At 71.9% G+C, this 56,797-nt stretch carries 48 protein-coding genes and 5 pseudogenes (1 of these 53 cut by a window edge); 25 read left to right on the forward strand and 28 right to left on the reverse strand.

The window, feature by feature from the left end; all coding sequences use genetic code 11:
- Positions 1-12: 12 nt before the first annotated feature.
- Positions 13-460, reverse strand: a pseudogene (locus tag ABZ818_RS28435) (5-methyltetrahydropteroyltriglutamate--homocysteine S-methyltransferase); the annotation flags it as partial.
- A 24-nt stretch (positions 461-484) separates the two neighbouring features.
- A complete protein-coding gene (locus tag ABZ818_RS28440; protein WP_361420480.1) occupies positions 485-1,912 on the reverse strand; it encodes an FAD-dependent oxidoreductase in 1,428 nt (475 codons plus the stop codon).
- A 73-nt stretch (positions 1,913-1,985) separates the two neighbouring features.
- On the opposite strand from ABZ818_RS28440, the gene ABZ818_RS28445 reads away from it, so the two are divergent.
- Both ABZ818_RS28445 and ABZ818_RS28450 read left to right on the forward strand, forming a co-directional pair.
- Complete coding sequence (locus tag ABZ818_RS28445) at positions 1,986-2,636, forward strand: TetR/AcrR family transcriptional regulator C-terminal domain-containing protein (RefSeq protein WP_361420483.1); 651 nt, start codon at positions 1,986-1,988, stop codon at positions 2,634-2,636.
- Between the two features lie 220 nt (positions 2,637-2,856).
- A complete protein-coding gene (locus ABZ818_RS28450; RefSeq protein ID WP_361420486.1) occupies positions 2,857-4,932 on the forward strand; it encodes a SpoIIE family protein phosphatase in 2,076 nt (691 codons plus the stop codon).
- Here ABZ818_RS28450 and ABZ818_RS28455 read toward each other — a convergent pair.
- Both ABZ818_RS28455 and ABZ818_RS28460 read right to left on the reverse strand, forming a co-directional pair.
- Positions 4,929-5,909: an alpha/beta hydrolase gene (locus ABZ818_RS28455; RefSeq protein ID WP_361420489.1), complete on the reverse strand. Its 981-nt coding sequence runs from the start codon at positions 5,907-5,909 to the stop codon at positions 4,929-4,931. The genes ABZ818_RS28450 and ABZ818_RS28455 overlap by 4 nt on opposite strands.
- Before the next feature lie 917 nt (positions 5,910-6,826).
- Positions 6,827-7,009 (reverse strand): annotated as a pseudogene (locus ABZ818_RS28460) (hypothetical protein); the annotation flags it as partial.
- 289 nt (positions 7,010-7,298) lie between these two features.
- On the opposite strand from ABZ818_RS28460, the gene ABZ818_RS28465 reads away from it, so the two are divergent.
- The 4 genes and pseudogenes from ABZ818_RS28465 to ABZ818_RS28480 all read left to right on the forward strand — a co-directional run bounded on the left by ABZ818_RS28465 (position 7,299) and on the right by ABZ818_RS28480 (position 12,099).
- Positions 7,299-7,868, forward strand: coding sequence for a GNAT family N-acetyltransferase (locus ABZ818_RS28465; protein WP_361420492.1), 570 nt, complete (start codon positions 7,299-7,301; stop codon positions 7,866-7,868).
- 76 nt (positions 7,869-7,944) lie between these two features.
- Positions 7,945-9,418 (forward strand): annotated as a pseudogene (locus ABZ818_RS28470) (IS1182 family transposase).
- A gap of 297 nt (positions 9,419-9,715) precedes the next feature.
- Positions 9,716-11,242, forward strand: coding sequence for a multicopper oxidase domain-containing protein (locus ABZ818_RS28475; RefSeq protein WP_361420495.1), 1,527 nt, complete (start codon positions 9,716-9,718; stop codon positions 11,240-11,242).
- A 539-nt stretch (positions 11,243-11,781) separates the two neighbouring features.
- Positions 11,782-12,099, forward strand: coding sequence for a hypothetical protein (locus ABZ818_RS28480; RefSeq protein ID WP_361420498.1), 318 nt, complete (start codon positions 11,782-11,784; stop codon positions 12,097-12,099).
- Here the strand turns inward: ABZ818_RS28480 and ABZ818_RS28485 are convergent.
- The gene (locus tag ABZ818_RS28485) at positions 12,069-12,584 is read right to left on the reverse strand and encodes an aminotransferase class IV (protein WP_361420630.1); all 516 of its coding nucleotides are present in this window, start codon (positions 12,582-12,584) and stop codon (positions 12,069-12,071) included. The genes ABZ818_RS28480 and ABZ818_RS28485 overlap by 31 nt on opposite strands.
- 248 nt (positions 12,585-12,832) lie before the next feature.
- A pseudogene (locus ABZ818_RS28490) lies at positions 12,833-13,024 on the reverse strand (transposase); the annotation flags it as partial.
- Between ABZ818_RS28490 and ABZ818_RS28495 the strand changes: the two are divergent.
- Positions 13,023-13,346: a hypothetical protein gene (locus ABZ818_RS28495; RefSeq protein ID WP_361420501.1), complete on the forward strand. Its 324-nt coding sequence runs from the start codon at positions 13,023-13,025 to the stop codon at positions 13,344-13,346. The pseudogene ABZ818_RS28490 and the gene ABZ818_RS28495 overlap by 2 nt on opposite strands.
- A 49-nt stretch (positions 13,347-13,395) precedes the next feature.
- Here ABZ818_RS28495 and ABZ818_RS28500 read toward each other — a convergent pair whose 3' ends face one another.
- Positions 13,396-13,806: a DUF6069 family protein gene (locus ABZ818_RS28500; protein WP_361420505.1), complete on the reverse strand. Its 411-nt coding sequence runs from the start codon at positions 13,804-13,806 to the stop codon at positions 13,396-13,398.
- The gene (locus ABZ818_RS28505) at positions 13,803-14,414 is read right to left on the reverse strand and encodes a TetR/AcrR family transcriptional regulator (RefSeq protein WP_361420508.1); all 612 of its coding nucleotides are present in this window, start codon (positions 14,412-14,414) and stop codon (positions 13,803-13,805) included. Before ABZ818_RS28505 ends, ABZ818_RS28500 begins: the two co-directional genes overlap by 4 nt.
- 290 nt (positions 14,415-14,704) lie before the next feature.
- Here ABZ818_RS28505 and ABZ818_RS28510 point away from each other — a divergent pair.
- The 5 genes and pseudogenes from ABZ818_RS28510 to ABZ818_RS28530 all read left to right on the forward strand — a co-directional run.
- Positions 14,705-14,803: pseudogene (locus ABZ818_RS28510) on the forward strand (SDR family oxidoreductase); the annotation flags it as partial.
- An 87-nt stretch (positions 14,804-14,890) separates the two neighbouring features.
- Entirely contained in the window at positions 14,891-15,046 is a 156-nt protein-coding gene (locus tag ABZ818_RS28515) for a hypothetical protein (protein ID WP_361420511.1), read from the forward strand.
- Between the two features lie 214 nt (positions 15,047-15,260).
- On the forward strand, positions 15,261-15,980 hold the full coding sequence (locus tag ABZ818_RS28520; protein ID WP_361420514.1) for an FAD binding domain-containing protein: 720 nt from the start codon (positions 15,261-15,263) through the stop codon (positions 15,978-15,980).
- Positions 15,981-16,321: 341 nt separating this feature from the next.
- Complete coding sequence (locus tag ABZ818_RS28525; RefSeq protein ID WP_361420517.1) at positions 16,322-16,594, forward strand: heavy-metal-associated domain-containing protein; 273 nt, start codon at positions 16,322-16,324, stop codon at positions 16,592-16,594.
- A gap of 91 nt (positions 16,595-16,685) precedes the next feature.
- Positions 16,686-18,959, forward strand: coding sequence for a heavy metal translocating P-type ATPase (locus ABZ818_RS28530; protein ID WP_361420520.1), 2,274 nt, complete (start codon positions 16,686-16,688; stop codon positions 18,957-18,959).
- 687 nt (positions 18,960-19,646) lie between these two features.
- On the opposite strand, the gene solA is transcribed toward ABZ818_RS28530, so the two are convergent.
- Positions 19,647-20,768: an N-methyl-L-tryptophan oxidase gene (solA, locus tag ABZ818_RS28535; RefSeq protein ID WP_361420523.1), complete on the reverse strand. Its 1,122-nt coding sequence runs from the start codon at positions 20,766-20,768 to the stop codon at positions 19,647-19,649.
- Positions 20,769-20,963: 195 nt separating this feature from the next.
- On the opposite strand from solA, the gene ABZ818_RS28540 reads away from it, so the two are divergent.
- Entirely contained in the window at positions 20,964-21,629 is a 666-nt protein-coding gene (locus ABZ818_RS28540) for a helix-turn-helix domain-containing protein (RefSeq protein ID WP_361420526.1), read from the forward strand.
- Positions 21,626-22,966 (forward strand): MFS transporter, encoded by a 1,341-nt coding sequence (locus ABZ818_RS28545; RefSeq protein ID WP_361420529.1) that lies wholly within the window; start codon positions 21,626-21,628, stop codon positions 22,964-22,966. Before ABZ818_RS28540 ends, ABZ818_RS28545 begins: the two co-directional genes overlap by 4 nt.
- A 67-nt stretch (positions 22,967-23,033) precedes the next feature.
- On the opposite strand, the gene ABZ818_RS28550 is transcribed toward ABZ818_RS28545, so the two are convergent.
- From ABZ818_RS28550 to ABZ818_RS28560, 3 genes are all read right to left on the reverse strand, one after another.
- The gene (locus ABZ818_RS28550; protein WP_361420532.1) at positions 23,034-24,296 is read right to left on the reverse strand and encodes a MalY/PatB family protein; all 1,263 of its coding nucleotides are present in this window, start codon (positions 24,294-24,296) and stop codon (positions 23,034-23,036) included.
- 236 nt (positions 24,297-24,532) lie between these two features.
- A complete protein-coding gene (locus ABZ818_RS28555) occupies positions 24,533-25,723 on the reverse strand; it encodes an acyl-CoA dehydrogenase family protein (RefSeq protein WP_361420534.1) in 1,191 nt (396 codons plus the stop codon).
- 21 nt (positions 25,724-25,744) lie between these two features.
- Entirely contained in the window at positions 25,745-26,902 is a 1,158-nt protein-coding gene (locus ABZ818_RS28560) for a CoA transferase (RefSeq protein WP_361420537.1), read from the reverse strand.
- A 157-nt stretch (positions 26,903-27,059) separates the two neighbouring features.
- On the opposite strand from ABZ818_RS28560, the gene ABZ818_RS28565 reads away from it, so the two are divergent.
- Positions 27,060-28,523, forward strand: a complete 1,464-nt coding sequence (locus tag ABZ818_RS28565; protein ID WP_361420540.1) for a PucR family transcriptional regulator — start codon at positions 27,060-27,062, stop codon at positions 28,521-28,523.
- 166 nt (positions 28,524-28,689) lie between these two features.
- Positions 28,690-29,505: an SAM-dependent methyltransferase gene (locus ABZ818_RS28570; RefSeq protein ID WP_361420543.1), complete on the forward strand. Its 816-nt coding sequence runs from the start codon at positions 28,690-28,692 to the stop codon at positions 29,503-29,505.
- A gap of 120 nt (positions 29,506-29,625) precedes the next feature.
- Here the strand turns inward: ABZ818_RS28570 and polX are convergent, their stop codons facing one another.
- Positions 29,626-31,353 (reverse strand): DNA polymerase/3'-5' exonuclease PolX, encoded by a 1,728-nt coding sequence (polX, locus tag ABZ818_RS28575; RefSeq protein WP_361420545.1) that lies wholly within the window; start codon positions 31,351-31,353, stop codon positions 29,626-29,628.
- A 109-nt stretch (positions 31,354-31,462) separates the two neighbouring features.
- Here polX and ABZ818_RS28580 point away from each other — a divergent pair, with 109 nt between their 5' ends.
- Entirely contained in the window at positions 31,463-32,107 is a 645-nt protein-coding gene (locus tag ABZ818_RS28580; RefSeq protein WP_361420548.1) for a protein-L-isoaspartate(D-aspartate) O-methyltransferase, read from the forward strand.
- 28 nt (positions 32,108-32,135) lie between these two features.
- Here the strand turns inward: ABZ818_RS28580 and ABZ818_RS28585 are convergent, their stop codons facing one another.
- A complete protein-coding gene (locus ABZ818_RS28585; protein WP_361420551.1) occupies positions 32,136-32,876 on the reverse strand; it encodes a PP2C family serine/threonine-protein phosphatase in 741 nt (246 codons plus the stop codon).
- 294 nt (positions 32,877-33,170) lie between these two features.
- Between ABZ818_RS28585 and ABZ818_RS28590 the strand changes: the two genes are divergently transcribed.
- Entirely contained in the window at positions 33,171-33,383 is a 213-nt protein-coding gene (locus ABZ818_RS28590) for a hypothetical protein (RefSeq protein ID WP_361420554.1), read from the forward strand.
- Positions 33,384-33,437: 54 nt separating this feature from the next.
- Entirely contained in the window at positions 33,438-34,565 is a 1,128-nt protein-coding gene (locus tag ABZ818_RS28595) for a hypothetical protein (protein ID WP_361420557.1), read from the forward strand.
- Between the two features lie 3 nt (positions 34,566-34,568).
- Here the strand turns inward: ABZ818_RS28595 and ABZ818_RS28600 are convergent, their stop codons facing one another.
- Positions 34,569-35,150: a hypothetical protein gene (locus ABZ818_RS28600; RefSeq protein ID WP_361420560.1), complete on the reverse strand. Its 582-nt coding sequence runs from the start codon at positions 35,148-35,150 to the stop codon at positions 34,569-34,571.
- A gap of 97 nt (positions 35,151-35,247) precedes the next feature.
- On the opposite strand from ABZ818_RS28600, the gene ABZ818_RS28605 reads away from it, so the two are divergent.
- On the forward strand, positions 35,248-35,580 hold the full coding sequence (locus ABZ818_RS28605; RefSeq protein ID WP_361420563.1) for an Hsp20 family protein: 333 nt from the start codon (positions 35,248-35,250) through the stop codon (positions 35,578-35,580).
- A 115-nt stretch (positions 35,581-35,695) separates the two neighbouring features.
- Positions 35,696-36,589, forward strand: coding sequence for a universal stress protein (locus tag ABZ818_RS28610; RefSeq protein WP_361420566.1), 894 nt, complete (start codon positions 35,696-35,698; stop codon positions 36,587-36,589).
- Between the two features lie 357 nt (positions 36,590-36,946).
- On the opposite strand, the gene ABZ818_RS28615 is transcribed toward ABZ818_RS28610, so the two are convergent.
- The 6 genes from ABZ818_RS28615 to ABZ818_RS28640 all read right to left on the reverse strand — a co-directional run bounded on the left by ABZ818_RS28615 (position 36,947) and on the right by ABZ818_RS28640 (position 43,464).
- The gene (locus ABZ818_RS28615; protein WP_361420569.1) at positions 36,947-37,612 is read right to left on the reverse strand and encodes a CBS domain-containing protein; all 666 of its coding nucleotides are present in this window, start codon (positions 37,610-37,612) and stop codon (positions 36,947-36,949) included.
- Between the two features lie 40 nt (positions 37,613-37,652).
- On the reverse strand, positions 37,653-38,108 hold the full coding sequence (locus ABZ818_RS28620; protein ID WP_361420572.1) for a cyclic nucleotide-binding domain-containing protein: 456 nt from the start codon (positions 38,106-38,108) through the stop codon (positions 37,653-37,655).
- Complete coding sequence (locus ABZ818_RS28625; RefSeq protein WP_361420575.1) at positions 38,105-38,389, reverse strand: hypothetical protein; 285 nt, start codon at positions 38,387-38,389, stop codon at positions 38,105-38,107. The genes ABZ818_RS28620 and ABZ818_RS28625 overlap by 4 nt, the downstream gene beginning before the upstream one ends.
- Positions 38,390-38,559: 170 nt before the next feature.
- Positions 38,560-38,817 (reverse strand): DUF1876 domain-containing protein, encoded by a 258-nt coding sequence (locus ABZ818_RS28630; protein WP_361420578.1) that lies wholly within the window; start codon positions 38,815-38,817, stop codon positions 38,560-38,562.
- Positions 38,818-38,947: 130 nt separating this feature from the next.
- On the reverse strand, positions 38,948-41,248 hold the full coding sequence (locus ABZ818_RS28635; RefSeq protein WP_361420633.1) for a heavy metal translocating P-type ATPase: 2,301 nt from the start codon (positions 41,246-41,248) through the stop codon (positions 38,948-38,950).
- 422 nt (positions 41,249-41,670) lie between these two features.
- Positions 41,671-43,464: a bifunctional metallophosphatase/5'-nucleotidase gene (locus tag ABZ818_RS28640; protein WP_361420581.1), complete on the reverse strand. Its 1,794-nt coding sequence runs from the start codon at positions 43,462-43,464 to the stop codon at positions 41,671-41,673.
- A gap of 444 nt (positions 43,465-43,908) precedes the next feature.
- On the opposite strand from ABZ818_RS28640, the gene ABZ818_RS28645 reads away from it, so the two are divergent.
- Complete coding sequence (locus ABZ818_RS28645; RefSeq protein WP_361420584.1) at positions 43,909-44,934, forward strand: cytochrome c oxidase assembly protein; 1,026 nt, start codon at positions 43,909-43,911, stop codon at positions 44,932-44,934.
- A 738-nt stretch (positions 44,935-45,672) separates the two neighbouring features.
- Here ABZ818_RS28645 and ABZ818_RS28650 read toward each other — a convergent pair.
- On the reverse strand, positions 45,673-46,590 hold the full coding sequence (locus ABZ818_RS28650) for an aminoglycoside phosphotransferase family protein (protein ID WP_361420587.1): 918 nt from the start codon (positions 46,588-46,590) through the stop codon (positions 45,673-45,675).
- Positions 46,591-46,819: 229 nt separating this feature from the next.
- Between ABZ818_RS28650 and ABZ818_RS28655 the strand changes: the two genes are divergently transcribed.
- Positions 46,820-47,185 (forward strand): cupin domain-containing protein, encoded by a 366-nt coding sequence (locus ABZ818_RS28655; RefSeq protein WP_361420590.1) that lies wholly within the window; start codon positions 46,820-46,822, stop codon positions 47,183-47,185.
- Between the two features lie 33 nt (positions 47,186-47,218).
- Here ABZ818_RS28655 and ABZ818_RS28660 read toward each other — a convergent pair whose 3' ends face one another.
- The 6 genes from ABZ818_RS28660 to rhaI form a co-directional block, all read right to left on the reverse strand.
- Complete coding sequence (locus tag ABZ818_RS28660; protein WP_361420593.1) at positions 47,219-47,902, reverse strand: LUD domain-containing protein; 684 nt, start codon at positions 47,900-47,902, stop codon at positions 47,219-47,221.
- A complete protein-coding gene (locus tag ABZ818_RS28665) occupies positions 47,899-49,401 on the reverse strand; it encodes a lactate utilization protein B (protein ID WP_361420596.1) in 1,503 nt (500 codons plus the stop codon). Before ABZ818_RS28665 ends, ABZ818_RS28660 begins: the two co-directional genes overlap by 4 nt.
- The gene (locus tag ABZ818_RS28670) at positions 49,398-50,153 is read right to left on the reverse strand and encodes a (Fe-S)-binding protein (protein ID WP_361420599.1); all 756 of its coding nucleotides are present in this window, start codon (positions 50,151-50,153) and stop codon (positions 49,398-49,400) included. The genes ABZ818_RS28665 and ABZ818_RS28670 overlap by 4 nt, the downstream gene beginning before the upstream one ends.
- Before the next feature lie 120 nt (positions 50,154-50,273).
- Entirely contained in the window at positions 50,274-51,728 is a 1,455-nt protein-coding gene (locus ABZ818_RS28675) for a rhamnulokinase family protein (RefSeq protein WP_361420602.1), read from the reverse strand.
- Positions 51,725-53,764, reverse strand: coding sequence for a bifunctional aldolase/short-chain dehydrogenase (locus ABZ818_RS28680; RefSeq protein WP_361420605.1), 2,040 nt, complete (start codon positions 53,762-53,764; stop codon positions 51,725-51,727). The genes ABZ818_RS28675 and ABZ818_RS28680 overlap by 4 nt, the downstream gene beginning before the upstream one ends.
- A 60-nt stretch (positions 53,765-53,824) precedes the next feature.
- Entirely contained in the window at positions 53,825-54,985 is a 1,161-nt protein-coding gene (gene rhaI / locus ABZ818_RS28685; RefSeq protein WP_361420608.1) for an L-rhamnose isomerase, read from the reverse strand.
- Positions 54,986-55,274: 289 nt separating this feature from the next.
- Here rhaI and ABZ818_RS28690 point away from each other — a divergent pair, with 289 nt between their 5' ends.
- Both ABZ818_RS28690 and ABZ818_RS28695 read left to right on the forward strand, forming a co-directional pair.
- Positions 55,275-56,789 (forward strand): sugar ABC transporter ATP-binding protein, encoded by a 1,515-nt coding sequence (locus tag ABZ818_RS28690; RefSeq protein ID WP_361420611.1) that lies wholly within the window; start codon positions 55,275-55,277, stop codon positions 56,787-56,789.
- Positions 56,786-56,797: the beginning of an ABC transporter permease gene (locus ABZ818_RS28695; protein WP_361420614.1), read on the forward strand. It continues 1,029 nt past the right edge of the window; 12 of the gene's 1,041 nt are visible here — the first part of the coding sequence; the start codon lies at positions 56,786-56,788; its stop codon lies beyond the right edge, outside the window. Before ABZ818_RS28690 ends, ABZ818_RS28695 begins: the two co-directional genes overlap by 4 nt.

A 56,797-nucleotide genomic window follows, 5' to 3' on the forward strand; every position in this document is an offset into this window, starting at 1 on the left:
CTGCACTGGTCACACTTCCGTAGACACAGCCAGGCCCGAGCCCGCCGCTCCCACTACAAACGTCGAGGCCACAACCCCCAGATGCGGTTGCAGTACTAGCACATGTGGGTGTGGATCTGGGTGTCCGGGCGTACGCCGCTGGTGGAGAGCCGGAACGCCTCCGTGGCCCATGCCAGGTACTTCGGGCGGTCGGCGGCGCGCAGCGGCAGGGTCTCGCGCCGGGCGGGCTCGTCCACCTGGATCACCGAAGTCCCGCCGCCTCCAGGCCGTTCACCTCCTCGCGCAGGGCGAGGGCGACCTGGCGGGCGGTGTCGGCGAGGGGCTGGTCGTCACGGACGAACGACCGGACGAGCATGGTGACCGGGCCGGTGAGCATGCCCTTGACACGCCGGTCGGACAAGGACTGCGCGTACGTCGTCCAGCGCACCGTCATCGGCTCCGGACGGGAGATGTCGCCGGCCGGGATCGCGGCCGATCATGTCCATCATTCGGATGGCGAGCCGGGACAGGCGGCCGGCCTTGATCGGTATGGGATCCGGTGCGCGCCCTCGGCCCCCACGCGCCCCGCGTACTCCGCGAGCCCCTGCGCGGTCTCTCCCGCCCAGCCCACGTAACCGTCCGGGCGGATCAGGAACACCCCCGCGCCGTACCCCTTGTGCGCCGAGTCCCCGTCCGTCGTCAGCAGGGTCCAGTGCGGTCCCCGGAAGGCGTCGAACAGCCGGATCCCGCCCACCGTCCCGTCCGGCGCGCGGTCGCCCGCCCGCACCGGGCCCGGGGACCGGCGGGTCTCCTCGGTGAGGGAGGAGGTCCGGTACCCGAGGCCGAGTTGGCGGGTCGCCCCGCCGCGGCGGGTCTCGCCGCGGTGAACGCTCGTCGACAGCGCGAGCATGTCGGCCGCGATCGGGCGCCGTTCCTCCTCGTAGGTGTCGAGGAGGGAGTCGGGTACACCGTCGCGCAGCACGGCGCCCAGCTTCCAGCCCAGGTTGCAGGCGTCCTGCACGCCGGTGTTGAGGCCCTGGCCGCCGGCCGGCGAGTGGATGTGTGCGGCGTCCCCGGCGAGGAAGACCCGGCCCGTGCGGAAGCGGTCCGCGAGGGCCGCCCGCGGGCGGAAGTCCGAGGCCCACCGCACCTCGGTCACGTCCTCCGGGGCGAGATGCGAACGGGCGGCGACGACCTTGCGTACCCCGTCGAGGGACAGGTCCACCGCGGTGCCTTCCGGGAACCCGGCCACGACCTGGAAGTCCTCCGTACCCGCGAGCGGGCAGATCGCCATGAAGCCGTCACCCTCCGCACTGGTCGGGAAGATGTGCCAATTGTCGCGGTCCAGACCGGTGATGCGGACGTCCGCCACCAGCATCGGGCTCGGATCGACCGTCTCGCCGGTCATGCCGATGCCGAGCGCCCGGCGCACCGTCGAGCGGCCTCCGTCGGCGGCCACCACGTACCTTGCCGTCGGAGCGGCGCCGGAGGCGAAGCGCACGGTCACGCCTTCCTCGTTCTGAGCGAGGCCGACGACCTCCCGGCCGAAGTCGACCCGCCCGCCCAACTCCTCCAGCCGTGCCAGCAGGATCCGCTGGGTGCGCCACTGCGGCACCATCCACCCTTCCGCGTACGGCGAGTCCTCGGTCGCCTCCACCAGGTCGAACATCCGGTGTTCGCCCGTCCGCCGCCCGTTCTGCCAGATCATCCCGACCGGGTAGGTGCCGCCGGCCGCGCGGATCGCGTCCAGGACGCCGAGGTCGTCGAAGACTTCCAGGGTGCGCGGCTGGATCCCCTTGCCCCGCGAGCCGGGAAACAGTCCGTCGGCCCGCTCGACGACGAGCGCGTCCACCCCGCGCCGGGCCAGATCGATACCGAGGGTCAGTCCGCTGGGGCCCGCGCCCACGATCAGTACGTCCACCTGTGCGGTCATGCGCCGATACTCCTTAACGCCGTTAAGTGCGGTCTGTCACGACGATGGACTTAACGCCGTTAAGCTGTCAAGCGTGAACTCGGAACAACGCGTGCCTCTCGACCGCAAGCGGGTCGCGGACGCCGCCCTGACCCTCCTGAACGAGGTGGGCCTGGCGGGCCTGACGCTGAGCGCCATCGGCCGCGAGCTGGGCGTCAAGGCACCGGCCCTGTACTGGCACTTCAAGGACAAGCAGGCCCTGCTCGACGAGATGGCCACGGAGATGTACCGCCGGATGGTCGCCGGGACCCCCCTCGACCCCGCGGACACCTGGCAGGAACGGCTGCGCAAGTCCAATCACGGTCTGCGCGAGGCGCTGCGCGGCTACCGCGACGGCGCGAAGGTCTTCAGCGGCTCACGCTTCACCGGCATGGAGCACGCCGAGCAGATGGAGGACAACCTGCGCCTGTTCACGGCCGCCGGCTTCACGCTCGCCCAGGCGGTGCGCGCGACCACGACCACGTATCTCTACACGCTCGGCTTCGTCACCGAGGAGCAGGGCGTCGAGCCGCTGCCCGACGAGCGGCGCGAGGGCTTCGACATCGGCGAACGCGCCCGGATGATGGCCGACTTCCCGCTGTCCGCCGCCGCGGGCACCGAGATCTTCGCGGACTACGAGCAGCACTTCGCGGAGGGACTGGAACTCGCGATCGCCGGTATCGCCACGCGGTACGGAATCGGCTGAGGACGGCCCGTCGGGCGGTGGGTCGCCGGCGGCGCGGCCACGTGCGGGCCGTGGCCCGCGAGATGTCCGGTCCCGACCTCCGCAGTTCGCGACGTGGCCGTGGCCGTGGCCGTGGGCGCCGCGGCGGACCTGCCGACCCGGCCGGGGCGCGAGACCATGGTGGCGTGAGGCAGCGGTCTCGGCCGGGAACGCGGGGGCGAGGCGAGAGGAGGCGTCGACGGTGGAGTCTGCCGAAGCCTTCATGGATGGCGGGGACGAGCCGGTCACGCCGTCCGGTGGCCTGCTGGACCTGCTGAGCGTCTCGGCGGTGGTGCTGGACGGGCGGGGGCGCGTGGTCTTCTGGAGCCCGCAGGCGCAGCAGATCTTCGGCTACACCGCCCGGGAGGCCCTGGGCCGGCACGCCGCCCGGCTGATGGTCGACGACCGGCACCGGAACCTCGTCACCGCGCTGTTCGCCCAGGTGATGACGGAGGGCACGGGGTGGGCGGGTACCTTCCCCGTCCGCCACAAGGACGGCAGTTCTCGCCTGGTGGAGTTCCGCAACATGCGACTGGAAGGCGAGCACGGGGACTACTACGTGTTGAGCATCGCCGCCGACCGGGACGTCCTGCGGAACATGGAACGCGACCTCGCGCTCTCCGCCCGGCTGGTCTCACAGTCCCCGGTCGGGCTGGGCATCCTGGACCCCGACCTGCGGTACCTGGTGGTCAATCCCGCGCTGGAGCGCATGAACGGCCGGCCCGCCGACCTGCAGATCGGCCGAACCGTCCGCGAGGTGCTGGACTTCATGGACGCCATCTGGGTCGAGACCGCGATGCGCCGCGTACTGGACAGCGGCGACCCGCTGCTGAACCAGCTCATCCTCGCCCCCACCCCCTCGGACCCGGGCCACGAGCACGCGTGGTCGGTCTCGTACTACCGGCTCGAGGACAGTGTGGGGCAGGTACTCGGAGTCGCGGTCCAACTCGTGGACGTCACCCAGCAGCACCGCGCGTCCGCCGAGGCCGCCGCCGCCCGGCAGCGCCTCGCCCTGATCGCCGATGCCTCGGCGCGCATCGGCACGACCCTCGATCCGGGTACCACCGCCGACGAACTCGCCCGCGTCTGCGTGCCGGAAGTGGCGGACCTCGCCGCAGTCGTTCTCGTGGACGCCTTACTCAAGGGCGGCGACCGCGACCGGGTACCGGACGGACCGGTGGCCATGCGCACCATGGCCACCGTCGCCCACCCGGCCCCGGACGTCTCCCTCCCCGTCGGGAACGTCGCCCGGTACGCGCGCCATCAGATGATCACCCGGTGTGTCACCACCGGCCGCCCGGTCTTCGCCTCCCCCGTCACCGGCCGGGACCTCGTCCACCTCGCCCCGGCCCACGCTGCCGCCGCCCTCGCCGCGATCGACGCACACTCCTGCCTGGCCGTCCCGCTCGTCGCCCACGGCCGCGTACTCGGTGCGCTTGGCCTCGCCCGCGGCCGCAACTCACTGCCGTTCGGCGACGACGACGCCACCCTGGCCCTCGAACTGGCCTCCCGCGCGGCCGTCAGCATCGAACACGCCCGCTGGTACCAGAACCAGCGCCGGACCGCCGAGAACTTCCAGCGCAGCCTCCTGCCCCGGAAACCGTCGCAGCGGCCGGGCCTGGACATCGCCTGCCGCTACCAGCCCGCCTCGACCATCTGCGGGATCGGTGGCGACTGGTACGACGCGATCGCGCTGTCCGACGACAGGACCGCCCTGGTCATCGGCGACGTGATGGGCAGCGGCAGCGGCGCCGCCACCACCATGGGCCAGCTGCGTACGGCGACCCGGACCCTGGCCGCGCTCGACCTGGACCCCGCCGCGGTCCTGTGGCACCTCGACCGCATCGCCGGCGAGCTTGATCAGCGGTTCGCCACCTGCACGTACGCCGTGTACGACCCGCGCCGCGCCTGCTGCCACGTCGCCATGGCCGGCCATCTGCCGCCGGTGCTGATGCCGGCCGGCGGTGGTCCGCGGCTCCTCGATCTCCCGACCGGAGCACCGCTCGGCGTGGGAAGCGTCCCCTTCGAGACCACCCGGCTGCGGATCGAGCCCGGGGACGGGCTGCTGCTCTACACCGACGGGCTCGTCGAAACCCGCAGCCACTCCCTCGACGCTCAACTGGCCACGCTGCTGCGGCTCCTCGCGAGACCACCGGGTCCCCTGGAAGAGACCTGCGACCACCTGCTGGACGCCTTGCGCAGCCCCGACGAACCCGACGACGTCGCCCTGCTCCTCACCCGCGCCGATCAGATAGGGCACCCAGACGAAAGGCCCTAAGCCGTTCCGGGGGTGTCAGTCGTTCCGAGGGCTTCGCGCAGGAACGTGACGGCTTGGTCGATGGCCGCTCGGGCGGCCTTGGACTGGCTGAGCGAGTTGAGCATCATGAAGTCGTGCACCGTGCCGTCGTAGCGCACCGTGGTGACCGGCACGCCGGCGGCGCGCAGCTTGGCGGCGTACGCCTCGCCCTCGTCGCGCAGCACATCGGCCTCGTCGACGACCAGCAGCGCGGGCGGCAGGTCGGCGAGCTGCTCGGGGGTGGCCCGGTTCGGGGACGCGGTGATCTCCGCGCGCTGTTCCGGGTCGGTGGTGTAGGCGTCCCAGAACCACTCCATCAGCTTGCGGCTGAGGTAGTAGCCGGTGGCGAACTGGTCGTAGGAGTCGGTGTCCATCGCCGCGTCCGTGACCGGGTAGTACATCGACTGGTGCACGAACCTGACGTCGCCGCGCTCCTTGGCCATCAGGGCGAGTGCCGCGGTCATGTTCCCGCCGACCGACTCGCCGGCCACCGCCATGCGTCGGGCGTCCAGCCCCATGGACTCTCCCTCACGCGTGATCCACTGCGCCGTGGCGTAGCCCTGTTCGATGGCCACGGGGTAGCGCGCCTCCGGGGAGGGCGTGTACTCCACGAAGGCCACGGCGGTACGGGCGCCGACCGCCAGCTCCCGCACCAGCCGGTCGTGGGTGCCGGCGTTGCCCAGCACCCAGCCGCCGCCGTGCATGTACACCACGACGGGCAGCGTCCCGGTGACGCCCTGCGGCTTGACGATGCGCACCCGTACGTCGCCCACCGTGGCCGGTACGGTGATCCACTCCTCGTCGACCGGCAGTTTGTCGATCGGCGCGGCCTGAAGGTCGTCGAGGACCCTGCGTGCTTGGGCGGGTTCCATCTCGTACAGGAAGGGGTGCTTCGAGGTCGCGTCGGCGAGTTCCTGCGCCGGGCGCTCCAGGACGATTGAGGCGGACTTCGCAGCCATGGCAATGCTCCTTGGCGATGCTGGGAAGCGCATGCGGAGACACGCATGCCGAGCGGCGTAGGGCGCCCGGCCGGCAAGCGCCGGTGTCACTGAACGTCCGGGCCCTGGGAAATGAGTCCTTGTCCAAGGTTCAAGGCCCTCGTTCAAGCCCTACGAGCCGATGTGCCCATCGTAGGCGCACCTCGCCAGAACGGTGCCCCGGACTTCCCTGAGCGTCCCCGTTTTCCTCGTCTGTGCAGGTCAGCTGGTAGGGGGTGTCAGGCCCTGGCAGCGTGCGTGGTGATCGACCGTCCCTGGGAGGAGTACGCATGAGCGAGGGCCTGGCCCCCGCGCTGTCCGGTGTCGACCTGGCCCGGTGGTCCTGCAGGTCGCTCGGGCTGCAGCGAAGACCCGGCCGGCCGACGCGGCAGGAGGCGGTGCCAGCACCCGGTGCGTGACGCCGTCGCAGCGCACCAGTGGTCGTGATCCGATCACGTTCGCCGCGGTGATCGACAACCTGGTGACCGAGCGGGCCTGGCAGGCCCCGGCCGCGGCCGGCAGCGCCATCGACCGGTGGGCGGACGTCGCGCCCGAGCCGGCCAGGCACGTCGCGGCCGTCGGCTACGACGCCGACTCCGGCCAGCTTGGTCTTCCGGGGAGAGTGGGCCCACCAGCCGCCGCTCGTCGAGGACGCGCTCGGCGAGCAGATGCTCGCCCTCCTCAACCAACCGGATGCGGCCTGCACCGTTACTGACAAACTCGCCGATGCGGTGATCTTGCGCTCGATGCGGCGCAGCCACATCTCATGCCAGACCCGAGGGTGCGCAGTCTTTCCAGATCAGGCGGCAGATTATCGAACATATTTGTGATGTGACTGAGCGCGTTGGCTGGCCCGTCCGGCCAAGTAGGTGCTCTGATCCGATGGTGCCGGCGAGCGGTCAGCCGCCGTGGAGACCCCACTCGTCGAGACCACCGTAAACGTGAGCCTCAAGGCATTGCGGGGCGTCAAGGCCGACGACCTTGCCCCGGTAGAGGGCAATGAGCGAGTCCTGGGCGTCGATCCCGAAGGCGCCCTCGGGACCGATCATGAATCCGTAAGCCATGGACACCTGGCAGTTCCCCTATCGGCAGGAACGGCTCGATCAACTTCCACTGCTCATCGCTCAGTTGCCTGCGCGCCACGATCGTCTTCCTACCGGATCTGCCTCCCAGACAGACCCGGACCGGCAAGACTGATCACAACATCACACAGACACCAGGAGCGTGGGTCAGTAAACAACTCCTGGAATGCCGCGCCTCGTGGTGAAGTGCGGCTGCCGAGCGCTGCTCTTGAAAAGGCGTGGCTGCCGGGCAGTCGTGATGCGACAATCAGTCCGCAACTTGATCCACATCCGCGTCCCGGAGGTCCGCATGGACGTCGCCTCGCTGCTGCCGATGACCACGTCCCGGTTGTCGCTGCGTCTGTTCACTCCCGGCGACGCCGACGACCTGTACGCCTACCAGAGCCTGCCGAGCGTGGCGCGTTACTTGTACCGGCCGGCGCACACGCGTGAGCGCAGCGAGCAGGTTGCCGCCGAGCGCGCGGCGCAGACGGCCTGGCGCGCCGACGGGGACAAGCTGGCGCTCGCTGTCTGCCGACGCGATGAGCCCGGCGTCCTTGGCGAGGTGAGCCTCACCCTGGCCGATGCCCGCGCCGCCCAGGCCGAGATCGGCTGGACTCTCGACCCAGGTCACCAGGGGCACGGCTACGCGGCCGAGGCGGCCGCGGCGCTGGCCGGGTTTGCCTTCGACACGCTGGGCGTGCACCGGCTCTACGCACGGCTGGATGTGGAGAACACCGGGTCTGTGCGGGTCTGTGAGCGCCTCGGGATGCGCCGGGAGGCGCACCTGGTCGAGAACGACCTCGACGGGGATCGCTGGGGCAGCGAGTACATCTACGCGGCGCTGTCCGCGGATCTTGGCAGTCGATCAGGCGATTGAGCCCGACGCCGCCTCCTGTTCGTGATCTTCCATATGGGAGAATCCTGGTATGTCTGGTGGGCATGGCCTGTTCGAGGTGGATCCGGCGGCGGTGGTGAAGTCGGAGATCGCGCCGACGGTGGCGGTGAAGAAGACCTTCCGGGCGTTCGTCCCCGATCAGATGCTGATGCTGCCGCCGTCCTGGATGAGTGGCTGCCCGAGGGGCATCTGGCCCGATTTGTGGCCGAACTGGTCGACGAGGTGCTCGACCTGGGCCCGATCCTGGCGTCCTACACCGAGAAGCGCGGGTTCCCGCCGTATGACCCGCGGTTGATGGTCCGGCTGCTGATCTACGGGTACACCACCGGGGTGCGCTCGTCGCGGGCGATCGAGCGCAAGTGCACCGATGATGTGGCCTTCCGCTATCCGGCTGCGGAGGCGGGGCCGGACTACCGGTCGATATCCCGGTTCAGGGCCCGGCACCTGGACGCCCTGGCCGGGATCTTCACCCAGTCGCTGCGCCTGGCGCAGCGACTGGGCATGGTCAAGATGGGGCGGGTCGCACTCGATGGCACGAAACTGCAGGCCAACGCCTCCGAGCACAAGGCGATGAGCTACAACCGGCTGGTGGAGAAGGAAGAACGCCTCGAAGCCGAGATCGCCGGCCTCGAGGCGGCGGCCGCCGGCCTGCTGGCCGATGCCGAGGCTCTCGATGCCGCCGAGGACGAGCGGTTCGGGCCCGACGGCAAGGACACAGACCTGCCCGCGAACTCGACCGCAGGGAAAAGCGCCTGGCCAGGTTGCAGACCGCCCGCGCGCAGATCGAGGCCGAGGCCGCCGAGAAGGCCCGCAAGCACGCCGAGAACAAGGAGCGGCGACGCCAAAAGCGTGCCGGGACCGACGAACCCGAGGCGGTGGCCGAAATCGGCGACCTGGCGGCCGAAACCGCGCGGCCGAAGGACAAGGCGCAGGCCAACTTCACCGACCCCGAATCGCGCATCATGAAGAACGGGGCCGGCGCGTTCATCCAGGCCTACAACGCCCAGGCCGTGGTGGACGACGCGCACCAGATCATCACCGCCGCCGACGTCACGACCAACCCCGCCGACGCACTCAACTACACCGGCATGCTCGACCAATCCGCCGCGAACACCGGAATCCACGCACGTCAGGCGCTCCTCGACGCGGGCTACTGCTCCGAGGCGAACCTTCAGGCCGCAGCCGAGCGCAAGGAAGAACACGACACCGACACCTTCATGGCCACCGGCCGCCTGTCCCACGACGAACGCGTCAGCCCCGCCCCGCGCGGACGCATCCCGGCCGACGCCACGGCGCGCGAGCGCATGGCCCGCACACTGCACACCAAACCCGGACGCGCCGCCTACGCCCAACGCAAAGCCATCGTCGAACCCGTCTTCGGGCAGATCATGACCTGCCAAGACGGCCGCAGATTCCTGCTACGCGGCGAAGCAGGCGCCCGCGCCGAATGGCGGCTACTCGCCGCATGCCACAACCTGCGAAAGGTCTTCGGGCAGGTCGGAACCCCCGGACTGGCCGCGGCCCGAGCCTGAGCGCCCAGGCGGCAGCATCACCCTCCACAGCAACCACACCCCGCACCCGCCCCGACACCGCCGACAAACCCCAGACCGCCAGAGATCCGACCACCAACCCTCGACGGCTTGCTCGTTACCGACCCACGCTCCTAGGAAAGGAAACCCCGGCCCCGGGGCAAGGGTTGACTCAGGGGGCGGGTCCGGCAGGCTCCCGATGTCCGGCACGTCGTGGTCGACGACGCTCGGAGCATGTCTCGCCACAAGTCCCGAAGCGCAGCGTCGGACGGGGGAAGCCCGTCCGGCGCCATCCGTCGCGTGTTCCGCTGGAAGCGCCTTGTCGTCGTGCTCGGTTCGCTGATCACCGTGCTTGCCGTGGCCATCGGTGCTCTGTTCGCCTGGTTGTGGACCGATGCCAAGGTCAGCACGGTGGGCAAGGCCTCATTCGACAACGCCCTGGCGATACCGCCCCTGGCCGAGTCGATCGTCGAGAAGGACGGCACCCGGGTCTTCGACCTGCGCATGCAGGGGGGAGCAACGGAGTTCCAGGACGGGGTGAAGACCCCGACCTGGGGGTTCAACGGCTCCTATCTCGGACCGACACTGCGGGCAGAGCGCGGCGAGAAGGTGCGCGTGCGGATCAGGAACAACCTGGAGGAGGCCTCCTCCGTACACTGGCACGGTATGCATCTGCCGGCGCGCATGGACGGCGGCCCGCACCAGATGATCGGGGCAGGGGCCACCTGGACGCCGCACTGGACGGTCGATCAGCCAGCGGCGACGCTCTGGTACCACCCGCATCCGCACGGCCGGACCGAGGAACACGTCCGGCGGGGTCTGGCCGGCCTGTTCCTCCTCGACGACGAGAAGTCGGCGCGCCTGCCCCTGCCGAAGCGGTACGGCGTCGACGACCTGCCGGTCGTCGTGCAGGACGTCCGCTTCGACGGCTCACGGCTGTCCGGGGACCGTGGGCTGATGCAGAGCGTGGGCTTCCTGGGGGACCGGACCATGGTCAACGGCACGCTGCGCCCGTATCGGCAGGTGCACGACGAGCTGATCCGGCTGCGGCTGCTCAACGCCTCCACCGCCCGCACCTACGCCTTCGGTTTCCCGGACGATCGTCACTTCTCACTTATAGGCACGGACGGCGGGCTGCTGGAACGGCCTGCCGTCATGGACCGGGTGCAGTTGTCGCCCGGTGAGCGCGCCGAGATCGTCGTGCGGGTCGGAGCGGGTGAGCGGGTGATGCTCCAGAGCTTCGCACAGGGCAACTACGGGGACTCCTGGCAGCGGCGGTTCGGCGGAGGCGACGACTCCTTCGACGTACTTGAGCTGCGGGTGGCCCAGCGGCTGCGGCCGTCGCCGGAACTGCCGGCCGAACTCACCAGTTTGGAGCTGCCCCACGAGGAAGCGGCCGTGCGTGGGCGGCACTTCGACCTGAAGCGGTCTGGGATCAACGGCAGGGCCATGGACATGGGACGCATCGACGAGACGGTCACCCGCGGGACGACGGAGGTCTGGACGATACGCAACACGAACGGCATGCCGCACAACTTCCATGTGCACGACGTGCAGTTCCGCGTGGTGGAGGTGAACGGATCCGCTCCACCGCTCGCCCTGCGCGGGCCGAAGGACACGGTGTTCGTCCCGCACGACACCACGATGAAGCTGGCGCTGAGCTTCACGGCGCCGGCCGATCCGGACACTCCGTACATGTACCACTGCCATTTGCTGTACCACGAGGACGAAGGAATGATGGGCCAGTTCGTGGTGGTGGAGAAGGGTGGGTCGGCCGGGACCCCACCGAGACATACGCGTCACGGGCGTGGGCACGAGGGCGATTGAACCGGGCGTGCTCCCGTACGCCGCGCGGGGCGGCGAGCTTCCACTCCGGGTAACTAATGTCTGTGTGATGTTGTGATCAGTCTTGCCAGTCCGGGTCTGTCTGGGAGGCGGATCCGGTAGGGAGACGATCGTGGCGCGCAGGCAACTGAGGTGGGGAATTACGTGATGCTGATCATGGAGATCGTGCGGAATTTTATGTCCGCTCAGACATACTCGCCACCATGTCCCCGAACAGGCAAGGTCGGCTGAGGTAACGAAGCACAACTAGTCACCGCGGAGTCGGCGGCAGTTGGCACGTCAATCACGGGGATTAGGCCATAAGTGGACATACTGGCTGGCGCTCGCTACGGTCGAATTAGAGACGCCACAACTGCGAGTAGTAGTCGGTCCGCAGGGAAGTTGGCGTCGGAAGCCGGAATCCACCGGCCTCATGGTGCCAGAGAGTATAGATGCCGCTCCCTGATCAGCAACCGTACGAAGGATGTGCTTGGCCAGGTCGAGGCACCATGTGTCGTACCGCTTCAAGGAAGAGGCTGACTATGCGCGCGAAGCGAACCGTCGCACTCGTGGCGAGCCCCCTCGTCGCAGCCGTGGCCCTGGCGTTCTCGCCCGCAGCCATGGCACAGGGCTCGGCCAACACCACCCACGCCGCGCCGGTGTCTGTGACTCAGGCCCCGAAGCCGCCCCTGGGGGCGAAGGAGGGCAATCGCGATGGACGGATAGCCGGGCAGGCCGACGGCCCAGACTGCGCATACAAGCAGTCCTGGGCGCCGAAGACGAAGAACTCGAAGTACATGCAGGCTTACACGGCCGCTTACGAAAGGAACTACGACAAGCTTTGCACTGAGGAGGAGTAGAATAGGGACTTCGCGAAGTCCGGCAGGATGTGCCGGATGTCCCAAGCCTCAAAGACCAGGCTCCGCCGCTCGGCTGGCGGAGCCTGCCGCGTGAGCGCGGGCTCTCCTAACTGACTTGCACACGCACGTAGATAGCCGGGCGCACTTCCTGGGCGGGCCAGCAGGGATGGCACTGCCCGCGTGTGGTCGCCGTTGCGAGCCGTTCCCACACGTTGCGGACGTTGTGTGCTCCAACCGAGCGCGCACACGGAGCGCACGCCAATCGTCGTGTTCGTGGCGAATGCAGCGGCCATGTTCGGGACGTCGTCGATACGAACCGGGGCAGTGATCTGCTTCGGTGTGCCAAGGCTTTGAAGCAAGAGCATCGTCGTACCGGGGAGCACGGGGGTGTCAGGCCAAATAACTGTCCCGTCCTGGTCGACGAAACCGAGATTCCAAGTTCCACCTTCGGAGACAAGGCCGGTCCGGCTCGACGAACACCGCATCGTCGAATCCGGCGAGGTGGGCGTCACGCCGAATCCGAAGCTGCGAGTGGAGGCCAATGTGCTTCACTGCCGCGCTGTCGCGAGTGAAGGTCTAGGACTTGGCGGTAAGCGGTGGCGGGGCATGGCACCCGCCGGCCGCAAGTTCACCAGAACGTGAGGGTCCTTGGCGTCGACGTCGACATCTGGTCCATCCGCAAGCGCGCGGGCCGCCCGAAGCCGTGGGAACTGCGGTGGCGGGTAGGCGAGCGACGCAGATCGTCACGGACTGCGTGCGCGTCCCACTTCGCCCGCTCCAGCAGATGCTGCATCCCATCCGGTGTGGCCTCACCGGCCCACTCCGCGATCGTCCAGCAGTTCTTCCGCGGCAGGTCCGCCAGCAGCCCTCGGACGAACTTCCCCACCCGACGGCGGGGTTCGGCACGCGCGAACCGTCCGGCTATGCGCGCATCAGCCCTGCGAAGTCATCGTCCCAACGGCCAGGGTCCACGCTGTGACCAGCGGCCACCGCCTGATCTTCAGTCTTCACACACCGATGATCATCGGTGGCCGCACCCGTCTCCGACCGCACGCCAGACCTCCCCCGACCTCGCCTACGGCTCCGACATCGCCGACATCGGCCTGCCCATCCCGGCGGTGGCCATCGCAGCGATCTGGCACGAGGGTCCGCTCTTGCCGGGCCTCGGCCCGACCCACCAGGTATCGCTCTTCATCTCGATCGTGGTGGGCACGCTGACGATCATCCCCGGCCGCGCGACGCTCTAGCAGGGCTGCCTCCATCTGGTGCTGTTCGCGGCGCACTTGGTGCTGGCGGTCACCCCCTAGCGGCACCGGCTCCCGCCCCGGGGGACCTGCCGCCCAGCCCCGGAATCAGCACCGCCGCCACCGCCAGGTGCATCAGAGCGAGGGAGACCCGGGTGCCGCCGTCCATGCTGTCGCCGATGAACGGCAGGAAGGACACGGCCAGTACGGCGCCGGCCACCCCGGTCCAGATGGTGCGGGCGCGCCGCGCCCCGAACCGCTCCAGGGCGGCCAGCAGTCCCCAGCCGGAGAGCGACGCGAGCAGTGCGACGACCGCCACGGGCACGGCGCTGATGTCGAGTGTCTGCTCGCTGTCGGCGATCTGCAGCCGGTGCCCCAGCAGTGGGTCCGCGACCAGCCACACCAGGACGGGGGCCAGGACGGTCAGGGCCGTAACCCCCAGGCGCTTTCTCCGCGCGCTCATTTGGCGCCCCCCGAGAGCGCCCCGTGCAGGAAGACCTCCACCAGCTCCTGCGGGGTCAGGTCGGGCTCGTCCTCCGTACGCGGCTGGGTGAAGAGCAGCCCGAAGAAAAGGGCCGCGATCTGTTCCGGCGACCGGCGCAGGGCGGCCTTGTCGGGCTCCAGCAGCTCCGCGAGGGCCGCGCGGATACGGGTCGTCGACTCGTCGCGGCCCGCGCCGCGCACCGTGCCGGGGTGCTTGCCGCCGCGATGCCCCAGCGAGCCGGCGATCGCGCCCATCCTGGACATGTGCGCCTGCAGCGCCTCGGCCGCCTCCGCGAGCCGGTCGGGCAGCGGCTGGGATACGTCGATCGCGTCGAGCTCGCGGACCGCGTGCTCGGGGGAGAGCGCCTCGACCATGCAGGCCTGCAGCAGCTCGTCCTTGTCGGCGAAGACCCGGAAGATCGTGCCCTCGCCGATGCCCGCGGCGCGGGCGATCTTCGCGGTCGTCACCGCGGCGCCGTACTCGGCGATCAGCGGGATCGCGGTCTGGATGATCATTTCGCGGCGCTGCTCCGGCGACATGGCGGGGGCGCGGCGGCGGGTGGTCTGGTTCTCCTTAGGTGCTGTCATGACCGCGAGAGTACGGAGTGAGGGCTCACTCCGTCAATGAGTGAGTCCTCACTCCGCTCACATTTCCCGTACTCGGCTGCTTGTCGGTGGCAGCCCGCCAAGATCCACAACTACGGCTGGAGTATTAACGAAATGGGGTGGCAAGTGCACTCCTGGAAGAGCGACGATCTCCCGGTACTCGCCGATGAAGGGGCAGCTATGGGCGACATCGCTCCGAGGGAGCTCATCTTGATGAGGCTCGTTGAAAACGGCCACGCGTAGCGCCGCCGTAGACGCGGGGCCGTACGGGCACCGCCGACGACTGCGGCACGCTCGTGGCCTTCCTGGCGTCCAATGACGCGCGCTGGATCACCGGGGGCACCATCCCCGTCTCCGGCGGCATGCGCTGACGCCACGCGGTCTTCGCCGCTGACCCGAAACCGGCCGGAGCCGCTTCTCAAGGTCAGCGTGGGCTGGGTGCCGCCGGGGGCCCACAGATGGATGTTCCTGCCGTCGCCGATCAGGCGCATGCCGATCTGGCGGTCGTGGGGGCCTTCGAGGTTGACGATGCCGCCGGTGATCAGCTCGTCGACCTGCCAGGTGTCGGCGCCGAGGTAGCGGGTGAGGGTTTCGGCGGTGGTGTGGAGGGCTGAGGGGGCGAGTTGCACATCGTGCGCCCATCGATCGCGGCAAAAGGCGGTGGGTGTGGGGCGGATGCGCTGCGCGGCTCGGCTGCCGGTGCGCGCGTGCTCGTGTGAGCCCTGTGCGCGCCCCCGCCCGGGCGGTAAGACTGCCTGCCGACGGGCAGGGAGCCTCGGCACTGCCCACCGCCTTCGTCCGGCGTCCCAGGAAGGCAGGTCGGTCGCTGTGCTGTTGCGTCTGCCCACGTCCGTGTCCGAAGCACGGAAGTGCCTGGCCGAGGGCGCCGTCCCGATCGGCGGGGCGACCCTTGTCTGGGCCACCTGGCAGCGCGACGGATTCCCCGAACTGGCCATGTCCCTGCGCGAATTGCCGGAGGCCAACGTCGTGGGGCGGCGGACCCTGGGCGGCGCCGTGGTCCTGAACCGGATCGACGAGCGGGTTCCCGACGTGCTGCGGCTGGCGGCCGCCACGGTGGGCACCGGGGCAGTGCGGAGGACGGCGACGGTCGGCGGCAACCTCGTCGGCAGCACGTTGCGCTGCCTGCTGCCCGCCGCGCTCGTCCTGGACGCCCGGGCCATGGTGCTGGAGCCCGAGGGCGTCCGTGAGGCGGATCTGTCCGAGGTGGTGGCCAAGCGGCCCGTCCTGCTCAGCCTCCGTTGGCGCGAGCCGGTCGCCTGTGCCTACCGCAAGCTGGATGGCGAGGCCGGCGGACCGCCGCCCCTCGTGGTCGCCTCGGCGGTGCACGCCGACGACGAGGGCGACCGGCTGCGGGTCGCCGTCCGCGACGGCTATGAGGTGCTCAGCGGAAGTGCCCTGCGCGTCACCGACGTGGAAGAGGTTCTGAGCGGGTTGCGCGCGACGGCCCTCGGTGAGCTGCCCGCCGCCTCGTGGGAAGTCGTCCGCTCACAGATCGCCGGCCTTCTGGGCGGGCGCGGCGCGCGCTGAGTGACTGAGTAGGCGGCCCGCCGCCCGGCCCCGGCCGTCCGGCGGGGGTGCGCCGGACGTCCACGTCCATTCCCGCGCCGGACGGCCACGTCCACTCCCGGGGCGGACGGGCCTGGTGCCTCACCGTCTCCTTCTCCTACCGCGCTTTCACCGCACCCTGTCGCCGCGCCCTGTCGTCGGGCTCGCCTGCTGATGTTCATAGGTGGCTCGACGCACGTCAGATACCCCCATGGGGTATCGATTCAAGAGGGATGAGCGCTTGCGTCGAATACGGGTGGGGGGTATACATGTATCCATGCCAGGTACCCCCCTGGGGTATCCGATGAGACGAGGAGGAAACGATGTCCGGCTGCTGCACGCCCGAGGGAAGCTGCCACACCGACGCCCGGATCAAGACCGTCTACAAGGTGGACGGGGTCGGCAGCGCCCACTGCCAGGGCGTCGTCGCCAAGGCCGTGGGCGCGCTCGACGACGTCATCGCCGTCGAGGTCGAGATCGGCACGGGACTCGTCACGGTGACGACCCCCGCCGCCCCTGACGCGGCGTTCGAGTCGCTGTTCGCCGAGACCGTGGACGAGGCCGGCTACGACTACGCCGGCCGCGCCGACACCTGACCGCACGTCACCGGGCGGGGGCGTCCCAGCCGCCGCCCCCGCCCCACCCGCCATCCACACCCGCCGTGATCGTGAGCTGCGAGGAACAGACATGACCACCACCACGTCCGGTGCCGCCGAGGTAGAACTGGCCATCGGCGGCATGACCTGCGCCTCGTGCGCCGCCCGCATCGAGAAGAAGCTCAACCGCATGGACGGCGTCGAGGCGACCGTCAACTACGCCACCGAGAAGGCGAAAGTCACCTTCCGCGAGGACGTCGCCGTGACCGACCTGATCGCCACGGTCGAGGCCACCGGTTACACCGCGCGCGAACCCGAGCCCCTGCGTGCCGAGCCGGAGCGGGCCGACCGCTCGGCAGGCCCGGCGGGGGAGGGCCCCGACGAACTCCAGCCGCTCCGGCAACGGTTGACAACCGCGATCGTGCTCGCCGTGCCGGTGATCGCGATGGCGATGATCCCGCCGCTCCAGTTCGAGTACTGGCAGTGGCTGTCCCTGACCCTGGCGGCGCCCGTGGTGACGTACGCCGCCTGGCCGTTCCACAAGGCCGCCTGGACCAACGCCCGCCATGGTGCGGCGACCATGGACACCCTGATCTCCGTCGGCACCTCGGCCGCGTTCCTGTGGTCGGTGTGGGCGCTGTTCTTCGGCACCGCCGGCATGCCCGGCATGACCCACCCCTTCGAGCTGACCATCGCCCGCAGCGACGGCGCCGGGAACATCTACCTGGAGGCCGCGGCCGGCGTGACCGCGTTCATCCTCGCCGGCCGCTACTTCGAAGCCCGGTCGAAGCGCAAGGCCGGCGCGGCGCTCAGGGCCCTGCTGGAACTGGGCGCGAAGGAAGTCACCGTTCTCCGCGGCGAGCGTGAAGAACGCATACCCGTAGCGGAGTTGAAGGTCGGCGACCGCTTCCTCGTCCGCCCCGGCGAGAAGATCGCCACCGACGGCACCGTCGTCGAGGGCGCCTCCGCCGTGGACGCCTCGATGCTCACCGGCGAGTCCGTCCCGGTCGAGGTCACCGTCGGGGACGCCGTCACCGGTGCCACCCTGAACGCGGGCGGGCGGCTGGTCGTCGAGGCCACCCGGGTCGGTTCCGACACCCAACTCGCCCGGATGGCCAAGCTGGTGGAGGACGCCCAGAACGGCAAGGCCGCGGCGCAGCGGCTCGCCGACAGGATCTCCGGAGTCTTCGTTCCCGTCGTCATCGCACTGGCCCTGGCCACACTCGGCTTCTGGCTCGTCGACGGCGCGGGACTGACCGCCGCCTTCACCGCCGCGGTCGCCGTCCTGATCATCGCCTGCCCGTGCGCCCTGGGGCTCGCCACACCGACCGCCCTCATGGTCGGCACCGGGCGCGGCGCGCAACTGGGCATCCTCATCAAGGGCCCCGAGGTCCTGGAGAGCACACGCAAAGTCGACACCGTCGTCCTGGACAAGACCGGCACCATCACCACCGGCCGCATGACCCTGCTGGCCGTGCACCCGGCCGACGGCACCGACGAGACGGACGTCCTGCGGCTCGCCGGCGCCCTGGAACATTCCTCCGAGCACCCGATCGCCCAGGCGGTCGCCACCGGAGCCGCGAACCGCGTGGGCACCCTGCCGGTCCCGGAGGACTTCGCCAACATCGCCGGACTCGGTGTCCAGGGAGTCGTCGAGGGCCACGCCGTCCTCGTCGGGCGCGAGCAGTTGCTGGCCGAGTGGGCGATGTCCCTGCCCGACGACCTGCGGCGGGCCAAGGAGGCCGCCGAGGCGGCCGGTCGTACGGCCGTCGCGGTCGCCTGGGACGGCGAGGCGCGAGCCGTACTCGAAGTCGCCGACGCGGTCAAGGAGACCAGCCCCGAGGCCATCCGCCGGCTGCGTGCCCTCGGCCTGACCCCCATGCTGCTCACCGGCGACAACCGGGCCGTCGCCGAGGCCGTCGCGGCGGAGACGGGCATCGCACCCGAGCACGTCATCGCCGAGGTCCTGCCGCAGGACAAGGTCGACGTCGTCAAGCGCCTTCAGAGCGAGGGGCGTTCGGTCGCCATGGTCGGTGACGGCGTCAACGACGCGGCGGCGCTCGCCCAGGCCGATCTGGGCCTGGCGATGGGCACCGGAACGGACGCCGCGATCGAGGCCGGCGACCTGACCCTGGTCCGCGGGGACCTCCGGGTCGCGGCCGACGCCATACGGCTCGCCCGCAGGACGCTGGGTACCATCCGCTCCAACCTCTTCTGGGCCTTCGCCTACAACGTCGCCGCGCTTCCGCTGGCCGCGGCCGGACTGCTCAACCCGATGATCGCGGGCGCGGCGATGGCCTTCTCCTCGGTCTTCGTGGTCGGCAACAGCCTGCGCCTGCGCCGTTTCCGGGCCGTCGGCCACTGACCTCCCGCCGGGAGCCGTGAGCGGTGCGCGGGCATCGCGGCAGGGCCTCCGCCGTTCCTCCAGGGGCGGCGGGCGCCCTCGGCTCACCCCTCATCGATCGAAGGGATCCGATGATGACGCATCCGCCGGCCCCGTCCGCTCCGTCGGCTTCATGGGCCGTGCTTCGCAAGGGAGTTGCCCATCCGGTGACGCGTATGGCCGCTGTGGCCCTGCTTCAGGCCCTGACCGCGCACATCGGCCGGACGGAGCCCTCGGGAGCACGGCCGCCTCAGTGCGGCTGCGGGGTGTCCGTAGGGTGAGTGACGTGACAACCCGTGCACAACAGCGCCGTGAGTGACCGTCGGTGGGGCGGTGGCGGGCGCTGCTCGTGCTCGGCCTGCTGGCCGGGCTGTTGGGCATGCACACCCTCGCGCCGGGCTGTGCGGCAGCGGTCGGTGCTCGTCACGCCTACGCATGGCCACGACCGAGAAGGCCAACGGCCGTTACGCGCCGGCCAGGAAGACGGCCGACGACATCATGACCGCGCAGAACACCGAGATCGAGGAGATGAACAAGCTCCTCGGCAAGAGCTGATCCGGGACGACTCGCGGCCCTCCTGACGCCGTACGCGGTCGCAAGTCGCAAGTCGCAACTCGCAACTCGCCAGGAGCCGGGGGCCGGTGGCCCGCCTCCGGCTCCTCGTGACGGTCAGGCGCGGTCGGCCGGTGCGGGGGAGGGGAGCCGGAAGCGCGGGTGGGGCTCGGTGCCGCCCTCCGCGAGGTCGGCGAGCATACGGCCCAGCAGCGGCGTGAACTTGAAGCCGTGCCCGGAGCAGGCCGTGCCGACGACCAGCGGGCCCACCCGGTCCAGCAGGAAGTCCTCGTCGGCCGTGCTGGTGTAGAGGCAGGTCGTCTCCGTGGAGACGACCGGTTCCAGACCGGGCAGCCGCTCCGCCGCGAACGCCAGGACCCGGCCGCGGGCGGCGGCGTCCACGATCCCGTCCCGGGTCTCCGGGTCCACGACCCGCCCGCCGAGGTGTTCGGCGACCTTGACGCCCTCGTCGGCCGTGGGCATGCCGTAGACGATGCCTCCGTCCTCGTGCTGAAAGCTGAAGGCGGGCCAGGCGGCGTCCGGATCGCGCCGCGGCAGGTGGAAGACCTGCTCTTGAGTCACCGTCAGCTCCGGCAGTGTGACGAGACCGTCGAGCAGCCGGCTCGTCCACGGGCCGACGGTGACGACCGCGACCGGTGCGGTGAACGTGCCCGCGGGCGTGCGGGCACGGACTCCGTCCGCGTGGGTCTCCAGCGCGGTCACCGGTGTGTGGTACAGGATCCGGCAGCCGGAACGGGCGGCAAGGCCCTGGAGCGCCGGGAGTGTCGCGTCGGGATCGACGCGGGCGGCGTCCGGGTGGAACAGCACGTCACCCGGGAGGGCGAGCTGCGGCCAGCGCGACCGCGCCTGGTGCTCGGTGAGCACCTCGAAGTCGGCTCCCGCACCGGTCAGCGCGGCGGCGGCCTGCTCCAGGCGCTCCGCGCGGCCGCCGTCCACGGCCCCCACGGTGGAGATCAGATCGCTGTCGCTCTCGGACTCGAGCCGGTGCCACATGCTCAGCGCCTCGGTAGCCATGCGCACGTACAGGGGATCCGTGTAGGTCAGCCGCAGCAGCCGCGACCTGCCGTGCGAGCTGCCGGCCCGATGGCCGGGTGCGAACCGCTCCAGCAGGCAGACGCGGTGGCCGCGCTTCGTCAGCTGCCAGGCGGCGGCGGAGCCGGCGGCACCCCCGCCGACGACGAGGACGTCATAGTGGTCGGCTGTGCCGGAAGCGTGCATGGGGCCCCTTTCGTGTGTGCCACCGCGGCCGTCCGTGTTCCTCGCGCCTCTTGGATGTAGTGAACACACCGTATACATCGCATCCACAAGGGGCAATGGGTTGGTGGCCCGCCGCTCGCATCTCAGCTGTAGTCGCAAACAGTTCTTCGCGAAGAGGTCTTTGCGAAGAACTGTTTGTGGTCTACCGTGCGTGGCATGACCGGAACAGGAGCGGGCCCGGAGGGGCCGCACATCGAAGCGGACGAGGTGGTTCTGGATGCCAAGGGGCTGCGTGCCCTGGCGCATCCGGTGCGTGTGCAGGTGGTCGGGCTGCTGCGGAAGTACGGCCCGTCGACGGCCACCCGCCTGGCGGAGCGGCTGGGCGTGAATTCCGGTACGGCCAGCTACCACCTCCGGCAGCTCGCCGCGGCCGGCTTCGTCGAGGAGGACTCCGAACGCGGCAACGCGCGCGAGCGCTGGTGGCGTTCGGTGCACCGGACGACCTGGTTCAACGACCGGGAACTGGCCGAGCGTGAGCCCGAGGCCGCACTGGCCTACCAGCAGTCTGTCGCCGCCATCTACACCCTGCGCAGTCAGCAGACCCTGAACGGGCTTCAGACGATGCCCCGCGCATGGCGGAACACCTTCGACATGAGCGACTGGGCCCTGCGGCTCACGCCCGAGGAAGCCGCCGCCCTGTACCGGGAGTTGACGGAAGTCATCGCGCGCTACCGACGAGACGCTCCGGAGACGGCGGCAAGTGCCCCCGAGGGAGCCGAACGGGTAGCCGTGATCACACAGATCCTGCCCGAACTGGATGCGCCTGCCGCGTCGTCGCCCCCTTCCGGCCCTCAGGAAGCGGAAGGAAGCCCGACGTCATGACCCACGACGCCTCGGAGGCCGGCGGCATACCCACGAAGAGGTCCTTACGGCCGCTCGTCGGGGTGCTGGCGGCCATGGCCGTGTCGCTGACCGGTACCCGGGTCTCCGTTGTGGCACTGCCCTGGTTCGTCCTCGTCACAACCGGCAGTGCCACCCAGACCGGACTCGCCGCCTTCTGCGAGATGACCCCCTACGTGCTGGTCAAGGCCTTCACCGGACCGCTGGTGGACCGGATCGGCCCGCGGGCCGTTTCCTGGACCACCGATCTGGCGAGCGCGGCCGCGGCCGCCGCGGTTCCCCTGTTCCACACCCTGGACGTGCTGTCCTTTCCGCTCCTGCTGGCCCTGGTCGCGCTGATCGGCGCGGCCCGGGGACCCGGCGACCTGGCCAAGGAGGTGATGGTCCCCGAGGCGGCCGAGCGCGGCCGGGTGCCACTGGAGCGGGCCACCGGTCTGGCCGGTGTGACCGAACGGCTCGCCTCCACCCTGGGCCTGGCGGCCGGCGGCGCGCTCGTGGGGCTGCTCGGCCCCCTGACCGGACTGGTCGTCAACGCCGGCTGCTTCGCCCTCGGATCGGTGATCATCGGGCTGTCGCTGCCGCCCGGCATGGGGCGTGCCGCAGAGGAGCCGCCGTCGCAGGCCGCCGGGGCGGCCGAACCGGGCTACTGGCGGAGGTTCGCGGAGGGCTTCACCTTCCTGCGCGGCGAGTTGCTGCTGCTGAGCGTCATCGTCATGGTCGCTGTCACCAATCTGCTGGACGCGGCGTTCACCTCGGTGCTCGTACCCGTCTGGGCGAAGGAGTCCGGCAACGGGCCGGGTGTGATCGGCCTGGTGGGCAGCGTCATGGGAGGCGCGGCCGTCCTCGGGAGCCTGATCGCCTCGGTGGCCGCGCGGCGGTTGCGGCGCCGACTGGTGTTCTTCACCGGGTTCCTGCTGGCGGGCGCGCCGAGATTCCTGATCCTCGCCTCCGACGCGCCGTTGGCGGCGGTGCTGGCCGTGTTCGCCCTCAGTGGGTTCGGCGCGGGCTTCGTCAACCCGGTGCTGGGAGCCGTCTTCTTCGAACGGGTCCCGCGCCGGATGCTGGGCCGGGTCAAGGCGCTCAGTAATTCCCTGGGCTACGCCGGTATCCCCCTCGGCGGACTGGTCGCGGGGGCGGCGGTGGCCTCCGCCGGACTCGTACCGGTGCTGCTCGCCGGCGGGGCCGCGTACTTCCTCACCACGAGCCTGACCGGACTGCGGCCGGAATGGCGAGAGATGGACCGCCCGGACGGGCGCCGCGCCCCGGAGCGGCGATCCGGGGAGGAGGCCGAGCCGGCTGGTACGAGTGCTGGGGCGTGACGTCCGGACGCGTCGAGGGCCGCGTGGCCGGCCGACTCGACGCGTCCGTCGGGGCCCGCCCCGAGCGTCAGGGGCGGGGTGCCTGCCCGAGGCCGGCGACCGCGCGGCCCATGCGCGTGAGCGCTTCACGCAGGATCGCCGGTGAGGTCGCGAAGTTGAGGCGTACGCATCCCGCGCCGCCGCTGCCGAAGACGTGTCCGGAGCTGAGGGCGACGCGAGCTTCGTCCAGGAACAGCTTCGCCGGTCCGGCGAGGTCGCTCACGATGCCGGGTCCGTCGGTGGGACCGTCGTCGTGCAGTCCCAGCCCGGTACAGTCCAGCCAGGCGAGGTAGGTGCCCTGCGGCGGGACGTACCCCACGTCCGGGAGGTGCTCCTTCACCAGTTCGCCCAGCAGGCTCCGGTTGGCGTCGAGCCCGAGCAGCAGTTCGTCGAGCCAGTCGGCCGCGTCGCGGAACGCCGCCGTGTGGGCGAGGATGCCCAGATGGCTGGGGCCGTGGCCGACCTCTTCGGGCATCCGGCGCAGGTCGTCCGCGGCCTCGGTGCCGGCGATGGCCACGGCGGCCTTGAGACCGGCCAGGTTCCATGCCTTGGACGCGGAGGTCAGCGCGAAGCCGTCCTCCGATCCGGGAACGCTGAGGAAGGGTGTGAAGACGGCGCCGGGCAGCGCCAGCGGGGCGTGGATCTCGTCGGAGACCACCCGGACACCGTGTCGGCGGGCGAGCGCGGCGATCGCCTCGAGTTCCGCGCGGGTGTGGACGACACCGGTCGGGTTGTGCGGGTTGCTCATCAGGAACGCCGCGCGGCGGCCGTGGCGCCGTGCGCGTATGAAGGCGTCCTCGAGGCCGGCGAGGTCGATCCTCAGGTCGGGGCCGAGACGGGCCTCGACGACCTCCCGGCCGTCGTGCGTGACGAACGCGTAGAACGGGGGGTAGACGGGCGAGCAGACGACGATCGCGTCGCCGGGGCCGGTGATCAGACGGAGGACCTCGACGATGCCCAGCATCACGTCGGGCACGAGGCCCGTGTTCTCCACGCGCAGGCCGTCCCACCCCCAGCGCGTGGCGGCGAAGGCGGCGAGGGCCTCGGCGTAGCCGGTGCCGTGGGGGTATCCGGTGTCTCCCAGCGCAACGGCCCGGTGCAGGGCGTCGGCGACGGCGGGTGCCAGGGGGACGTCCATCTCCGCCACCCACAGCGGCAGGACGTCCTCCGGGTGCGCGCGCCACTTCATGCTGGAGCGCTGCCGCAACTGCTCCAGGGACAGCTGGACGAGCGGATCGGTCCGGCCGCCGTCGTCGGGCTCGGCGGCTGCCTGGTGGGTGGACTCGCTCATGCGGTGCTCCCCTCGCCCGGGCGGACCGGGCCTCGGCGGTGCGGTGTGGTCGTCTCGCTGGACGGTACCCCGGCCCCCACGTGCGGGTCAGCAGGTCACCGAGGCGGCCGGCCCCCTCCGTCGCGCGGAACCGCGCGGGTGGCTGCCGGACCGGTCGCCGGTGGGGCGGGCCCCGGCGGGTCGTACGGCCGGACGCGGGCTGAAAGACCGCCCCCGCCCCCGTCCCCCGCCCTCGCTCACCGGAACGCCGCGTGTCCCGTGACCGCCTGCCCGACCACGAGCGCGTGCATCTCGACGGTGCCCTCGTAGGTCAGCACCGACTCCAGGTTGTTCATGTGCCGGATGACGGGATACTCCAGGGAGATGCCGTTCGCCCCGAGGACCGTGCGGGCGGTGCGGCAGATGTCCAGTGCCTCGCGGGCGTTGTTGAGCTTGCCCAGGCTCACCTGCTCGGGCCGGAGCGTGCCGGCGTCCTTGCGCCGGCCCAGGTGCAGCGCCAGGAGCACGCCCTTGGTGTACTCGAGGTGCATGTCGGCCAGCTTCTGCTGGGTCAGCTGGAACGCCCCGATCGGCTTGCCGAACTGGGTCCGCTCCACCGCGTAGGACTGGGCGGCGTACAGCGACGACCGGGCCGCGCCCATCGCTCCCCAGACGATGCCGTAGCGGGCCTCGTTGAGGCAGCTGAGCGGGCCCTTCAGACCGCGGACCTCGGGGAGCACGGCGTCCGCGGGAAGGCGCACCCCGTCCAGGACCAGCTCGCTGGTGACCGAGGCGCGCAGGGACAGCTTGTGCTTGATCTCCGGGGCGGAGAAGCCCGGGGTGTCGGTGGGCACCACGAAGCCGCGCACCCCCTCGTCGGTCCGGGCCCAGACCACGGCCACGTCGGCCACGCTGCCGTTGGTGATCCACATCTTGCGGCCGTCGAGGATCCAGTCGTCACCGTCGCGCCGCGCCCGGGTGCGCATACTGCCGGGGTCGGAGCCGGCGTCGGGCTCGGTGAGGCCGAAGCAGCCGATCGCCTCACCGGCGGCCATGGACGGCAGCCACTGCCGCTTCTGCTCCTCGGTGCCCCACTTCCAGATGGCGAACATCGCCAGCGAGCCCTGCACGGAGACCAGCGAGCGGATGCCGGAGTCGGAGGCCTCCAGTTCGAGGCAGGCCACGCCGTACTCGGTGGCCGACATGCCCGCACAGCCGTAGCCCTCCAGGTGCATGCCGAGCACGCCCAGCGCGCCGAGTTCCTTGGCCAGGCCGCGGATGTCGGGGATGGTGCCCTGCTCGAACCAGTCCGCCACGAACGGGTCGACGTGCTGGCCGCAGAGCTGGCGCACCGAGGCGGCCACCGCCTTCTCCTCCGGGGTGAGCAGGTCGTGCAGTCCGGCGGGGTCGCGGGGGTCGAGCGGGGGCAGTTCGGCCGGTGCGTTCATGGAGTCTTCTCCTGTGGCGGATCAGTGGGTGGGGTCGGTGAGCCAGCGGCGTACGTCGTCGCTGTGCTCGCCGAGACGGGGCGGTGGCCGGTAGCCGGTGACCGGGGTGGCCGAGTACGTGACCGGGTGCCGGATCTGAGGCGGAGACGAGGGGCCGACCCGGACGGTCGGTTCGAGGCCGAGCGACTCGGCCAGGGCGATGCCGTCGGCGATGGTGCCGACCCTTCCGGCCGGAACACCGACCGCGGTGCACCGCTCGATCCAGGTCTCGACCGTGTCGCGCGCCAGGTGTTCCTCGAGCGCCCGGACGAGTTCGCGGCGGTTGCGCACCCGGGCCGGGTTGGTCGCGAAGCGTTCGTCGTCGGCCAGGTCCGGCGCGTGCAGCACCTCGGCCAGCCGGCGGAACTGCCCGTCGTTCCCGCACGCCATGGCCAGCAGGCCGTCCGCGCAGCGCAGCGTCTCGTACGGGGCGATGGACGGGTGCGCGTTGCCCATCCGTCCCGGGGCGCGGCCGGTGGCCAGGTACGCCGAGGCCTGGTTCGCCAGCGAACCCAGCAGGCTGGACAGGAGGTTGACCTCGACCCGCTGGCCCTGCCCGCCCTGCTCGCGGGCCCGCAGCGCCGCCAGGATGCCGATGGCCGCGTCCTTGGCGGTCAGTACGTCGACCAGGGCCACGCCCACCTTCTGCGGGTCGCCGCCGGGGTCGCCGGTGATGCTCATCAGGCCGCCCAGCGCCTGGACGAGGAAGTCGTAGCCCGCCAGTGCCGCGCCGCCGTGGCGGCCGAAGCCGGTCACCGAGCAGTACACGACGCCCGGGTTCGTGCGGCGGACGGATGCGTAGTCGAGTCCTCGTGCGGCGAGTGCGCCGTCCTTGAAGTTCTCCACCAGGACGTCGGCCCGCGTGGCCAGCGTCCGGGCCAGCCGGAGGTCCTCCGGGTCGGACAGGTCGAGGGTCACGGACCGCTTCGAGCGGTTGGCGCACTCGAAGTAGCTGCTGGAGTCGTCCGTCCACGGCGGACCCCAGGCGCGGGTGTCGTCGCCGGAGCCCGGGCGCTCCACCTTGATGACGGTGGCCCCCAGGTCCGCCAGCATCACCGAGGCCAGCGGGCCGGCCAGGACGCGGCTGAAGTCCGCGACGAGCAGGCCGTCGAGCGGCGCCGCGGGCGGATCGACGGGCATGACCATTCTCCGTTCGTTCGGGACGGGACGACCGTTCGGGACGGGACGACCGTACGGAGAAGGCGCGGATCTCTCATTGGATAAAATGCACTTCGCAGAGCCCGCATTGGACAGATCGCACAGGAGTACTCGTGACGGATCTCGCGCAGGAGCACCCGTGACGGTTCCGACGGTGACCTCGCTGTGCCGGGTGCTCGGTACGGATCTCACGCCGGCCGAGGGGTTCGCCGCCTCGGGGCGGGAGGTGTCGGCCGTGCACATCAGCGAACTGCTCGATCCGACCGGCTATCTCAGCGGCGGAGAACTGCTGCTGACGACGGGCCTTTCCCTGCCCCGGAACAAGCTCGGCTGCGAACGGTACGTCGGCCGCCTGGTCGAGGCGGAACTGACCGCGCTGGCCCTCGGCCTCGGCCCGGTGCACGCGGAGGTTCCGGCGCCGCTCCTGGCGGCCTGCCGGAAGCTGGGGCTGTGCCTGCTCACCGTCCCGCCCCCCACGCCGTTCCTGCGCATCACGAAGGCCTACTGGGCCGCCGTCTCCCGCACGGCCGAGCAGCACCTCAAGGACGTCCTGGCGACGCAACGGGCGCTCGTCGACGCGGCCGCGTCCGCCGATCCGGTCGCCACGGTCCTGCGCACCCTCGGCCGGTCGCTCGACGCCTGGGCGGCGGCCTACACACCGGCGGGCGAGGTGGACCAGGTCTTCCCCGCAGGAGCCGCCGAGCAGGCCGAGCGGGTACGCGGGGAGATCGTCCGGCTGGAGGGCGCCGGAGCGCACTCCGCCGCCTCGTTCGCCACCGGGTCGGGAGCGGTGATCGTGTTCCCGCTGGCCGGGCACGAGCGCGCCGCGGGGTTCCTCGCGGTCGGCACCTCGACGCCGCTGGATCCCACGAGGCGCAGAGCCGTGCTGACGGCGTCGGCGTTGCTGAGCCTGGACGCGGTGCGCGGTTCGCGCGCCGAATCCGTGGCCGACGAAGGGCAGCGCTGCGTCGGACTGCTGGTCGGCTTCGGGCACCTGGACGCCGCGCGGCGGCTCGCGGGCGCGGTGCGGGCACCGAGCCCGCCGGACCACGTCCGCGTCCTGGTGGTGAGGGGCCGGGCGAGCGACATCCTCACCGGAGTGGTCCGCCGCTGGTGCCCGGAGGCGATCGCCGTCCGGACGGACGACCGGGCGGCCTGGTTCCTGGTCCCCGCGGACCATCCCCCGACCGCGTGCCTGGAGGACGCGGTACGGCGGGCGGACGCCGACGCCGCGGCCGTCCTGACGGAGGTGGTCCCGGTCGGGCGGGCACCGGCCGTCCGCGCGGTCGCCGCCGCGACGCTGGCGGACCTCGCCCCGGGAACCCGGCTGCTCGCCCACCCGTCGGCGAGGCCGTACGGCGATGATCCGGTCGCGCGCATGGCCGCCGCCTGCGACCGGCTGACCGATGTCCTGCGCCAGGCCCTCGTCGGCTACCTGCGCCATCACGGCCAGTGGGAGGCGGCCTCCCGCGCGCTCGGCGTCCACCGCAACACGCTCCGGCACCGCGTCTCGCGCTGCCAGACGCTGCTCGGCGTGGATCTCACCGACCCGGACGTCACCGCGGAACTGTGGCTGCTTCTGCGCCGCCGGGGGATGGTGTAGGGGAGGGCCGGGGCGCGCCGGGCGCGGTCACGGGTGCCCGCCTGGTGCCGAGGTCGCGATCTTTCGGGAAAACCACTGACGGAAACGCGAACTGGCGTGCACAGCAGGGCCTTCGGAACGTAGTTTGTCGTTGGACAACCCGCGCGACGGAGAACGGACGGTACCCATGACCCACCCCGCGACGAGCCCCGACCCAGCGGCGCACCAGAAGATAGACACGACGGTGCCGCACTCGGCTCGGATCTGGAACTACTGGCTGGGTGGCAAGGACAACTACGCCGTCGACGAGGAGGCCGGCGACGCCTACACCGCCGTCTTCCCCGGCATCGTCACCATCGCCCGCAGCAGCCGCGGCTTCCTGCGCCGCAACATCACCTACCTGGTCGCCGAGGCGGGCATCCGGCAGTTCCTGGACATCGGCACCGGCCTGCCGACGGCCGACAACACGCACGAGGTCGCCCAGCGCATCGCCCCCGAGGCCCGGATCGTCTACGTCGACAACGACCCGATGGTCCTGGCCCACGCCCGCGCCCTGCTCTACTCCACTCCGGAGGGGGCGACCGCCTACGTCGACGCCAACGTGCTGGACCCGGACCGCATCCTCGCGGCCGCCGCCGACACGCTGGACTTCAGCCGTCCCATCGGCCTCATCCTCAGCAACATCCTTGGTCACGTTGCCGATTACGACCAGGCGCGCTCCATCGTCTCCCGGCTGCTGGACGCACTGCCGTCCGGCAGCTACCTCTCCATCAACGACGGGTCCCTGGGCACCGACCCGGACTTCGAAGAGGCCCAGGAGGGCTACAACAAGAGCGGCGCCATCCCGTACAACCTGCGCACCGTCGACCAGATCACGGCGTTCTTCGACGGACTGGAGCTCGTGGAGCCCGGGGTCGTCTCGGTTCCGCACTGGCGTCCGGACCCCGAAGCCCCCGCCGCGGCGCCCGTCGCCGAGCACGGGGGCCTCGCGCGCAAGCCGTGACACCCGTACGAGCCGTCCCGCGGCCGTGACCGGAGCACCGCACCGGCGGTTCGGTCACGGCCGCTGCCGTTGGGCCGCCCGGGGCGACCAGGGCCCGGAGCGCCGGCACGGGTGTGCCCGTCAGGCGGCCCGGTCCTTGCGCAGGAAGCGGCGCAGTCGCCGCAGCGGCCAGGTGTTGATCACATCGTCCGGGGTCAGCCATCCGCGCTGGGCCGTGCCGATTCCGTAGCGCAGGTAGGCGAGGTGGAGGAGGGAGTGGGCGTCGGAGTCGACGGCGAACTTCGCGCCGTGGCTCCTGGCCCGCAGGATGTCCTCGTCGCCCAGGTCGAGGCGGTCCGGCTGGGCGTTGATCTCCAGGGCCGTGCCGGTGCGGGCGCAGGCGGCGAAGACCTCGTCGAGGTCGGCGTCGATGCCCGGCCGCCTGCCGATCAGACGGGTGGTGGGGTGGCCGATGACATGGACGTGGGGGTTCTCGCAGGCGCGCACGAGCCGCCGGGTCATCGCCTCGCGGCCGAGGCCGAAGTGGGAGTGCACCGAGGCCACGCAGATGTCGAAGCCCGCGAGGAACTCGCCGGGCCAGTCCACGTCCCCGTCCGGGCCGATGTTGAGTTCGGTGCCGTGCAGCAGCCGCATCCCGTGGTGCCGGCCGTCCAGTGACCGCACCCGCTCGCGCTGGGCGAGGACCTTCTCCTCGGTCATGCGCTGCATGGCGAGGCCGGGCGCGTGGTCGGTCACCGCGTAGTACGCGTAGCCCCGGTCGGCGGCCGCGGCCACCATCTCCTCCAGCGGGGCGAGACCGTCGGTGAGGTCGGTGTGGGTGTGCAGATCACCCCGGACGTCGTCCTCCGTCACCACCTCGGGCAGCTCACCGCGCAGGCCGGCCTCGATCTCGCCCCGGTCCTCGCGCAGCGTGGGCGGGATCCACGGCAGGCCGAGCCTCGCGTACACCTCGTCCTCCGAGCGGGAGGCGACCCGCTCTCCGTTCTCGGCGTCGAACAGGCCGTACTCGGAGAGCTTCAACCCCAGGTGGACGGCGATCGTCCGGGTGCGGATGTTGTGCGCCTTGGAGCCGGTGAAGTACTGCATCCCGGCACCCCAGGAGTCCGGTCGCACCACGCGCAGGTCGACCTGGACACCCGTGACGGTACGGATCGAGGTCTTCTTCGCGCCGTGTGCGATGACCTCGGCGGTGGAGGGCAGTTCGGTGAGCGCGCCCATGAAGGGCGCCGACCGGTCGGCGGCGACGAGGACGTCGATGTCCCCGATGGTCTCCCTCATGCGGCGCAGCGACCCCGCGTACGCGCACTGCGCGCACCCGGCGATCCGGGAGAGTTCGGCGACGACGTCCTCGGCGGACTCCATGGCGGTGCCCAGCAGGATCCGCTCCCCGGCCTGCTGCATCAGGGCGATGCCGTGCAGGATGTTCTCCTCGGTCCTCTTCCCGAAGCCCTTCAGGTCGCGCAGCTTCTCCGCCTTGATCGCGTCGGCCAGCTCGGCCACCGAGGAGATGTGCAGGTCCTCGTAGAGGGCCATCGCCTTCTTGGGCCCGAGGGTGGGGATGGTGATCAACTGCCGTACCCCCGCCGGAATCCTGGCCCGCGTCTCCTCCACCACCGTGACGTTGCCGGTGCGGAGGTACTCGACGACCTTCTCGGCGATCGACCTGCCCACGCCCGGGATCTCCTTCAGACCCGCGACATCGAGGTGGGAGACGTCGGCGGGGTGGCCGCCGATCGCGCGGGCGGCCTTCTCGTAGGCGCGCGCCTTGAACGCGTCGCCTCCGGTGATGGCGATGAGGTCCGCGTACTCCTGGAGGAGCGCCTCGACCTCCTCGTTGGCCCGAACCACGTCTCACAGTCTAGGAAACGACCCGTCCGGCGGGCCAGGTGCGACGATGACTGCAGGGGGCGAGCCCGACGGCATGCTCACCCTCCGGCCCCGCAGGGAAAGAAGCGCCATGTCCGAAGCCGCCCAGCCGGCCGAGGCTCTCGTGCGGGCCGTTCGCGCGGCCGGAGTCGGTGACGAGCGGCTGCTCCGGGCGGTGCGCGCGACGCCCCGGGCGGCGTTCGTGCCCGCCGCCCATTGCGCGGACGCCTACCGCGACGTGCCGCTTCCGATCGGCCACGGACAGGTGACCACCCAGCCCTCGCTCTCCGCCATGATGATCGACGGCCTCGGCCTGAGCGGGGACGAGCACGTCCTGGAGATCGGTACGGGACTCGGTTTCCAGACCGCGCTGCTCGCCGCACTGGCCGCCGACGTCGTGACCGTCGAGATGCGGCCGGACATCGCGGAGCGGGCACGGCGCAACCTCGCCGCTCAGGGCCTGCGGAACATCGAACTGCGCGTCGGGGACGGCAGCGGCGGGGTGCCGGACCGCGCTCCCTACGACGCGGTCGTCGTGTCCGCCGCCTTCCCGGAGGTACCGGCGCCGCTGGCCGCGCAGCTGCGTCCGGGCGGCCGCCTCGTGCAGCCCATCGGGCCCGGCGGCCGGGAGCAGGTCGTCTCCTTCCTGCGGACCGAGCGGGGACTGGAGCCGTGGCGGACACTCACGCCCGCGTGCTTCGTACGCCTGCGAGGGCGGTACGGCTTCTCCTCCTGAGCCCTCGGACCGCGGGGCCGACGGGAGGTCACTGCTCCACCACCCGCACCACGGCGAGCGTGATGTTGTCGGGCCCGCCGGCTTCGATGGCGGCTTTCCACAGTTCGAAGGCCGCCCGGCCGTCGTCGAACTCCCGCAGCAGGTCGTCCAGGACGTCGTTCGGCACCGGGTCGGTCAGGCCGTCGGTGCAGATCAGGTACCGGTCGCCCGCGGCGAGGGGACAGGCCCTCACATGGGGGGTGACCGCGTGGTACTTCCGGCCGCCGCCCAGGGCCTGGGTCAGGAGCGACGTCGTGCGCTGCCCCGGCGGGGTCGGCGGATTGTCGTCCACGCTGACCTGGAGCAGCCCGTCCCGGGGTGCGGCGAAGATCCGGCTGTCGCCCACGTTGAACGCCAGCAGCGACCCGGGCAGTACGACGGCGCCCGCGACGGTGGTGCCCATCGTGGCCGGTCCGTCGCCTTCCGCGGCCGCGTACACCCGGCGGTTGCAGGCGTGCAGGACCTCGCGGACGTCGTCCTCGTCGCTCAGGCCGGGCCCGGCCAGAGCCAGCTGCCGGACCACCAGGGCACTGGCCACATGACCGCCGGGCTGGCCGCCGATCCCGTCGGCGACCGCGACGACGAGCGGCGTCCCGAGGGGGAACACCAGCGTCTGCGGATTCTCGGTCACCGTGGAGCACAGGGTCCACGGCCCGGCGACCAGGCTGTCCTCGTTGTGCTCGCGGACCAGTCCGGGATGGCTCAGCGCACTCACAGCGACGTACGTCATCACAGGTCACCGCCTTCCCCTGCGCGTCGGGGCGGATCGTGCGCCGAGACCATTGTCGTGTGGTCCGCCGGGCGGTGCAGCCCGGGCAGCCCGGTCCCCTGTGCGGGGCGGCGGGCCGGTCGGATCGGTGCGAGACTGACCAGGTGGGTGACTGGCGAGCCGGCCGGGAGCTTGCCAGGAGGTTGCCGTGAGCGACTTCGAACGTCGGGCCGTCGGCGAAGAGGCCCGGCCTGCCGCTCCGCGGCCCAAGCCCGACACCGACCCCGGCCTGCCGCACCCGTGAGGACCCGGGACATGACGCAGAATCACACAGCCGCAGCAGCCAGTGCCGTGCCCGAGCTGGAGGCCCGGCTGAGTCGGCTGGAAGCACAGACGGCGACGCTGGCGGAGGCCGTACGGGCGCTCGCCCGCGGTCTGGAGAACATCCCGTCACAGGACACCCCGCCCGGGGAGGCGGCCCAGGGAGCGCGCCTCGCCCACGAGCTCCTGCTCGCCCAGGGACTGTAGACCCGCGTCGTCCGCACGGGCGGGCGCGGGGCGACGGGGCAGTCGGGAGCGACCATGAGACTTTCCTTTCTCGAACCTCTGTACAAGCAGTCCGGTCCGTTCGCGTCGGTGTATCTGGACACCTCCCGAGACAGCGCCGTCGCGGACCCCGACACGGCCATAGCACTGCGGTGGCGGCATCTGCGGGACGCCCTGATGTCCGAGGGGGCGGACCGGAGCACCATCACCGCGGTGGCCGACCTGGTGGGCAGCGACACGGAGGTACCCGGCCCGCACGGACAGGCGGTGTTCACCGCGCGCGGCCGCGCGGCCCTGCTGGACGAGCTGCCGCTCCCGCCCACGCGGGACACGGCGCACTTCGGAACGCTGCCGGACACCATGCCGCTGATCGTCCAGCACGCGCCCGGGATTCCGTACCTGGCGGTGCACGTCCGCTACGGCGGACGCCACTCCACGGACGCGACCGGCACCGTACGCGTCGACGCCGAGGCCGGCACCTGGCCCCTGACCAAGGTCGCGCCCGGTCACCGACTGCACGAGGAGATCCCGGTGGGCGACTGGCCGCGGGCGGCCCAGGTGATCGGCCGGGAGCTGGAGGGCCACGCACGGCGCACCGACTGCGAGGCGGTGGTCGTCGCGGGAGACGTCTGGGCCCGCGGCATCCTCGTCAACCGGCTTCCCCCGCCCCTGCGCGGACACGTCACCACGGTGGAGGGCGCGGGCGAGTGGGTGCCGGGGCGGGCCTTGCTGGAGCAGCGGCTCGAAGGACTCTTCAGCGGACGCATGGCCGCGCACGACCGGGGCCTGCTGGACGCCTTCCTGGCCCAGCGGGCGCACGGCGGAGCGACGGCCGAGGGGCTTTCCGCCGCGGTGTCGGCCCTGCAACGGGGCCGGGTCAAGGCCCTGCTCCTCAACAACCACCCCGAATCGCCGCTGCGCTTGTGGGTCGGCCCGGAATCAGGCGAACTCGCCCTCACCGAAGAGGAGTTGCGCTCCTACGGCGTACAGGACGTGCGCGAGGAGCGCGCCGACGCCGCACTGACCCGGGCGCTGGTCGGCACGAAGGCGGAACTGGTCCTGGTGCCGGAGCGGGAGTTGCGGCTGCACGAGGGCGTCGGCGTCCTGCTGCGCTATCCGCTGCCCCGGAACGACCCGGGCGCACCGGGGGCGCGACGGCCGTGATCGTCAGCGTGCCGCGCGGCCCCACTGCGGTCCGACCTTGCGCCATTCGGCTTCCCAGGCGCGGGCGCGGCACCGGTCGAGCGCGGCGCGGACCCCACAGCATCCGCCGCCGGCGGCACCAGCGAGGGCGAGCGACACCAACGCGCCCGTGGCGGCCGCCTGCGACGCGGCCTCGGACGGGGTCAGGGGCGGGGGTGTGACCCGGTGGTGCCGATCGGTCCACACCCCGATCCGGTCGCCCGCCGCGAGGGTGGGCGCGACGAGGGTCCGGTCCTCGTGCCGGGTACCGTCCGGAGCCGTCCAGCGGACGGTCCCCACGACCCGGTCGTCCGGCGTCGTCACGCTGTCGCCGCCGGGCCGCGCCGAGTGGACCAGGACGGCGGTGGCCGGGTGCCGCTCCACCTGCTGCCGGGCGAGGCCGTCCGCCGTCGCCTGTCCGACGACCACGCCCGCAAGGGGAGCCCCCACCGCGATGACGGCCCACGTGGCCAGCAGGACCCAGCCCTCGAGCACGTCCTCGCGACGGCGCATCGGGTTGCTCCGCCACCGCCACAGCGGACGCCGGACGGGTTTGTTCGCCCTCATCGCTGCTCCCTTCGGTCCTTCGACCACCCCCCGGGCTCTCCGGCCACCCCCGACGCGCCGAGCGGACGGTCGCCCGCGCGGCTTCCTCCACCCCAGCGTGACAGCCTCGCGGGCCGCCGTCCTGGGGCCGCCCGACGCGGTCACACCGGCCGTTCGTCCCTGGCGGGGCGGGACCTCGGGCCCACCGTCCGCCACCTACCGGGCCGGTCGGCCCAGCGCCGCCGCGGCTCGAACGCGCGAGACTGGAGGAGAAGCACCGCACGGAGCTCCGCTGCGCACGCTCGTCCGCTCGGTCCGGCTTCCGGCCGGGGCCCGGGGCGACGAGGCGGGCGCGGAGCACGCGGAGTACGAGGACGGCGTCCTGACCATCAAGGTCCCGGTCCCGGAGGAGAAGACGGGTACCAGGACCATCCAGGTGCGGCACGTCTGAGCAGGGGCGATCTGCCGCACCCGCGGTGCGCGGCCGGTGTGGCGCCGACCGCGCACCCGCGGGGGAGAACGGGGAAGAAGGGGGACAAGCGCCGGGGACAGGGAAGGTGACCGTCATGCTGAGACCCGTCGTGGCCGGCCTGGACGGCTCGCGCGAGAGCTTCGCCGCGGCCCACTGGGCGGCCAGGGAAGCCCTCCGGCGAGGGCTGCCGCTCCGGCTGGTGCACGCCTGGGAGGGCCTGCCCGACACCGCAGGGAGAGCGGACCTGCCCGAGGTGCGGGTGCCGCAGTCCCGCGCGCGGCGGATGCTGCGGGACACGGTCGCCCAGCTCACCGAGTCGTACCCGCGGCTGGACCTGTCCGGCGAGCAGGTGCACCGGCAGCCGGGTCCCGCGCTGCTCGACGAGGCGGAGGACGCCGAACTGCTGGTCATCGGCAGCCAGGGGCTCGGCGCGGTCGGGGGCTTCGTCCTGGGCTCGGTGGCCATGGCGACCGCCGTGCACGCCGAGCGGCCCGTCGTCCTCGTACGAGCGGGCGAGACCGCGGAGAGCGAACATCTGCCGGACGTCGCCGGACGTCCCTCGACGCGGACCGCGCACCGTGACGTGGCGGTCGCCGTCGACACCGACGGCCCCTGCGACGACCTGCTGGACTTCGCCTTCCGCGCCGCCGAACTGCGCAGGGCGCCCCTGCGCGTGGTGCACGCCTGGCACGTGCCGCTCACCCACGGGCTGCCGGACGCGCGGACCCGGGGATCGCTCCGGCAGGAGGCGGAGCGGGAACTCGCCGCGCTGCTGGAGCCCTGGCGGCAGAAGTTCCCTGCCGTGTACGTGGCCGAGACCCTGCACGAGGGGCGCCCCGCCCACGTTCTGCCGCGCGCCGTGAGCGGGTCGGGCCTGCTGGTGGTGGGCCGCCGCAGGAAGTACCCCGTGATCGCGCACGCGGGTCCCGTCGCGCACGCCCTCGTCCACCACGTCACGCGCCCGGTCGTGCTCGTACCCCACGACTGACCGGACCGGGACGACCAGTACGACCTGCACGACCGATGTGATCCCGCGGGCCGTGGGGCCGTGGCCGCGACCCCACGGCCCGCTGGTGCTGCGACCGGAAAGGTTCACCGGCTCGCGACGCCCGGCACGGCACTCCCTCAGCCTTCGGCCGGGGGTACTCCCACGCCGCGTTGTCGCATCACCCGAGTACATCCAGTACGCGGGTGATGCTCCGCCTTGCGATGCTCCCCCACTGCCTGAACGGCGTGGGAGGTACCCCCAGCACCGGACGCCGCGAGCTTCCCGGCAAACCTTTCCGGTCACAGCACCAGCTGCACCGGCCGCCGCCGAGGAGGCGACGGCACCGGCGCGATGCGCTCAGCGCGGTTCGGTCAGCGCCGAGCCGCTCGTGAGGTCGCACTCGACGTCGACGACTCCCTCGACGGCTCGTACCAGGCGGGCGGCCACGGGCACCAGCGAGCTGTCCCGGATCCGGCCGGTGAGCGTGACCACGCCGTCGCGGACGCCGATGTGGATCGGTTCGAGCGGGGCGGGGAAGAGGTAGGAGACGATCTCCCGGCGGACCTCCTCGGCGAGGTCGTCGTCCGACCGCAGGAACACCTTCAGCAGGTCGCCCCGGCTGACCATGCCCTCCAGCATCCCCTCGCCGTTGACGACGGGCAGCCGCTTGACCCGGCGCTGGGCCATGATGCGCGCGGCCTCGGCGAGCGTGGCGTCGGAGTGCACGGTGACCGCCGGAGTCGTCATCAGCTCCCCGGCCGTCACCGCGCCCGCCTTGGCCAGGTCGGGCAGCCGGCGCAGCTGGGTGAACCGGTCGGGGTCGCTGTCGCGGAACTCCTCCTTGGGCAGCAGGTCGGCCTCGGACACGACACCGATCACGCGTCCCTCGCCCTCCAGCACCGGAAGGGCACTGACCTTCCACTGCGCCATGAGGTTGATCATCTCCTTGAACGGGGCGTCACGACCGACGGCCACGACGGTGTGCGTCATGACGTCGCTCACGATGTGCGGGCTGCCGTGCACGGTCTCCTCCTCGGGACGTCGGATGCGGGTGCGGGCGGGTTCACCGGCCCCCGCTGCCGTAGGGGGCGTACAGGTCGAGCAGCCGGATGCGGGCAGCCTGCAGCCGGTGGGCGACCACACCGCCGACCCAGGCGGCGACGGCGCGACCGAACTCGGGATCCTCCCCGCACAGCTTGCGCACGGCCTCGGCGTCGAACTCGTAGGCCCGCACCGGGCTCGTGGCCTCGGCGCCCAGCTGCCACACATGGGGCGGGAAGTGCCAGGACCAGCCCACCAGTTCGCCGTGGCCCAGCGACTCGATGACGGCGGCGCTCCGGCCCGGGACGTGCAGGTCGAGGGCGACGGTGCCGGTCCGGATGATCCAGAACCGGTCGGCGTGCCGCCCCTCCTGGAACAGACGGGCGCCCATGTCGAAGGAGGTCTCGCGGGCGAACCGCATGAGCCGCGCACGGTGCTCGGCCGGAAGGGCCGCGGCCCGGGTGGTGGTGGAGGTCATCGCTCCGGCTCCTCTCGTTCCTGCCGCCTCGCTCGGTCGGCGAGTTCGTCGTGCGGCGCCGCGGCGTCCCCGGTGCGGCCGGCACCGACCGCGTACCGCGTGGCGCACCGTCCGCGGTCCGCGCGGCCCAGTCGGTCCACGCGGCCACGGGCCGACTCCCGGACCGGGCCGCGGTCGCGCCCGGTGGGTCCGGCGACCGTGCGACCGGGCCCGCCGAGGGGCCTGAACAGGGCGTCGAGTCCGCTCCTGACCAGGCCCGCGGTGGTGGGGCTGTCCGTCATCGTCCCCCTCCGGTATGCCGGTCGTCCCGCTCCGGTATGCCGCTGCGCTGCTGTATCCAGCCTGTTCCCGTACGGCCCGCGCCACCACGGGCCGCTCGGGCCCGCCAGAGGGCCCTTCGGCCCCAAAATGGCGCCCGGCGAGCCGTCGCCGCACGCCGCGAGTACGTCCGTCAGGCGGGCGCGGGACCGGCCAGCTCGACGATGTCGTCGGAGGCCACGTCGTGCAGCCGGATCGCGAGGTCCTCCAGGGCCCTGCTGACGGCGAGTTCGTCCCCGATCTCGGGAATGGGACGGTCGATGGGGTTGCGCCGGGCCATGCCCCGACCGGTGACCGTCGACGTGTCGCGGGTGCTGAGGACGGCACGTGCGTGGGTGTCGTCGCCGTCCTCGGTGATGTAGATCTGCACGGTCCACTGCTTGGCTTCCATCGTGACCACTTCCGTGCGAGTTCCGTACGTGGCTGTCCCGCCACTTCTCACCTTGCGCGCACGCCGGCGGCCGCGCCAGAGCCGAAAGGCCCCCCGGCCGCCGGACGGCAGCCGGGGCCGGGGCCGGGGTTCACGGGGCGAGCGAGAAGTAGTTCTCCTCCTCCTGCGCGAAGTGCAGGCGCAGCACGGTGTGCAGGCCGTAGAGGCAGGCGAGCAGGTCCTCGGACTGCTCGGGTGCGAGGGTGCCCTCGGTGCCGTCCAGCGAGAGGTGCGTGGCGATGCGCCGGGAGAGCCGCTCGATCTCGGCGTGCGCCCGGCTCATGGTGGCGGTCGCCTCGGGGCCGCCGAGTGCGGGCATCAGCGCCGGGTAGAGCTGGTGCTCCTCGGCGTACTCGTGGGGCAGCAGCCGTTCGGTGAGCAGCCGGTGCACTTCACGCACCGACGCCAGAGCGTCCGGGCCGGGGCGTACGGCGAGCCGGGCCGCGGCCGAGCGCACCGCCTCCAGGACGTCCTGAAGGTCGTCGTGCTCGGCGGCGAAGCGCTGGATGAGGGCCTGAGTGGAGGGTTCGAGCGCCGGCTGGGCCGCGCGGTCCGTGCGCAGGGCGCGCAGCGCGTTGAGGATCACCACGACGTCGATCCCCTCCTGGAGCAGCGCGCCCACCGCGGGCGGCAGCAGTCCGAAGGCGGCCGCGGCCATGGCGGCCAGGGACATCAGCATGCCCCCGAGTGCACTCTGCACCGCGATGCGCCGTGCGCGCACCGCGACCGCGGCCGCGTCGGCCAGCCGGTCCAGGCGGTCGGTGGTCAGGACGATGTCGGCGGCCTCGGAGGAGGCGGTGGATCCGCGCGCTCCCATCGCCACACCGACGTCCGCGGCGGCGAGCGCCGGTGCGTCGTTGACGCCGTCCCCCACCATCACGGTGACCGCGCGCTCCTGCTCCGCGCGGACCGCGGCCACCTTGCCGACCGGGGAGAGCTCGGCGCGCACGCCGTCGAGTCCGAGGACGGCGGCGACCTCCCGGGCGGGCTCGGGCCGGTCCCCGGTGAGCATGACGATCCGTTCGATGCCCGCCGTACGCAGCCGGCGCAGCGTCCGGGGGGCGTCGTGCCGCACCGGATCGCGCAGGAGCACGGCACCGACGGGCCGGGCCTCGACCGTGAGCCAGGCCACCGCGGCGCCGTCCAGCATCGCCCGGTTCTCCACCGCCCGGGCCCACGCGGGAGCCTCCGTACCGGCGGGCAGCCGGCCGATGGTCGCCCCGCGCCCGCCGACGACGCCGGAGATCCCCCGGCCGGCCTCCTCCGACACCTCCAGCGCCACGCCCGGGTCCAGCCCGCGTTCGTGCGCCGCGTCGACGATGGCCCGCGCCAGGACGTGCGGAGAGTACTGGTCGAGGGTCGCCGCCAGGTGCAGCACGTCGGCGGGCTTCCAGCCGGGCGCCGAGGTCACGTCGACCACGCGCGGCCGGCCGCCGGTGAGCGTGCCGGTCTTGTCGAGCAGCAGCGTACGGGCCCGTCCGAGGTTCTCCAGGGCGCCGCCGTCACGGACCACCACGCCGAGCCGGGAGGCCCGGGACAGACCGGAGACGATCGCGACCGGAGCGGCGAGCAGCAGAGGGCACGGCGTGGCGACCACGAGGACCGCCACCGCGCGCACCGCGGACCCGCTGAGCAGCCAGGCCAGACCGGCGGTCGCCACGGACAGCGGCAGGAACCAGGCCGCGTAGCGGTCGGCCAGGCGGACCAGGGGGGCCGACTCGGCGCCCGCCTGCCGGGCCAGCCGTACGATCTCGGCGTACGTGCTGTCCTGCTCGGTCGCCGCGGCCCGCAGCTCGAAGGCGTCGCCGGCGTTGACCACACCGCTGCGCACCCCCTGGCCCCGCGCCCGCTCGACGGGCGTGGCCTCCCCGGTGAGCACCGACTCGTCGAGCACGGCCAGGGCGTCCACCACCCTGCCGTCCACGGGGACGACCTCGCCCGGACCCACCACCAGCAGGTCGCCCACACCGACCTCGGCCAGCGGCACCGTGCGGACGACGGTGCCGGTACGGCGGCGGGCCGTGCGCGGCGCGTGCTCCAGCAGGGCGACCAGGTCGTGGGAGGCACGTCGCTCGGCCGCGGCCTCCAGGGCGCGGCCGGTGGCGAGCATCAGCGCGATGAGCGCGCCGGCGAGGAACTCGCCGACCGCCAGGGTGCCGCCGAGCGCCAGAACCGCGATCAGGTCCACGCCCGTACGGCCCTGGCGGAGCGCGGCCACCACCCAGCCCAGCGCGGGCACGACGGCGGCGACGGTGCCGAGCCCCCAGCACACGTCGGCCAGGCCGGTGTTCCCGGCCAGCCAGGAGACGCCTCCGGCGATCAGGGCCGCGGCGGTGACGGCCAGGAGCACGGGCTGGAACTCGGCGGTGGTCGGGGTCAGTGCCCTGGCCAGGCGGCGCAGCGGCCTGCCGGGCGTGCCGCGGCTCCCGGCCGGAGCGCTCACGGGAGCCGCCGCGCGTGGCTCGGCAGCGGGGCGGGGCGGCGGGGGAGCACCGTGGCCGCCCACGCGGTGAGGCGGGCGGGTCCGGCGACGGCTCCCGTCATGGCGTACCTCCTGTTGCGGGCGCAGGCCGGACGCCACGTCCCGGCCGCGCGCGGTCCCGTACGTCGGTCCCTCCCAGTCTCCGCCCGGCCGGCAGCCGCAGCCAGGGCCGAACGGCACTGTCCGGGCCCCTCCACACCCTGCCGCGCGGGGCGCCGGACCATCGGGCGGGGCCCCCGCCGACGCCGGCCGGTCCGCCGTACCGCCCGCGGACACACGCGAGGGCGGGCCTTGTACGAGGCCCGCCCTCGTCCGATCGGTCGGATCGTCGCTTACTTGACGACGGTGACCCGGTCGGCGGCGGTCGGCGCGTACGGCGCGGCGGCCGAGGTGTTCGCCGTCAGGTAGTCGACCAGGGCGGCCAGGTCGTCGCTGCCGACGAACTGGTCGGTGCCCTTGGCGAACTCGGTGAAGCCGTCACCGCCGTCGGCCAGGAAGGAGTTCATGGCGACGCGGTAGGTGGCGGTGGGGTCGATCGGCTTGCCGTCCAGCCTGATGGAGTCCTCGACGACGCGGTCGGCGCCCGTCTTGGTCAGGTCCAGGGTGTAGGTGAGGCCGGAGGAGATCTGCAGGTACTTCGGGGCGGCGGCGTTGCTGCCGCTGACCTGCTGCTTCAATACGGTGATCAGCTGCGCGCCGGTCAGGTTCTTGAGGTTGACCGTGTTGCTGAAGGGCTGCACCGCGAAGCCCTCGCCGAAGGTCACCACGCCGTCGCCCTCCTTGCCGGAGGCGGCGTAGACCAGGTCGGCACGGATGCCGCCCGGGTTCATCAGCGCCACGACGGCACGGCTGTCCAGGGACTTGGCGTGCGCCAGCTGCGCGTCCGCGATCAGGTCACCCAGCGGCGACTCGACGGCACCGGTGCGGGTGACGTCCTTGGTGATGTAGCCGACCGGCTTGTTGGCGACCGGCGCGGCCAGGGTCTGCCAGTCGTTGAGCAACTGCGTCAGGTCGGCCGCCTTGGACTGGGTCCGGTTGACGACGCGGTTGGAGCCCTTGACCGTGGCGCGGACGATGTCGTCGGTGCGCGGGTCGTACTTCATGTTCAGCTCGGTGAAGAGCCGGCCGTAGGAGGCGGCGCTGGTCACCAGGCGGGGGTGGCCCGCCGGGTCCGGGATGGAGCAGACGTACGCGTTGTGGGTGTGGCCGGTGACGAGGGCGTCGACCTCCGGCGCGACCTTCTTGGCGATGTCCACGATGGGACCGCTCAGCCCGGTGCTGCCGCCCGCGTCGCAGTCGTAGTTGTACGCCGAGGAAGCCGGGAACCCGCCCTCGTGGACGAGCGCCACGATCGCGTGGACGCCCTGCTGCTGGAGTTCCTTGGTGTACTTGTTGATCGTCTCGGCCTCGTCGAGGAACTTCAGTCCCTTGACGCCCGCGGCCGTGACGACGTTCGGGGTGCCCTTGAGGGTGACGCCGATGAAACCGACCTTCGCGCCCTTGACGTTCTGGACGACGTACGGCTTGAGAAGCGGCTTGCCGGTCTTCTCGTTGATCACGTTGGCCGACAGGATCGGGTACTCGGCGCCCTTGAACTCGCGACCCTCGGCGTAGCAGCCGTCGACCGGGTGGCAGCCGCCGTTCTGGAGGCGGAGCAGCTCGTCCTTGCCCTCGTCGAACTCGTGGTTGCCCACGCCCGTGACGTCTAGGCCGAGCTTGTTCATCGCCTCGATGGTCGGCTCGTCGTGGAAGAGGCCGGACAGCAGCGGGCTGGCGCCGACGATGTCGCCGGCGGCGACGGTCAGCGACCGGTCGTGGCCCGTGCGCGCGGTGCGCAGGCTGCTCGCCAGGTACTCCACGCCGCCGGCGTCGATGTCCTTCGTGGTGCCGTCGGCCTGCCGCTCGGTGACCCGGCCGGAGGAGCCGGCCGGCGGCTCCAGGTTGCCGTGGAAGTCGTTGATGGCGAGGAGCTGGAGGTCCTTCAAGGGGGTCGAGCCGGCGTCGGGGCCGGCCTGCGCGGGGTTCGCCGCGACGAGAGCACCGGCGGTTGCCAGCGTGGCGGCCGCGGCGAGAGCCGCTATGAGGGCTCTTCGCGGAGCCGGGCGGCGGGAGTGGGTCGGCGACATGGTGCTCCTGATGTGACTGGAAAGAGTGGGGGCAGCAGGCCGCAGCCTAGAGTCAACGCGCGTAGTTGTCAGGAACTTCGTGGTTACGGACAGGTTTCCATCTGGCGGATGCTTGCAGTTCAGGGCGATTTTGACAGATTCGCGTGGACGCCGAGAGCTGGTCGTCGCGGTAAGTCCACGGTGAGGAATCCGTGAGAAGTCGTCGCTCGGCCGGGGCGCGGGGACGCCTTCGGGCGAGGCTCGCTCGGCCTCCGTGGCCCTCGCGAGGCCCGGCTTCCGGGCGGTTCGGCCCGTTGAGCGGCCCCGTCCCGGGCGTGGTGCCGTGTTGACGCGGCGCGCCGGACGCCCTCTCACCCTGCCGTCCCGGGCGCGGCCGCCGGCGACTACCGTCCGCAGGAGGCATGAACCGACTCGTCCCCTGTGGGTGGATGGAGAGCGAAACGCATGATTCCTGGCGCGGTGACCGAACTGTCGGCCGGGCAACTCGCCGAGCCGACCCTCGGTCGTCTGCTGTCCTCGTGGCAGGCCGACGTCCCGGCGCTGGTCGTGGTGGCCGTTCTGGGCGGACTGTACGGCTGGGGCGTGCTGCGGCTGCGCAGACGCGGCAGGAGCTGGTCGCCCGCCCGTACCGCCGCCTTCGCGCTGCTCGGACTGGGCACGCTGGTGGTGGCCACGATGTCGGCGCTGGCCGTGTACGACCACGTCCTGTTCTGGCCCGCCGCCGTGCAGAACATCCTGCTCGACCTGGTCGCGCCCCTCGGCCTGGCCCTCGGCGACCCGCTGCGGCTCGCGGTGGAGGCGCTGCCGGAGGGCAGAGCGGAGCGGGTCCGGCGGGCGATGACCGGGCGGCTGGTGCGTGTGCTCACCTTTCCCCTGGTCAGTACGGCCCTCGTGCTCGCCACCGAGCTCGTCGTGTACTTCACGCCGTACTTCGCCACGGCGCTGCGCGTCGGCTGGCTGCACGAGCTGATGTACCTGCATCTGCTCACCGCGGGCTGCCTGTTCGTCGTCCCGGTGCTCACCCACGAGCGGGCGCTGCCGTCCTGGTGCACTCATCCGGTGCGGGCCGCGCTGGTGTTCCTGGACGGCATCGTCGACGCGTTGCCGGGTGTCGTGGTGATGACCCACGGGACGCTGATCGCGGGGGCCTGGTACCTGCACCACGCGCCCGCCTGGGTCACGGACGTCCACCACGACCAGCAGATCGGCGGCGGCGCGATGGTCAGCATCGCCGAACTGGTCGCGCTTCCCTTCATCCTGGCGATCCTGGTGCAGTGGGCGCGCGCCGAATGCGTCCAGAACGCGGCCCTCGACCGCCGCCTCGACCAGGAACTCGCCCGCGTCGCCGGACCGTCCCGGCCGGCCGGCGAACAGGTCCCGGCGTCCGCGCCCGTGCTCGTCCGCCCCTGGTGGGAGACCGAGCAGAACGAGGTGGCCGACAGGATCAGGCGGCAGCGCGGCACTGGCTGAACCCGGCCCGGTTCTCCCGTAAAGGGCCAGGGGGCCGGCTCGTGCGCCGTCGTGCCCCGGCGCATTCGGCGTCCCGGCCGGACCGCCGGCGCGCGAACCTACGGGCGTGTCTGCGCTGCCCTGGAGGACGGCACCGACGACGAGTACGCCCCCGTACCGCCGCCGGCCGGACCTGCGCATCGCCGACTTCCGTACGGCCGCTCCGGAGAACTCCTTCGCCCTGGCGGCGCCGCACAAGCCGACCCGGCCCGCGCCACCCCACCCGCGGCCCGTGATCCGGCCACTCCCGCAGCGGCCACCAAGGCCGTCCACCGGCCCGCCCGGCGCGGCCGGCACAACCGTCACCGCTGCCGCCTGTTGGCCTGCCCGGGGCTGCTCGCGCTGCCGCCACCGCTGCGGGCTGCTCGTGGAGCTGTCACTGCACCCGTCCGCTGGCCTGTCTGGCGTGGCTCGCACAGCCGTCACCGCTACGGCCTGCCGACCTGCCCGGCGCCGCTCGCGCAGCCGTCACTGCGGCGTCTGCGGATCCGTCCGACGTGTGGCTTGTGGAGCCGTCACCGCTGCCGCCTGCTGGCCTGTCCGGCGTCGCTCACGCAGCGGTCACCGCGGCCGTCTGCGGGCCTGTCCGGCTCGGCTCGTGGAGCTGTCACCGCGACCGCCTGCTGGTCTGCCCGGCTCCGCTCGTGCAGCCGTCGCCGCGGCCGTCCGCCGGTCTGTTCGGCGTCGCTTGCGCAGTCGTCACCGTCGCCGAATGCCGGCCTGCGCCGTGCTGTGGTCGTGGAGGATCTCGGTGATGACGTGTCGGGCGACGCGGGCCATGAACGGGTTGGTGTCGCGGTAGTGGGACAGCTCCATGAGCGCGACCGACAGGGCCCAGCCGCGGCCCCGTGCCCAGGTCGCGTCGTCCACGTTCAGGGCGGTGCGGAAGAGCGGCCGTGCGGTGTCCGGCACCACGTACCACGCCGCGAGGAGGTCGACGGCGGGATCGCCCAGCCCGAGGCAGCCGAAGTCGATCACCGCACACAGCCGGTCCCGGGTCAGCAGCATGTTCCCGGGTTGCAGATCGGCGTGGATCCACACCGGCGGCCCGTCCGGATCCGATGCCCGCAGCGCCTCGTCCCAGGCGGCCTCGGCCGCGTCCGGGTCGACGGCGCCGCGCACCGCGGCGATGGCCGCGCGGGTCTCGGTGTCCCGCGCGGCCAGGGGTTCACCGCGGTAGGAGGACGGCCCGTCCGCGGGATCGATCCGGTGCAGCGCGGTGACGAACCGCGCCAGGTCCGTCGCCAGCCGGCGCGGCTCGGCCACGGCGCCGACCGCCGGGATCTCCCCGTCGATCCACCGGTAGACGGACCAGGGCCAGGGGCAGCCCTCGTCCGGCGCCCCCATGCCCAGTGGTACGGGCACCGCGAGCGGCAGCGACGGCGCGAGCCGGGGCAGCCAGGTGTGCTCCTTGTCCACGTCCTCGGAGGCTCCGGCGGTGCGGGGCAGCCGTACGACCATGTCCTCGCCGAGCCGGTACATGACGTTGGAGGTGCCGGCGGAGCCGATCCGCCGGACGGGAAGCCCGGCCCACCGCGGGAACTGAGCGGCGATCAGCCGCAACACGAGCGAGTCGTCGAAGTCCGGCTGGTCCGGGCGCGAGCTGTCGGCACACATGGGCAGCCATCGAACGAGGTGTCCCGTGGTCCGGTCAACTGGTTTTGCCCGGCGGCCCGGAACCCGTCCGGGCGCCGTGCCCGCCCGCGGGAGCCGAATGGCGAGGGCCCCTCGGCCGGGAGACGATGAGAGCGCGGGGCTCGGCCCCCGCCGGTACCGTGCGCGTCGGCGCGGAGACGGAGACCGGCCCCGGCCGCAGGGATCAACGGTCGGAAGGGAGATCACCGTCATGCTGGAAGTGAAGACGGTCGAGAAGCCGGACGAGCGGCGCGACTTCCCACGGGGCCACCTCGAAGCCGTCCACCTCACGCGACTCGACTTCGCCGTGGCCACCTTCGAACCGGGCTGGCGCTGGTCCGAGTCGGTCGGCCCGATCGCCGGGACACGCAGCTGCCTGGTCCATCACAACAGCTATGTCGTACAGGGCCGTATGCACCTGGCCATGGACGACGGCGGCGAGGCCGAGGTGGGACCGGGCGACGTCTTCGTCTGCTCGCCCGGACACGACGCCTGGGTCGTGGGCGACGAGCAGGTCGTGGTGTACGACTTCGCGGGCCCCATGGCACAGCGGTACGCGAAGCCGGGCGGGGTGTAGGCGGCGGGGCGGACAGGACGCCGCCCGACGACGTCACTCCCCGCTCACCAGCACCACCTCCAGGGTGCGCGGCCCGTGCACGCCCTCCACCCGGTCCAGTTCGATGTCACTGGTGGCGGAGGGACCGGAGATCCAGGTCAGCGGCCGGGTCGGGTCGAGGCGGTCCAGTGCCTGCGGCACGGAGGAGACGACCTGGCCCGGAACGCGCACCACGCAGATGTGGTGGTCGGGGACGAGGGTGATCCGGCGCCGGCCCTGGTCGGGGGAGCCGTCCAGGACGAGGGTGCCGGTCTCGGCGACGGCGACCGCGCAGCCGGTGACGACGCTGTCGACCCGGTCGAGTTCGTGCGGGGTGCTGTCCGGCCGGTCCGCGACCAGGGTGATCTCGATGGCGGTCAGCCAGCCCTGCTCCAGGCCGGGCGGCACCAGGACGGTGTTCGAGCCCCGTTCGCCCAGCAGGTGGGCGATCAGCCGGGGCAGCCCCTCCGCGTCGCAGCGGTGCACGATCGCCCGGTAGTCGGTCAGGTTCTCGGCGAGCAGGTCCACCGTCTCCTCGGTGCTCCGGTCGCCGTGCTGCCGCAGATAGTCGCGGGAGACCGCCTGCTCGTACCGAGGGTGCCTGCCGGGCCGTTCCGGCGCTGGTGGGGGAGTGTCGTCCGGTGGTACGTCCGCCAGGGCACGTCGTACCCGGCCCAGGATCCGGTCCCTGCTGCTCACTTCGCGTCCTTTCCGCCGGGTCCGCCGTGCGTGCGCTGCCACCAGTCGCGGAACGGCTCCGCCGGCACCGGCGGCAGATCGCGGGTGCCGCTCCAGGCCCGGCCGGGGCCCGGCAGCGTGCGGGGGTGGAAGCGACGGGTCCGGGAGGCGAGCCGCTGGCCCCCGCGCAGCGCGCCGGGGCGGGTCAGGGCCCAGCGGGCCGCGCGCATGGCCGCGCGCTCGGCGGCGTGCCCCTTGGCCGGCTTGAGGAGCACCTTGTTGCCCGCGCGCGTCACCGGGCCGCCCTCGACGACGCGTTCGCGCAGGTGGACCAGTACCTCGGGGATGTCGATGGCCACCGGGCACACCTCGTAGCAGGCGCCGCACAGTGAGGACGCGTACGGCAGGGAGGCGTCGATCTCGCTTGCCGTGCCGCGCAGTTGGGGGCTGAGGATGGCGCCGATCGGGCCGGGGTAGACCGAGCCGTAGGCGTGCCCGCCGGCCCGCTCGTAGACCGGGCAGACGTTCAGGCAGGCCGAGCAGCGAATGCAGCGTAGGGCCTGGCGGCCGACCTCGTCGGCGAGGGTGTCGGTGCGGCCGTTGTCGAGCAGCACCAGGTGGAAGGTCGCGGGCCCGTCGCCGTCGGTGGTGCCGGTCCACATGGACGTGTACGGGTTCATCCGCTCTGCCGTCGAGGAGCGGGGGAGCGTCTGGAGGAAGACTTCCAGGTCGCGCCAGGTGGGCACGATCTTCTCGATGCCGACGACCGAGATCAGCGTCTCGGGCAGGGTCAGGCACATCCGCCCGTTCCCCTCGGACTCCACCACCACCAGCGTGCCGGTCTCGGCGACGACGAAGTTGGCGCCGGAGATGCCGACCTTGGCGCGCAGGAACTTCTCCCGCAGGTGCAGCCGCGCGGCCTCGGCGAGTTCGGCAGGCGTGTCGGTGAGGCCCTCGGGGGCCGGGCGGCCCCACCGGCTCATCTCGGAGCGGAAGATGTCCCGGATCTCGCCGCGGTTGCGGTGGATCGCGGGCACGAGGATGTGCGAGGGCCGGTCGTGGCCCAACTGCACGATCAGCTCGGCGAGATCGGTCTCGTAGGCCCGGATGCCCTCGGCCTCGAGGGCCTCGTTGAGGCCGATCTCCTGGGTGGCCATCGACTTGACCTTGACGACCTCGCTCTCGCCCGTGGCCCTGACCAGTCCGGCCACGATCCGGTTGGCCTCGTCGGCGTCGGCGGCCCAGTGGACGGTTCCGCCCGCGGCGGTGACCGCCTCCTCCACCCGCACCAGATACCAGTCCAGATGACGCAGGGTGTGGTCCTTGATCTGCCGTCCCGCCTCACGCAGCGCCGCCCAGTCCGGCATCTCCGCCACGGCCGCGGCCCGCTTGGCGCGGATGGTGTGGGTGGCGTGGCGCAGATTGCCGCGCAGAGTGGTGTCGCGCACGGCGTCGTGCGCGGCCCGGGGGAAGGCGGGGAACGCCGAGGAGCCGGGCATTCCCACGAACGTCGCGCTCATGCCGCGGCCTCCTCCTCCGTGCCGGCCAGGATCTCCGCGATGTGCACCGGCCGCATGCGCGTCCCGAGGCGGGCCATCGTGCCGCCGATGTGCATCAGGCACGAGTTGTCGCCCGCGCACAGCACCTCCGCGCCCGTCGACTCGGCGTTGCGCACCTTGTCGGCGCCCATCGCCGCCGAGACGTCGGGGTTCTTCACCGCGAAGGTGCCGCCGAAGCCGCAGCACTCCTCGGCCCCGGGCAGCTCCACCAGCTCCAGCCCCTTCACCGCGCGCAGCAGCCGCAGCGGCCGGTCCCCCAGGCCCAGGCTCCGCAGCCCGTGGCAGGTCGGGTGATAGGTCACCGTGTGCGGGTAGTACGCGCCCACGTCCGTCACCCCCAGCACGTCCACCAGGAACTCCGTCAGTTCGTACGTCCTGGGCACCACCGGGGCCAGGGTGGCCGCGAGCCCGCCCCCGCGCCCCTCGGCCCGTGCCCGCGCGCCCATGCGCGGATACAGCTCCCGCACCATCGCACCACAGGAACCGGACGGCGTCACGATCGCCTCGTAGTCCCGGAAGACATCGGAGAAACGCCGGGCCAGCGGCTCGGCCTCGTGCCGGTACCCGGTGTTGTAGTGCGCCTGCCCGCAGCATGTCTGGGCCATCGGGAAGTCCACCTCCACGCCCAGCCTGGTCAGGAGTTTCACCACCGCACGCCCGGTGTCCGGATAGAGCGTGTCGTTGACGCAGGTCAGGAACAGAGCGACACGCATCGCGGCTCCTCGTGGTCGGTCATCGGACGAGTGAAGCGTAGTCAGGCGAGGGGCCCGACGGGAGACTCCGGTTTCCGGCGCGGCGGAGACCGCGGGCTCCCGGCCTGGCGAGGCAGCGGCTCACGGGGTGACGGCGGCGAGCCGGGCCTCGGCCGCGCGCCAGGCCGCCCCCTCGCCGCCCGGCTCGTACCGCACGAGCGGCTGCGTCCGGGCGAGCAGGGCCCGCATGTCGGCCCGGTCGCCGACGAGCCCGTGCGCCCGGGCCTGCACCAGGACGTTGCCGAGGGCCGCCGCCTCGGCCGGCCCGGCGACCACGGGCAGCCCGCAGGCGTCGGCGGTCAGCCGGCACAACAAGGCGTTGCGGGCGCCACCGCCCACGATGTGCACGACGTCGACGGGACGGTCGGCCAGCCGCTGCGCCTCGGCGACCGCCCGGCGGTGGGCGAGGGCGAGGGAGTCGAGGATGCAGCGGGTGGTCTCGGCGGGGGAGCCGGGCACCGGTTGACCGGAGGCCCGGCAGGCCGCCGCGATCCGCTCCGGCATCCGGCCCGGTGCGAGGAAAGCGGCGTCGCCCGCGTCCACGACCGAGCGGAGCGCGGGCACCTCGGCAGCCTCCCGCAGCAGCTCGCCCAGGTCCGGGTCGCCCCAGGCCCGTACGCACTCCTGGAGCAGCCACAGCCCCATGATGTTGCGCAGGTAGCGGACCGTGTCGTCGAGCCCCAGCTCATTGGTGAAGTTGGCGGCGCGGCTGTCCTCGGTGAGCACCGGGGCGTCCAGCTCCAGGCCGGTCAGCGACCAGGTGCCCGTGCAGATGTACGCGAACCGTTCCCCGCCGGCGGGCACGGCGGCCACCGCGGACGCCGTGTCGTGCGAGGCGACGGCCGTCACCGGCACCGTCCCGCGCAGCCCGGTCTCCCGCAGCACCTCGGGCCGCAGCACGCCCGCCGGATCCCCGGGCCGGCGCAGCGGCGCGAACAGGTCCAGGTCGATGCCCAGCCGGGCCGCGACCTCGTACGACCAGTCGTGCGTGCGCGGGTCGACGAGCTGGGTGGTCGAGGCGTTGGTGAGCTCGGTGCCCTGCTCGCCCGTGAGCCAGTACGTCAGCAGGTCGGGGAGCAGCAGCAGGCGTCGCGCGGTGGCGAGTTGGGGAGAGGAGCGGGCCGCCGTCAGCTGGTACAGGGTGTTGAAGGGCGCGTCCTGGATGCCGGTCGCCGCGTACAGTTCGGCGGCCGGCATCGTCGCCCGGATCTTCTGTGCCACGCCCTCGGTGCGCGCGTCGCGGTAATGGACGGGATTGCCGAGCAGGGCGCCGTCCGCGTCGAGCAGGCCGTAGTCCACGGCCCAGCCGTCGATGCCGATGGAATCCACCCGGCCCGCCGCCCGCAGCCCTTCCAGCACCCCGGCGTACAGGGCGAGCACGTCCCAGCGCAGCCCCTCGGGAAGCCGCACCGGCCGGTTGGGGAAGCGGTGCGCCTCGGTCAGCTCCAACCGGTCGCGGCCGACCCGGCCGACCATGACCCGGCCGCTGGACGCGCCGAGGTCGACGGCGGCGTACACCCTCACGTCCGGGCTCATCGCAGGAAGGCGGCCGCGACGCCGGCGTCGACCGGGACGTGCAGCCCCGTGGTGTGGGTCAGTTCCCCGCCGGTCAACGCGAAGACGGCGTTCGCGACGTGCTCGGGCAGCACCTCCCGCTTGAGCAGCGTCCGTTGGGCGTAGAACTCGCCGAGCTTCTCCTCCGGCACTCCGTACACGGCGGCCCGCTGCGCGCCCCAGCCACCCGCGAAGATTCCGGAGCCGCGTACGACCCCGTCCGGGTTGACCCCGTTGACCCGGATCCCGTGTTCACCCAACTCGGCTGCCAGCAGCCGCACTTGATGCGCCTGGTCGGCCTTGGTGGCCGAGTAGGCGATGTTCTTGGGCCCGGCGAACACGGCGTTCTTGGAAGCGATGTAGACGATGTCACCGCCCAGCCCCTGCGCGATCATCACCCGCGCCGCTTCCCGCGCGACCAGGAACGACCCGCGCGCCATGATGTCGTGCTGGAGGTCCCAGTCCTCGGCCGAGGTCTCCAGCAACGGCTTGGAGATCGAGATGCCGGCGTTGTTGACGACCAGGTCCACCCCGCCGAACGCGAGCAGCGCCGCCTGGAAGGCACCCGCGATCTGCTCCTCGTCCGTCACGTCCACGGTCACGGCGACCGCCTTGTCGGGCCCGCCCAGCTCCTCGGCGACGACGGCGGCGTTGTGAGCGTTCAGATCGGCGACCACGACGCACGCGCCTTCGTCGACGAGCCGCCGCGCGATCGCCCTGCCGATGCCGCTGCCCGCGCCGGTGACGAGCGCGACGCGTGTCGCGAGGGGCTTCGGCGCGGGCATCCGCCGGAGCTTGGCCTCCTCCAGCGCCCAGTACTCGATACGGAACTTCTCCGACTCCTCGATCGGCGCATACGTCGACACGGCCTCCGCGCCCCGCATGACGTTGACGGCGTTCACGTAGAACTCGCCGGCCACCCGGGCCGTCTGCTGGTCCTTGCCGAAGGAGAACATGCCGACGCCCGGCACGAGCACGATCGCCGGGTCCGCGCCGCGCATCGCGGGGGAGTCGGGCAGCGCGTGCCTCTGGTAGTAGGCGGCGTACTCCGCGCGGTACTCGGCATGCAACTCCATCAGCCGGGCGATCGCCTGCTCCAGCGGAGCCGCCGGCGGCAGGTCGAGCACGAGCGGCCGCACCTTGGTCCGCAGGAAGTGGTCCGGGCAGGAGGTGCCGAGCGCCGCGAGCCGCGGATGCCCGGCACGGGAGAGGAAGTCGAGCACGACGTGTGCATCGCTGAAGTGCCCGACCTGTGCCCTGTCCCGCGAGGCGAGCGCGCGTACGTGGGGTGCCAGGGCGGCGGCCCGCTCCTTCCGCTCGCCCTCGGGCAGCGCCTCGTACCCCTCGACGACCGCCCCGAACGGCTCGGGCTTCCCGCGTTCGGCGAGGAAGTCCTCGGCGGTGCGGATGATGTGCAGCGAGTTGCGCTCGCACTCCTCGGAGTCCGCGCCCCACGCGGTGATCCCGTGCCCGCCGAGGACACAGCCGATCGCCCGCGGATTGGCTTCCCTGACCGCCGCGATGTCCAGCCCCAGCTGGAACCCGGGCCGCCGCCACGGCACCCACACCACGCGGTCCCCGAAGCACTCGGCGGTCAGCTTCTCCCCGTCGGCGGCACAGGCGAGCGCGATACCGGAGTCGGGGTGCAGATGGTCCACGTGCGGGGCGCCGACCAGCCCGTGCATGGCGGTGTCGATGGAGGGCGCCGCCCCTCCCTTGCCGTGCAGGCAGTAGTCGAACGCGGCGACCATCTCGTCCTCGCGCTCGACACCCGGGTAGACGTCCTTCAGTGCCCGCAGCCGGTCCAGCCGCAGCACGGCGAGCCCGCCCTCGGTGAGTGTCCCGAGGTCGCCCCCGGACCCCTTCACCCACATCAGCTCGACGTCACCGCCGGTGACGGGATCGGTGCCGGTGCCCTTCGCGGACGCGTTGCCGCCCGCGTAGTTGGTGTTCCGGGGATCGGCGCCGAGCCGATGGGACCGGAACAGAAGGGCGGCGGCCTCGGGGTGAAGTGACATAGGGGGTTCCATTCAGGAGAGGGGAGGACAAGAAGGGGCGCGGGCTGTGTCGGTGGGGAACTACGCCCCCCACCCGGCCTGCCGGCCTCCCACCCGTTCGGCGACGATCTTCTCCGCCCACCCCGACCGGCGATACGCCGCAAGAGGCTCGGGGTCCAGCCCCATCTCCTCCCGCACCTCACGCAGCAGCGGACGCACGTCCGTGTTGTACGCGTCCATCAGCACGGCGTTGGCCTCGAGTACGCCCCCGGAGCCCTGTGCGGCGGACAACGCGCTCCGGTCCACCAGCAATGCCTTGGCCGTCGCCTCCTGAACGTTCATCACGGACCGGATGATCGCCGGGATCTTCGCCTCGACGTTGTGGCACTGGTCGAGCATGAACGCGACCTCGGACGTGAACCCGCCCCCGCGCACCACCTCGTACATGATCCGGAACAGCTGGAAGGGATCGGCCGCGCCCGCCATCAGGTCGTCGTCGGCGTAGAACCGGGAGTTGAAGTCGAACCCGCCGAGCCTTTCCTCCCGCAGCAGGGTGGCGACGATGAACTCGATGTTCGTGCCCGGGGCGTGGTGCCCGGTGTCCACCACGACCCGCGCCTTCGGTCCCAGCCTCAGGCAGTGCGCGTACGCCGTTCCCCAGTCCGGGACGTCCGTGCTGTAGAAGGCCGGCTCGAACAGCTTGTACTCCAGCAGCATCCGCTGCCCCTCGCCGAGCCGCTCGTACACCTCGGCCAGCCCTTGAGCCAGCCGGTCCTGCCGTCCCCGCACGTCGTCCTGGCCGGGGTAGTTCGTGCCGTCGGCGAACCAGAGCTTCAGATCGCTCGATCCGGTGGCGTCCATGATGTCGACGCACTCCAGCAGGTGGTCGACCGCCTTGCGCCGCACCGCCGCGTCCGGATGGCAGATACTGCCGAGCTTGTAGTCGTCGTCCTGGAAGGTGTTGGAGTTGATCGCGCCCAGCGTCAGGCCGCGGTCCTCCGCGTGCCGGGCGAGCGCCGCGTAGTCGTCGACCCTGTCCCACGGGATGTGCAGGGCGACGGCCGGCGCGACGCCGGTGACGGCGTGCACCTGGGCCGCGTCGTCCACCTTCTCCCACGGCGTACGCGGCACGCCCGCCTGCGCGAACACCTTGAAGCGGGTCCCCGAGTTCCCGTACGCCCACGACGGCGTCTCGACGGCCTGGGTCTTGAGGGCGGCCTTCACCGCGGCGAGCTCGGTCACTGCAGGGCTCCTGTGACGTCGGGTCGAAAGTCTGCTGACAGGCCTTGGCGGGTATCTGAACAGCCTCTTGTGAAACGATTCAGGATTGGAAGCTATGAGTCACCGACGGGGGTGTCAACCCTTCCGGTGCGGGCAGCTCTCCGTAATCCCTTTGTGACCCTGGACCGTGATGTTTTCGATCCGCACCCATTGACGTGCCATCGGCTCCTTGCCTAACGTCCCGGCCAACCAGGTTGAAACCTTTCACGACGTGGGGCGGCCCTTCCGTCGGCGTCGTCGAGGAGCCCCCATGACTCACCCGTCCGACACGGGTCCGGCCCCGGTGCTGGCGCTCAGGGACATCTCGAAGTCCTTCGGTGCGGTGCGTGCCCTCAGGAACGTGTCCCTGGAACTGCTTCCGGGACAGGTGCACGCCCTCGCCGGGGAGAACGGCGCGGGCAAGTCGACCCTCATCAAGACCCTTGCCGGGGTGCACCGGCCCGACGCCGGCCAGGTGCTGCTCGACGGCGAGCCCGTCGTCTTCCACGGCCCCGGCGACGCCCGCGACGCCGGCATCGCCGTGATCTACCAGGAACCGACGCTCTTCCCCGACCTGTCGATCGCCGAGAACATCTTCATGAGCCGCAGGCCCCGGCGGGCCCTGGGCCGTATCGATCACAAGGCCACCCACGAGGCCACCCGCGCCCTGATGGGGCGCCTCGGCGTCGACCTCGACCCCGACCGTCCCGCACGCGGACTGTCCATCGCCGACCAGCAGATCGTCGAGATCGCCAAGGCGCTCTCCTTCGACGCCCGCGTCCTGATCATGGACGAGCCGACCGCGGCCCTGACCGGCAGCGAGGTCGCCCGCCTCTTCAACGTCGTGCGTGCCCTGCGCGACCAGGGAGCCGCGGTGCTGTTCATCTCGCACCGCCTGGAGGAGATCTTCGAGATCTGCCGACGGGTGACGACCCTGCGCGACGGCGCCTGGATCGCCACCGAGCCACTGGACGGCATGACCGAGGACGACCTCGTGCGGCGCATGGTCGGCCGCGACCTCGACGAGCTCTACCCCAAGCAGGACGTGGCACCGGGCGATGTCGCGCTCAGCGTGCGCCGGCTGACCCGCGAGGGTGTCTTCACCGATGTCTCCTTCGACGTGCGGCGCGGCGAGATCGTGGGCCTCGCCGGACTGGTCGGCGCCGGGCGCACGGAGGTCGCCCGCGCAGTCTTCGGCATCGACCGCTGGGACGCCGGCGAGGTCGAGGTCGACGGACGCCGGCTCACCAAGGGCGCCCCGTCCACCGCGATGGCCGCCGGGCTCGCCCTGGTCCCCGAGGACCGGCGCGCCCAGGGCTTGGTGATGAACATGTCCATCGAGCGCAACATCGGCCTCACCGGACTCCGTACGACCGTGAAGGCCGGCCTGATGGACCGCGGCGCGGAACGCAGCCGCTCCCTGGACTGGGCCGTCAGGCTCCGGGTCAAGTACGCCCGGATCGCCGACACCGTCTCCACGCTCTCCGGCGGCAACCAGCAGAAGGTCGTCCTCGCCAAGTGGCTCGCCACCGGCCCCAAGGTGCTCATCGTCGACGAGCCGACCCGCGGCATCGACGTCGGCACCAAGGCCGAGGTGCACCGGCTGCTCAGCCAACTGGCCGCCGACGGGGTCGCCGTCCTGATGATCTCCTCCGACCTGCCCGAGATCCTCGGCATGGCCGACCGTGTGCTCGTGATGCACGAGGGCCGGCTGACCGCCGAGATCCCCCGCTCCGACGCCACCGAGGAAACCGTGATGGCCGCAGCCACGGGGAGGGCCGCGTGACCGCGACC

Origin of the sequence: Streptomyces sp. NPDC047453 (assembly GCF_040643155.1) — a bacterium.
In the GTDB taxonomy this organism is placed as follows: domain Bacteria; phylum Actinomycetota; class Actinomycetes; order Streptomycetales; family Streptomycetaceae; genus Streptomyces.

Coding starts and splice junctions, on each gene's coding strand:
- ABZ818_RS28525 (WP_361420517.1), top strand. CDS start 16,322: ATGTCCGGCTGCTGCACGCCCGAGGGAAGCTGCCACACCGACGCCCGG.
- ABZ818_RS28600 (WP_361420560.1), bottom strand. CDS start 35,150: ATGAGGGCGAACAAACCCGTCCGGCGTCCGCTGTGGCGGTGGCGGAGC.
- ABZ818_RS28540 (WP_361420526.1), top strand. CDS start 20,964: ATGACCGGAACAGGAGCGGGCCCGGAGGGGCCGCACATCGAAGCGGAC.
- ABZ818_RS28585 (WP_361420551.1), bottom strand. CDS start 32,876: ATGACGTACGTCGCTGTGAGTGCGCTGAGCCATCCCGGACTGGTCCGC.
- ABZ818_RS28680 (WP_361420605.1), bottom strand. CDS start 53,764: ATGTCACTTCACCCCGAGGCCGCCGCCCTTCTGTTCCGGTCCCATCGG.
- ABZ818_RS28580 (WP_361420548.1), top strand. CDS start 31,463: ATGTCCGAAGCCGCCCAGCCGGCCGAGGCTCTCGTGCGGGCCGTTCGC.
- ABZ818_RS28555 (WP_361420534.1), bottom strand. CDS start 25,723: ATGAACGCACCGGCCGAACTGCCCCCGCTCGACCCCCGCGACCCCGCC.
- solA (WP_361420523.1), bottom strand. CDS start 20,768: ATGCACGCTTCCGGCACAGCCGACCACTATGACGTCCTCGTCGTCGGC.
- ABZ818_RS28620 (WP_361420572.1), bottom strand. CDS start 38,108: ATGACCTCCACCACCACCCGGGCCGCGGCCCTTCCGGCCGAGCACCGT.
- ABZ818_RS28610 (WP_361420566.1), top strand. CDS start 35,696: ATGCTGAGACCCGTCGTGGCCGGCCTGGACGGCTCGCGCGAGAGCTTC.
- ABZ818_RS28485 (WP_361420630.1), bottom strand. CDS start 12,584: ATGCGGTGTTCGTCGAGCCGGACCGGCCTTGTCTCCGAAGGTGGAACT.
- ABZ818_RS28590 (WP_361420554.1), top strand. CDS start 33,171: ATGACGCAGAATCACACAGCCGCAGCAGCCAGTGCCGTGCCCGAGCTG.
- ABZ818_RS28650 (WP_361420587.1), bottom strand. CDS start 46,590: ATGTGTGCCGACAGCTCGCGCCCGGACCAGCCGGACTTCGACGACTCG.
- ABZ818_RS28465 (WP_361420492.1), top strand. CDS start 7,299: ATGGACGTCGCCTCGCTGCTGCCGATGACCACGTCCCGGTTGTCGCTG.
- ABZ818_RS28495 (WP_361420501.1), top strand. CDS start 13,023: ATGCGCGCATCAGCCCTGCGAAGTCATCGTCCCAACGGCCAGGGTCCA.
- ABZ818_RS28630 (WP_361420578.1), bottom strand. CDS start 38,817: ATGGAAGCCAAGCAGTGGACCGTGCAGATCTACATCACCGAGGACGGC.
- ABZ818_RS28670 (WP_361420599.1), bottom strand. CDS start 50,153: ATGCGTGTCGCTCTGTTCCTGACCTGCGTCAACGACACGCTCTATCCG.
- ABZ818_RS28515 (WP_361420511.1), top strand. CDS start 14,891: ATGGATGTTCCTGCCGTCGCCGATCAGGCGCATGCCGATCTGGCGGTC.
- ABZ818_RS28640 (WP_361420581.1), bottom strand. CDS start 43,464: ATGTCGCCGACCCACTCCCGCCGCCCGGCTCCGCGAAGAGCCCTCATA.
- ABZ818_RS28440 (WP_361420480.1), bottom strand. CDS start 1,912: ATGACCGCACAGGTGGACGTACTGATCGTGGGCGCGGGCCCCAGCGGA.
- ABZ818_RS28505 (WP_361420508.1), bottom strand. CDS start 14,414: ATGACAGCACCTAAGGAGAACCAGACCACCCGCCGCCGCGCCCCCGCC.
- ABZ818_RS28625 (WP_361420575.1), bottom strand. CDS start 38,389: ATGACGGACAGCCCCACCACCGCGGGCCTGGTCAGGAGCGGACTCGAC.
- ABZ818_RS28550 (WP_361420532.1), bottom strand. CDS start 24,296: ATGAGCGAGTCCACCCACCAGGCAGCCGCCGAGCCCGACGACGGCGGC.
- ABZ818_RS28455 (WP_361420489.1), bottom strand. CDS start 5,909: ATGGCTGCGAAGTCCGCCTCAATCGTCCTGGAGCGCCCGGCGCAGGAA.
- ABZ818_RS28530 (WP_361420520.1), top strand. CDS start 16,686: ATGACCACCACCACGTCCGGTGCCGCCGAGGTAGAACTGGCCATCGGC.
- ABZ818_RS28690 (WP_361420611.1), top strand. CDS start 55,275: ATGACTCACCCGTCCGACACGGGTCCGGCCCCGGTGCTGGCGCTCAGG.
- ABZ818_RS28595 (WP_361420557.1), top strand. CDS start 33,438: ATGAGACTTTCCTTTCTCGAACCTCTGTACAAGCAGTCCGGTCCGTTC.
- ABZ818_RS28655 (WP_361420590.1), top strand. CDS start 46,820: ATGCTGGAAGTGAAGACGGTCGAGAAGCCGGACGAGCGGCGCGACTTC.
- ABZ818_RS28545 (WP_361420529.1), top strand. CDS start 21,626: ATGACCCACGACGCCTCGGAGGCCGGCGGCATACCCACGAAGAGGTCC.
- ABZ818_RS28500 (WP_361420505.1), bottom strand. CDS start 13,806: ATGAGCGCGCGGAGAAAGCGCCTGGGGGTTACGGCCCTGACCGTCCTG.
- ABZ818_RS28675 (WP_361420602.1), bottom strand. CDS start 51,728: ATGAGCCCGGACGTGAGGGTGTACGCCGCCGTCGACCTCGGCGCGTCC.
- ABZ818_RS28570 (WP_361420543.1), top strand. CDS start 28,690: ATGACCCACCCCGCGACGAGCCCCGACCCAGCGGCGCACCAGAAGATA.
- ABZ818_RS28480 (WP_361420498.1), top strand. CDS start 11,782: ATGCGCGCGAAGCGAACCGTCGCACTCGTGGCGAGCCCCCTCGTCGCA.
- ABZ818_RS28645 (WP_361420584.1), top strand. CDS start 43,909: ATGATTCCTGGCGCGGTGACCGAACTGTCGGCCGGGCAACTCGCCGAG.
- ABZ818_RS28560 (WP_361420537.1), bottom strand. CDS start 26,902: ATGCCCGTCGATCCGCCCGCGGCGCCGCTCGACGGCCTGCTCGTCGCG.
- ABZ818_RS28665 (WP_361420596.1), bottom strand. CDS start 49,401: ATGAGCGCGACGTTCGTGGGAATGCCCGGCTCCTCGGCGTTCCCCGCC.